Below are 57,671 nucleotides of genomic sequence, written 5' to 3' on the forward strand. Positions count from 1 at the left end.
GGCTGGCTCCAAAGCTTTGGGCAGCGTCCTCCAACAACCAAAGACCCTCGCGAGCGGCGATGTGATTAAGCCGTCGGTAGTCAGCGGGTACGCCGAACAAATTGACTGCTACAATACCTACTGGCCGCAGCCAGCCTTCTCGCTGGGTGGTGGTGATGACATCTTCGAGTGAAGCAGGGTCGATGTTAAAGGTGTCGTCCACATCTACAAAAATTGGCGTGGCTCCGCGAAGCGCAACAGCTTCTGCCGTAGCAGCAAAGGTGAAGGAAGGAACAAAAACTGCGTCGCCTCTCCCGACACCCCAGGCCATAATGGCGAGGGTCAGTGCATCGGTACCGTTGGCACAGCACAGACAGAAACTACTGCTTGTGCGCGCCGCCAACTTTTGCTCAAGTTCATCTACCTGAGATCCGCCAATATAACAGCACGCTTGCAGTACTTGCTCTATCGAAGTAGTCATATATGGTGATATGTGTTTATATTGCTCCGGGAGACCGGAAAAATTAATCATGGTGATCACCGCTTTCAAGGATAGGGCCAGTTTGTGAAAATCTATACCGGCATCCGCAAGTACAACTTGGGTTAGAAACTGAAATGGGCTTTCCACACCGACACAACCATCCGCGCAGCCGTGCTGGAACACCCATAACCAGTGCGTGGTTAGGTACATCCTTTGTGACGACGGTACCGGCAGCCACCATGGCATAACTACCTACCGTCACACCAGCGATGATAACGCATCCAGCGCCAAGAGAAGCGCCGTGTTTAATCAGAGTCTTCGCATATTCGTTGGGCAGCTTGGGGTATTCGCAACGGGGGTAAAGCACATTTGTAAAAGTAGCATTCGGGCCGCAGAAAACATCGTCCTCAAGTGTTACGCCGTTAAAAACCGAAACGTTATTCTGCAAACGAACTCTGTTACCCACAACAGCACCAGGAGCAATGTACGTGTTTTGACCCAAAGAACAGTTTTCGCCAATTTTTGCGCCGCTATGAACCACGGCGTGGTGCCAAATTCGTGTTCCATCACCTATTTCGACATTTTCATCGATGCAGGCTGTCGCGTGAATCGCGTAAGCCATAGATCAGCCCTCCCCAGGATGTAGTAAGGCAATCGGACAACAGCACCTGTCCAAATTGCTTTCATTTTCATATTCTATGGGGAAACAGAGAAGCAATATGACAAAAAAACAGAGCCAACCATACGATTGGCCCTGTAATAAATAATAAATATTAACCTGAAACAGCAAAGCGGGAACTACCCGCCGACGCGGGACTGTTTTCCATGCGAGACAACCTGTCACCCTGAATAAAGACATCGCGTAGTTCTTCGACCATGGGCACAATTTCCTCAATCAACGAAGAATCTTTTTTTACGTTTGCGGCAATCAGCTGGCGATTAAAAAAATCATATAGCGCTGCCAGATTGTTTGAGATAGGATACTGCCTGTCCAATGTGACAGTTAGATAGTTCAAAATTTTTTGAGCTTTTTGCAACGATAAATTAGTGGCTGGGATGTCTTTTTCAGATATCCCTTTTATAGCCAGGTTCATATTCAGTATAACCGCCTCATACAGCTTTGTGAGCATTTCGCCGTGTGTCATCGTCATGACAGACTGTGAGGCATATTTGTTATAAGGATTGTAAGCCATATTTCGCAACCTTTCTCACTGTAATTATTGCGACGAAGACATCATGGAGGTAAGCCACGAGCTGGTGCTGTTCATGTTAGAAATCAGCGATTCCATCGAGTTGAATTTTGCCCAGTAACGCTTATATTCTTTTTGATATTTGTCTTCTAGTCTGTTTAAGCTGCTTTTAATGTCATTGATCTGCTTATGAATGTTGCTGGAAGTATCGGTTCTGCCAGCTGAACCGGCTATACGCACCAGACTGCCAGGATTAACGGTGCTAGTTCTAGCTGCGTCGTTGATGGCATTATTCATCAGTGTTGAAAGTCCAGTTTCGGCATCGGTAAACAGCTTCATAACCTCACCAGGATTTTCAGAAATCAGCGATTTCAGCTTGCTAGGGTCGCTGATAACAAGGTTATCCTTAGTACCAAAATATGAAGTTGTAATTCCAAGGTCATAAAAGGCCAGGCTGCCTTCCGGCTTGGTGTAAAGAGTCTTGCGCATGGCTGAAAGCACGCCCGAGAGAGCGCTGTCATTGCGCAGAAGACCCTCTTTCGCCTTGGTCTCCCATTTTTCAACTTGAGATTCGGTCATCTCATCTTCTTGTGCAACCGTCAGCGGGGGGTATTTTTTATAGGTGGGGTCGGCATCCAACAGCTTGTTAAAGCTGTTTATCAGTGTATTGTAATCATCAATAAACTTGGTGACAGTTTCATAAATTTTATCGGTGTCTTGGGTGACCGTGACAGTAGAAGCCTCTTGAGTCTCAGAAAGAAGCGTCAGGCTGATGCCGTCAACAGTAAAGGAGTTTGTGCTACGTTCAATTTCAACGCCGTTGACAGTAACAACTGCGTTAGAGCCATCGGTCGTTGTAAACAAAGGTCCGACAATATCGGTTTGATTACTGAGATTGCCCTCGGTTTGTTCGAACAGCTTACCGCTGGTATCAATAAAATTCATGGGAATGTCAACGCCACAAATGCGAATATAGGCATTGCTCTCATCAAAAGAAGCAATACTCCAATCGGCGGGTAGGGGGTCTATCTGTTGACTTTGTTTGACGGCTTTGGCAGCAGTGTTAATTTGGCTGATCATGTCGTTGATACTGGTGCTAACATCAAAACTCAACGTATTCTCGCCGATATTAAAGACCACATTATCTTTTATACCTAGTTCCGCCAACGTCGAGGTACCCGTCACCTTGGTATTGAAACCCAATGCTGACAGGCTGTCATCATAGACATGAGCGGTATAGCCCTCAGCTGTGTTCAGGTTAATGGTTTTACCATCCTCAGAAATTGCAAAGGACACATTGGGGTTATCGGCACTATCTTTCCCAAACTGCTCCACGAGCGCTTCGTTAACCGCTTTAACCAGACTGTCGGCAGAGGTGTAGTTGTTGGGAATGGTCAGTGTAACCTTGCTGCCGTTGACGTTGAGGTTGACCGTGCCGGATTTAAAGAGAAAATCACCTTCGGGAATTGAGGCGCTGGTCAGCTCTTTGTTTAGAGCTGCGCCGGTGGTATTGCCTGAAGGGGATACACCGAAAAGCGCCGTCATCAAATTCCCTTCGCTTTGGGAAATATCAAAGCTATAGCCGTCTCCGCGCGAACCCGAGGAGGTGGCGGCTAAGCTAAATGTGTCGGTAGTTGAAGAATAGCTTATTTTTACGCCAGCATCACTGTTATTAATAGCGTTCATAATGCTCGAGATGGTCTGATCAGAAGAAAAGCTGAAATCAACGCCGTTGATGGTAAATTCCTGGCGCTGACCGACGACAGGTGTGGCAAAATAGTTATTGTTAAGCGAATTGTTCAGAGAAATTTTGTTTGAAACCCTGTTCTTTAAACCTAGGGCAGCCATAGTGTCGTCATCGCCGGTGATGCTAATCTTACGAGAGCTGTTAGAAGCTGTAAGGCTAATTTCACCACCCGCCTCTGAAACAGTAATTCCGCCGCCAAAAGCGGAGGCAATAGCCGAATTTAATTGCTCGGCGATACCTGTTTCACTCATCGGATTAAAAGTGACAGATTTGGCGACACCGTCAATTGTCACTGAGAGGGTTGGCAATACAGCAGATGTGTCTAGTTTAAAAGAAGCGCTACCTGTACCTGAGATGTTAGTTCCACCGACTAATTCAAGCGCTTTGCTGCTGCCTGTTATAGAAAAACTGCTGTTTTCATCTGATGTCGTTAAAGTGAAGGACCCATTAACATACTCAACTGTCGCCAAAGCGGTATCGCCTTCTTTTAAGGCGGCATTTAAAATATTTTTTGCCTCAAGGCTGCTCTTTCCGGCGAGTTCTCCTACCGAAACATCAATGGTTTTGGTGCCGATCTTAAAGGTGATCAGCTCATCGGTGAGCGTCTGGCTTAGCGCTTGAAGCTTTTCGGTATTAAGGGTACCGGAAATTACGGCTGAAGCAGAATTGTTTGCCGTTTGCTTAAAATTTGATGCAAGACTGGTGATGCTGTCTACGGTCATATTACCGGCGGCTGCGCCGCTTGTGGCCGAAACGGTGTAGTTGCTTGATGTTGTCGAGGCATTCTTAGACTCGAAAAACGACTGCGAAAGCAGATTGGCGGCCTGGTTGGTATAGCTGAAATAGGTGGTCTGAAAAGTCTGCAAATCAGAAATAATGCTACGGTACATTTCCTGCTTATACTCAAGCTGCGTCTTTTTCTGATTTTGCGAATCGATTTTGCTTTGTGTACCCGACAGCATAGATTTCACAACGCTTTCGGTATCAATACCGGAAGCGAGACCAGAAAAACCTTTGCTTGCAGCGGATAAAGAATTGATGGCCATGGTATGACGCTCCTTTCTAAGCTGTCAAGAAAATATTTAATATATTTACACCTTATATATCGGCAGCAAAAATAGAAAATAAAGTGTTTTTGCCTACTAAATTTGCGTGTTTGTAATATTAATACTGTTCTCCTGCTGAAGTGCGCCCGAGGTTGAAATATATTTGATAATACGCGGTGTGTTATTGTTTTGGGCAATAAGCTCTTTTAGATTGTCGCGAAGCTCGGTCATCCGCTCAAGAGCATGGAGGTTGACCTCGATACAACGGGAGACAATTCCTTTTATTTTCTGTGCCTCTAAAAAAATCTCCTGCCATTGCGAAGGCACCTCAGAAAAACAGCAACTGTTGGATAAGATCATATCGATCGAGGGGGTGACAGTCACAGTCTTGGCTAAATTAGAAATTTGATCGGTCACATTATCTATTTCATTTGCTAAATCAGCGCGTTTTGTGATATAATTATCCATATCTTCAACGTCGCAGACTGCTAAAAGATTGGTATAACGTTCAAATTCTAAAAAAAGCTCCTGCTTTTTTATAAGTAATAAAAGAATATTTTTCACAATTTGCATTTGCAACAGCTCCTCTTTGCAATGAATACCGGCGGCTGCCATGTGAAAGGAGGGCGCAACCATTAATTCCATTGAGTTTTCAGCACTTTTAGAATCGGAAGAAAATGAAATTTTAGAACCCGGTCAGGCTTATATATCACGAGATAATTCTGTAACTTTTACTAGTGACTTTGTGCCGCTTATCAAGCTGGGCAGTATAGTAACGGTTATTCGTGTGATAGGCGAAAAAAGATTGGAACGTTTTGTTGGCAAGGTCTATCTATCTTCACGCAAGCTGCTTAGAATCGTCGATGTTGAAAATGAAACGATTGACGCTGCACTTGAGATGTTTGAGAGCAATGCCGTTTTTCCAACTGAGTTTTTAGTTGCGCCGGGCGCAACCACCCGTTTTAATGTTCAGAAAGCACATGCCGTCAGCGGGTTTGTCCGTTATGTATCGCCCCAATACGTTAAGATATGTACGATGGAGTTTGTAGATAAGGGCGAGTATCTGGTGTTTTCGCTTGAAGAGCCATCGCTCTCAATTGATAAAATGCTGGTGCGCATTAAAGAGCGCATTCTTCTGATGCGTAGCGCTGCACTTCTGCTGTGTGAGGTGGTTTCACTCAACATGCACAACGGGGTAGCGATTGCGGGCTATCTGGATGAACTAAAGGCGAAAGAAGAGCAGGAGTAATAAGCATATTTAAGGCCAAGCCGAACGGGTTATTGCCCGTTCGGCATTTTTTTATTCTGTAGCCCTATTTGCTTTAAGCTGGCTGCCAGAGTGTGTACTGCATCGTTGTCCGCTTTATGGACGGCGGCAACATTGCTTTTAATTGTCTGCAGCAGTTCATCTCGTAATACATTTAGTTCCAGCGGGGCGTCGATGCCTATTTTAACCTTGTCACCTGAAATTTCGGTAATGGTGATATGAATATTGTCGCCGATATGAAACGTCTGACCGCTTTTACGGCTTATGACTAGCATAACGACCCCTCCCCGACGTTATTAAGCGGGGTACGAACCGAATAGTCCTGGTCTAAAACTACCTGGGCGGCGAGTTTTTTAGCAGGGTTAATTACGAGGGGACTTTTCAGGTTGACGGTAGCCTCTCCAGTTTGCGTGTGGATAACCACCAGATTGCGGAAAACGGCATCTTCCTGTGTGGAAAGCTCGAGCTTAGTTAGTACACTGGGTGCAACGCTCGGTGCATAATTGTCAAAAACCATGTGAGGGTCAATAATAATAAAGCAGACGTCCTTGTCATCCACCGATTGCAACCAGCCCAAGGCATCACCCATCTCATCGTCATATAAAATAACAAACTGTTTTTGCGTCTCAAAACCCAAAATAGGGAGTTTAAGTGTCAGAATGCCGTCCTCAGAAATGTCGATATTACCAAAGTCTCTGGTCTCAATGGTCATGTTCTAACTCCTCCGTTTACAGGTAGGCACCGGCAATGCTAACCGGGCCGGCATGCCCGTTTACTTCGTAAAAACTTAAACCAGCCGGTTAAAGCCGGGCGTAGTACTTTCGGGCACATATTGGAAATCGCCCTGGTATAAAAAATTGATTGTGGGCATCTGATAAATATCCATATCAAAATCGGCGGGGGCGTAGCGACGAATAGCGCGATCGACATTCCAGTCTATCGATACCGAAGGGGGGGTATACTGCGTGCTAACCTCGCCAGGCGTGTAAGAAAATCTGATTTGCGCGGCAGGTTTAACAACCAGCGATGTTTTAGTCTGTTCCAGCAGTTTTTGATGATAGATCTGAGCGGGTGTAACACCCTTATCAATCTCGGCCATTTGGTCGGCAATTTTCCCATAGTTTGCTGTAGCTTCGAGCACTGCCTGACGCCCTTTTTCGGCGGCTTTGTCCATCAGGTCGCTCATCTTGTGTAGCCCGATGCTGGCAAAGAACGCAGAACTATCCTGTCTTAGCTGCGGTTGTTCGGTGTGCTGAGAAAGTTTACCCTGATTGACATGGGCATCATGTGTCGGAAAGTTATGCTGTGCACTGATGGTGGCGTTTTTAATGTGGTATTTATACTGAATATCGTTGATATTATAGCGAAGAAGGTTTGAAATCTTGTTCATAAAAACCACCTTTTAAAAGCCTGTAGAATCATTTAGATTTATAGGAAATCAAAGATCGTTTTTGGTAAAATCTTGCTTCCCAGTTGCAGCGTCACGGTCCAGGCCATTTCAAATTCTTTGTTATACATAATTTCTTCGGCGAGGTCGACGCTTTCAACACTGTTTTGTAGCTCTTGAAGCGAAACACGATCGCTTTCAAGCTGAGAATAAACGTTGTCGACAAAACTAACATTGTTGCCAATATCCGCAATGGCTATCAGCAGTTTATCGTGTGAGGTCGACAAAACAGAAAGCTCTTCCCCAAGTGCGGAGTTGTTACCAGTGCTGAGATGATCGGCAATATCGTTAAACAAGCTGTAGAAGTTATTGGGCACACCGTTTTCGTTAACGCCATAACCAAAAACATCCAGGCCTGAAATCGACGACTGAACAGCGGTACGGGTATCAAGCTGAAGCGACGCACCACTGCCAGAAACGGACAGACCCAGGCCGATATCCAGGTAGTTGGTGTTATTATAACCGATTTCGGTGGTGGTGCCATCGCCATTATCGACGGCGGCTTTACCGTTGGAGTCGGTTACAAGGTTATCGATTGGGGTGGTGTTGCCATTATAATAGAGAAGGTCGTCACTACCGACAGTAAACGGCACGGAGTTATCCGCGTTGCCAGCTGAATTAAATAGGTAATGGTCGCCGTACTTGCTGTTTGCAATGCTCAGCACCTGATCGCGCAGATTTGTGACTTCATTAGCGAGAATCTGCCGATCTTGGTTACTCATGGTATCGTTCATGCCGTGGATGACGAGATCGTTCATACGCTGATAAACATCGCTTAATGTGCGCAGATTCGATTCTGCCGTGTCCAGGCGGCTGGTCAGTGAATCGGCATTTGAAATATTGCGCTCGTTATCGCTAAGCAGCTTACGCACACGCAGCGCACGCGCTGCACCCGCCACATTTTCGGATGCTTTATTAAAAGAGCGTTGTGTAGATAACTTTTCGTTAGAACTAGATAAGTTGCTCAGATTGGAGCGCATCCCCCTCAAATAGTTGCGAACTGTGATATTATTCGTGATCCGAGTGCCCATAAACACCCTCCTTTTACTTTAAGAGCGACCAACGAGCCCTGTTCTGTTAATCAGCGTATCCAGAATTTCATCCATTGCGGTCATAACACGGCTCATAGCGTTGAACGCTTTGGTCCACTGCGTCATGTCTACGCCTTCTTCTTCCATAGAAACACCGGAAACTTCACTGATGCTGGTCAATACCGAGTCGGCGATGTCGGAGCTGGATTCCAAACAGTTTTTATTGTAGGAGATTTCAGTGGCCAACTGTGAAGTGGTATAAAACTGAATATAAGAGTCAAACGTCCCCTGAAATTCACCAAAATCGTGTTTGGCAGAGAACAATTGCAGCGCATTTGTGACAAAGGTGGTATCGTCGAGACCCTCGCCGGTTGGGTGGATATCCGTTATGAGATAGGTGGCGTCATTAAGCCAATCGCTATTCACTGTCAGATTGGCCGCAGTTGCTTCACCATCGCCCGAAAAGCTGAAAAGCTGCTTATAATTGCCGGAGAGATCGCCGTTACTATCCACTATTGGGATAAAGCTGTTAAAAGCGTTCGCCAACGTGGAAGCGAAAGCGTCTATTTTATCCATGTAATATAGAATACCGTTTTCAAGCGACTCGCCCGCACTGGGTGAAGCGGAAATGCCACGACCATTAAGCATTTCAAGCGAGCCCTTCAAAATGCCGCTGGAAATACCAGTATCATTCCCAGTGCTTTTCCATGAGAGCTCAACAGTCGTATCACTGCCGCCGTTTGAAAGCAACAGGGCATCATAATCGGTATCCTTCACCGCTACGTGGTTATCGGTGCCCATTGTGATGGTTACGGTGCCGTCAGAAAGATTCTGCACCGAAATGTCAGCATACCGTGAAAGTTGATCAATTAGTACATTACGTTGATCCAACAACTCGTTTGGGCCGTAGGTAGAAAGGTTTCCACCATAAGAAACCGTAACCTCATTTTTTATTGTTTTATTGTAATTTGCAATCTGTTCAAGCAATGAATTAACAGTGTTAGTACTGGTGCTCAGATCGGTTTTTTGCTGCTGCCAGAGGTTGCCTAGCTTTGTACTAATCTGTGTAAACACTTGCGTCAGCGTGCGTGAAGCACTTAAAATACTGCTAGCTACCACAGAACTTTGTCCACCCTCGTTCTGCATTTCAGACCAGGCGTTTTCAAGCGAGGTCAGCGCGGACGTGATGGTGCTGGGCTCTATTTCGCTTAGATTTGTTTCAACATCCTGAAGAATGGTGGTAACGGTATCAAAATAGCCGACGTCGGCATATTCGTCGCGAAAGCGCTTGTCTAGATAAGAGTCGCGAATTTGTGAGATGCCCGATACCATCGACCCGGCACCGGCCAAACTGACGGGGTTGCGCGCATAGCGGCTGGAACTGGTGTTAATCGACATTGAAACAAGATCGACGCGCTGACGGGTATATCCCGTAACGCCGATATTTGCAATATTATTACCGACAATGTCGATGGCTTTCTGACTTGCCATCAATCCTCTTGTGGCGGTTTCAAATCCAAAAAAGGTAGGTCTCATAACTTCCTCCTGACTATTCCTGTGGTGACAAAAGATGGTGTAGCTTAGGCCTTCGTTTTAAAGATGCTAGGAGCATTTGTGCCCTGGTGGCTAAGCGCCGCGCTGTAGGGAGTTGCCGATGGCGCAGCGTCACTGTTTGGCTGGGGGACAAGCGATTCAGGGTTTAAGCGCGTGATGTTGGTATGAGCCACCACCATAGATTTATCGTTGGTAAATCTTATTTCGTCCACTGAAGATTGTATTTGCCTAAATAGGGAGGACAGCGATAACTTATGCGTTTCAGGTATTTCTTCAATTAGCTGGGAAAAGGTCAACTGGCTGCAGCCCAGACTTTCTTGAAGCGCGATGCGCTTGCTTTCAAGATTTTCAATCAGCTTGGTGTTGGCTTGCGCTGTGCTGATGGCGTGCTCAATACGAGGCAACGAATTTGAGAGCAATGCGTTGAGCTTCTCCTTCTCATCACGAGCCATGGTATTCAAAGCAGATGTATATTTTTCAAAAAATGCAAATAACTCAGCCGCCTGTGTTTCGGTTATCATGACAGGGCTCCTTTCTGATAATCCATAAAGGGTTTAACCTAAATAATTCAGAATAGAGGCAGCCAGCTGGTGCGTAGGAACACGGTATTCTCCCGCTTCAATCTGGGCCGAAAGCTGCTGCAGACGCGCGCTACTAACACTGGTCTCAACCTCGGCTGCAATATGCTGCACAGTGCTGCCAAATTCGGCTTGACGCGCTGCTTCAGAGCTTATCGATATGCGGTCAGTATTTGAAGCACTTGAAGGCACGTTGGTATTATCCACCTTGACAGAGGACACACTTTTTGTATTTTCGTAGTATTTGAGCGCCTGATTTCTATCTATTCTCATATTAAATCCTCCCCGGACTATATAAAAGTTTTAATCTGAATCCTTTTAATCGCTTATACTCCTAATCGGCAGATGTTTTAGAAAGTTAACAGGTATATTATAAAAATGCTAAATTATAAAACGACCCATCTGGCGTAGCCCTTGTAATCGTTTGGGGCAGTTGTTATAATATAAAAAAGCTATTGTATCATTAGAAGAGGATTCTCGGAGTTTTTACACCGGGCTTTTTCTGGTTATATAAGGAGAATCTGCAGTATGTGTAGAATCGTGTCTGTTTCTAATCAAAAAGGTGGCGTAGGCAAAACTACAACAACTGGGGCAGTTGCCGCCGCTTTTAATAAAAAAGGGTTTAGGGTACTGGCTGTGGATCTTGATCCACAGGGGAATTTAACTTTTAGCGTCAAGGGTGACAACGAGTTGTCAGCCTCTATTTATGATGTATTAAAAGGTGCGGTTAAGCCGCAGCATGCCATTCAACATGTTGACTCCTGCGATTTAATTGCTTCAAACATATTACTTTCCAGCACCGAACTAGACTTTACCGACAAGGGGCGCGAATATCTGCTGCGGGATGTTTTAGAACCACTGAAGTTCTATTACGACTATATTTTTATCGATACGCCGCCAAACCTTGGCATTTTAACTATCAACGCTTTTACCGCATCGGATTATATCATTGTGCCAGTGTTGTCTGATATTTTTAGCTTGCAGGGTCTGGCTCAGCTGCACGAATCGGTTCAGCATATCAAGAGCTATTGCAATAGTAAATTGCAATTTGCCGGTATTTTGCTTAATCGGTTTAACCCTCGTACCGTGCTCGCCAAGGAGATCATGGGTACAGCGGAAATGGTGGCAAAGTCGCTTAATATTCCGTTGTTTGATACAAAAATTCGTTCAAGTGTTGCTGTGTCCGAGGCGCAGTCGGCACAGGTCAGCATCTTTAAATATTCGCGCACCAGCCCTGCCGTCAAGGATTATTTCAACTTTGCTGAAGAACTAATCGAGAGGGGAATGTAGTATTGGCTCGTTCCAAAAAAGACATCGACAGAGAGCTGATGTATAAAAAGATATTGCCAACAGCGGTGTCTACTGAAAATACTTTTGATAAAACAACGCGGGACAATAGGGAAGAGATAGCGCCGCAAAATATACCTTCGGCGACGTTAGAAGTTAACATTCAGAAACCCGTTGAAGTGATAGTTGCTTCTCCGCCTGTTGAAGAGCGTTCCCAAAAGCTACCTGAAGAACAACCCGAAGAACCGTCGATTCAGTCGCAAATAGAAGCGCAGGTAACGCAGGTGCATGCCTCACAGGATGCGCCACCCGCTTTACAAACAGCGGCAGCGCCCACCGAACCGCCGTTGGTCAATCTAATGGAAGCATTTGTGGAAAAGCGTCTGGATGCGGCGCTAAAGAAGTTTAAATGCTGCACTTGCGAAAGATGCCGCAAAGATGTACTGGCTATTACGCTAAACAAACTTCCACCGTTGTATGTGATCGAGGATGATCCCGATATTAGAGACTTACACGAGCGGGAGCGTGCCGCGCAGGTGGCTACCGCTTTGGTACAAGCGATATTAGCTGTTAAAGCAAACCCCACGCACCAGACAAGCCGTTAAAAAAAGCCCTTCATTTAATTGAAGGGCTTTTCTTATACCGAAAGCGTATTTTAATTACTCCTCAGAAAAGGGGCGCTGCAAACTGTTCCACGTGTAGTTGACCGACTCGACACATTCCAAATATTTTTGTGCCACAATACTGCTTTCAAGGCCCAGATCTTCGGCGCATTTAGAAACGGCCGACCAATCAGCCGCCTCATAAGCAAGAATCAGGCGGTACAAAGTGCCAGCAGGGCCAGATTTGTCAATGAGCGCATCACGGATTTCGTCGATAATCGGAAGTTCTTTAAGCGCTTCTTCAAGTGGAATTTCAAGAAGAATATCCAGCGTTGAAAACATACCCAGCAAATAGGCGTCAGACTTAGCCATATCAAGCCGGGTGGCATATTGTGAAAGTTCTGAGCACAAACTGCCGCGCAAAAAAGAGGTTTTAATGATTTCAGCAGAAAGGTCGCCGTCGCTCTGCTTAAAGCTAAGCAAATAAACCCATTGCTTGAGCTGGCCTAAGCCCAATACAACCAACGCCTGCTTGACCGAGCGCACCCGGTTGCGAAGCGCAAAATAAGCTGAGTTAACCAAACGGATCAACGAGAACGCCAATGTAACGTCGCGTGTAATAATGGTGGATATTTCGTCAACATCGGGTTCATCACGCGTGACGGCGATCATCAGTTGAAAGAAGTTACTCTGTAAATGATCAAGGCGATTCATCTTTGAACTGAAAGCCTGCGAAACGGCGCTACCCTGAAAATAGCCACAGCCCATCGCCTTGGCCTGCTGATATTTTTCGGAGCTGTCGACGTTGTAGGCAATAACCTTCTTCTTAAAACTTTTTGCGATATCAACGGCACTTGACGTGGTTTCATCCAGCGTGTTCATATTAATTTTTAAAAAATCGGATTCACCCAGCAGCGAGAAAAACCGGGGAGAGAATTCAAAGCCCCGCATAGCGATCCGATATCCGGTGCGTTTGAGGTTGATAATCTCGCGTAACGCATCGGGGTGGATTGCCGCGCTGTCATCAATCACAATGACAAGGCTGTGAGGGTTAAACATTCGAGGGACTCTACGCAGCAAAAGATTGGGCGTGAAAGGAATAAAAGCTGTCTTGCTGTCCATAAAGCTATTGCTGTCAAGCTGAGTCAAAAAGCCTTCTATGGCATTGGCGGCCAGAGTATCCCCTTGGTTATAGAGGCTTGCGCGGTTGTCCTCATAAAGCAGCTCGTATCCAAGCAGCTCTTTGCTGTCACTCATGATCGGCTGGCGAACCACATTTGTTTGCATAACGGTTCCTCCCGAAGATTTCTATATCGCAACAAATTGATAATAGACAGAATACCTGCCATTACTATAACATATTTAGAAATAAAACGTAATATCTCTTAAAATTTATAACCGAATCTAAAATCCAGCTCTTTTTTAGTTCCCAACGCCTAATAATTGCTGATCAATTGCGCTTGGCCCAATAAATATCGATTTTGTCACCGTTTTGAATCGGTTCGATATAAGATGCATCGACGCCATTATGAAGCAGCACAATGTCGCCCTGGGGCTTGGTGGGGTCGATGTCCACTAGGTTGAGCATATCCACAAACTGATAGATCCCGCCACCAGGCTTTGGGGGCAGTGTGCGCTTGGTACCGTTGACGGTGACTTCCAGCGCCTGAACAACCGGCATGGGTAACGGTTGCACCTCGTTGGCAGAGGGTTTTTGGGCAACCTCTGAGGCGCTTGCAGAAACGGCTTGAGGTAAAGTTTGTGCAGTGGCGGCCAGCGGTACGTCGATAGTAGCCGTAGCTACCGCGGGCTGTGACACAGCAGCTATTGGCGCGTGCATGTTGGTCGGCTGTTCCTGTTTTGCTGGCTCGTCAGCCGCAGGCGCGGTTGACGCAATAATAGCGTCGTTGTTTTTTAACCGATAGGTTTTAGATCGGGGCAAACCGTTAACGAGAAAGATCAACCCTTGGTCATCGACGCCTAGGTGTCCAAGCAAATCACCGAGTGTTTTAATGATTGAAACTTCAATCCGATCTTTGTTATGTATTTGTTGCCCCGGTACAGCGCGCCGCCCATTTATTGTTGCAAAACAACCGCCTTCAACAGCTGAACCATGGTAATAAACTGTAACGGAATCACCAGCCACAGCAAGCTGGTCGATGTTCAGCGTGGCATCCTTGCCGCTCTGAGCCAAAACAACCTCAATTTCGTCGCCGCTCTTAACCGAGCTGGAAATGCTGGCTGACTCCCCGTTTAGGCGAAGTTCTGCGGGCTGCAGATAACCACCTCTGGCGATGCAGCGCTTTCCGTTGAGCTCATATTCGATACTGCGCCCATTTTTGCCCAAGATATCGCCGTATTTATAGCCGCACAGCAATAAAACATCCATCAGGGGCATCACCGTGCTGCGGAAAAGTTGCTTTTTCTCGCCATTGACGGTGACCGAAAAACCGCGATGCTCTCCAGCAGCAGCAGCTGTGAGTGCAATCCCGAGTGGGGTAGCGTATTCCGGCCCCTGCAAATCCTGATTAGCGGTCATCACGCGCTTCATGAAGTTGTTTCCACCAACTGCAACCTTACGCTGATCTATGCCAAGCTTGTCCGCGACTAGCGCACATAGCGTGGGAACTTTACTGCCCCCGCCTACAAGAAAAACTGCGGCAGGGGATCGGGTATTCGCCTGCACTATCTTTTCGCAAATAACCTTGCTTAGCGTGTCGATGGCACCACCAATTGATTCAAGCAATGCCTCGCGTGATACAGTGTAATCAAAACCCATGATATCGCTGTACGCAAATTCAGCTGTATCGGTGGTCAAAAGGTGCTTCATATTTTCAGCGGTCGCAAAATCCACCAGATATTTGCGGATGATTTCTTCTGTTATTTCATCGCCTGCTACCGTGGCCATGGTGTAGGCGGTTACGCTGCCCTCATCGCAGATGGCGATATCCGACGTGCCCGCGCCAATATCTACTAACGCCAAATTTAACAGTCGTAGCTCGGCGGGGATGACCGCGTTCATAGCGGCGATCGGTTCCAGTGTCAAAAAATCAATTTCAAGGTCAATTTTGCCCATGGCGGCCGAAAGCGAATCGACAACCTCACTGGGTAAAAAGGTGGCGATGACCTCCACTCGGACATCTTTGCCTTTATGCCCAAGAATAGTGGAGTAAGTATAGTTATCCAGAGAAAACCGCTTGACGGAATAGCCGACGCAGTAAAATTCAAGGTCGCCTTCCACCTCAGCCAGCGCCTCGCTAGCACGGCTCACAGCACCCATTTCCAGTTCATAAACGGTCTCTTTGCTGATAGCCTGCTTAGGTGAGAGGATCATCGAAAAATCAGCGGTGTTGGTTTTAAGTGCACGACCTGCCGCAGCCACACAGACCCTGTGGAGCGTAAAGCCCAGCTGACTTTCTAAAGAAGCCTTTACCCGACCTGCCAACGCAGCGACTTCGTCGATATCTTCAATCTGGCCGTCAATCATGGCACGCTTTTCGTGTTCAATCGCCTCAATCGCCACAATATGGAACCGGTCACTTCGCATCAGGCCGACCAGACCAATGATACTGCGGGTACCGATATCTAAGGCAAATACCAACTCATCCGGATTAATGCCAGAAAGAAAATTAGTGTTTGTTTTTGACCAGTCCTTCATAGTTTGCACTCCCATACCAACTGATGCTTAATCGTAGCGATTCTTTTTACGGTTTTGAATTTCTATACGCTGCAACTTAAACAAAACATTACATAGCTGGTCTATTTGCCGAGTTGAAAAGCTGACGAATTCGCAACCGTATTGTTTTTTACCGGGTATTGACCGCTTGGAAGGAATTTCGCGGCATACTCGACACCAGAATTCCATTTTTTTATCCATTAACTGAAAAGTTGTCAGTAAAAGGTCGCCCGGATTTAGATTTCTGTCACTGCTAATTCGGACACCGCCCAAACTAATGTCGTAAAGTGCCAGCGTCATCGAATCTTCTTCAGCGTCCGCCTGGGTGTAGTCCTCATGTTGTAAAACGGCAGTTGCCATTACATTGGTATTAAGCCTAAAATATTTGCGGCGCTCATGGCCTTGTGCGGTGTGTACATTCACCAGCGTAAGCATACTGGTTGTTGATATATAAACATTTCCGCGCATTAATAAGAAACCCTGTTTGCACGCAAAAGAAATTATTTTCACCGGGGTATTATATGCCACCAGGGGCAACCGCTCGTCCTCCTGTGCAGAAACAATAGTTATACGCGCGTCATCTTCAGGGTCTATCGATTCCACACGCGCGACCACGAGTAGGTCATTTTGTTCGGTTTTTATTTCGCAAAGGTTGCCGACCAACTCTTGCAAATAGGTCTTTTTCTCAGGCATTATCCGTTCCTCCTGGTGTCTGGCTTACTGTCAGAATGATGCAAAAAAACAATACATATTTTTGTTTTTATTCTTTGAGAAAGATTTGACATTTTTACACATCTTTTAGCCAATGTACTGTACAATCATATGTTTCTACAGGTGTATATATCAATACTATAACATTTTTTCTAAAAAGAAACCAGATTTTTTAGCGCATAATAGCCTTATACTCTATTTTTTTGAAGCCGGGCGGTGTCGTTGCTCAACCTGCTGTCGCAATTGCTCCGGGTCGGTGTGGTTGGTGGACGGTGGTAACTGACTGTAATGCTTGATATCCTTTGAAATCTTCATCAGCTGGCCGTAGATGATGGCGACAATCTGATAAAGCTCGGGTGGGATCGGTCGGCCAACCTCGAGCATGCACATCAGTGAAGCGGCGCTGTCATCCCGAAAAACAGGGATCCCCTTGCTTTCAGCAATATCGATTATTTTTTCGGCAACGTTGCCGCAGCCCGAGGCAATGACCACCGGGGCAACATCAGCTTCCTCCTGATATTTAAGTGCGACAGCCTTACTCCTTTTATCAGACTTTGACATCTACACCCGTCCTTTTGTGTGGTAATGTTTTGAATACGTCCATGAGCGAGCGATGTTTTTCAAGCTTATCCACAGACAGATTCAGCAGTCGGTACCCTGTGGAGGCGATTTGATCCCGCACCGGCGTAGCCAGAGCCGAAAAGGCTGGCAGATAAGGTGAGGGGCAGAAAAGGTTGATCATAATATCCTTTTCGACCACGGCAAGCTCCGCTTCAAAACGGCCTATGCCGTCAATATCAAATACAATCAGCATATGGATGCAACCCTGCACACGATCGCCTTTAGCATTGGTGCTCTCGGCATTGGGGTCTATCCAGATTTCTGCAAACGATTTTAGATCATCCGACTGTACTGGAACAATGTAATGTAATAGCGGCGTAAAATTGCACGGCGATGAAAGAAGGCTGTAGATAATTTTTTCTATCTTTTCGCCACCAATCGTTGCCAGTTCACTGTTATCATTCTGCTTGCTGATGATTTCAGCAATGATATTCATCACCTTCGAGGGTTCCTGTTCGCGGCTTGTCTGATTGTAGTCATACAGCAAATCGGCTAGCATCTGCTTTTGTGCGTCTCCGTCCAAAATAGTGGAAAGGCTACCGACGCATTCCTTCAAAAAGTTAGGGTTATCATTAAATCTAGAAAGATTATAGATGATCATTGGAAGCACTTTTTGAAGCTTAGGCGAATATAAAATGCTGCTTTTGACAGAGTTAAGCAGCGATAAGGTCTGGTCTTTAAGCTCGGAAAAATTGTTTTGTGCCCCAGGTTCATTAAAACGTGTAGCCAGCTCAGACAGTTTTTGAGAAATTGAAGCGCTGCTTGTCATATTTTCGGACAAAAAAGAAAGACCATTTGAAATTGATTTTAGAATTTTTTTCTGAGAGGAGATAGCGTTGAGCGATTTTAAGAGATTACAGATGCCATAGCGCATTTCAGGTTTATCATTTTGCGCAATTTGCTGGCGTAAAAAATCAAATAAATCACCTTTAAAGGAGGTGGAAGCCTGCTCCTGCTTTAAAAGCTCTCCGGCTATATCCTCGGGTGAAATCAGCATGTCGTTAAAAAGCTGTCCAATTTCATCGGTCAGAGCCTGATTATTCACCGGAATCAGCTTAATAATTTCTTGAAGCATATCGATGTTCTTTAAAAAGCTGACGGTAACAGAAGGATCTTTTAAAAGGTTCATCAAAATGACGGCACTGTTTTCGCGTTCGAGAAAACCGTTATTTTGTTGTAATATCTCGCTTTGCTCGCCGGGTTTTATCACCTTAGTAACATCGGAAAGATGGAAAGGGATGGAAGGGTCAGCGACAGGCCGATTGGCCGAAACGGCGGTACGGTCGATAACGGGGGTTGTAATTTTTAGAATATCCGCCATACTGTTTCACTTCCTCAATTAAAGTCACAAAAAATAAATGCATAAATTAAATAAACAGATAATGTTACCGACAACTGAATAAAACACCACAATAAATATATATTTTTGATTATATCATAATAAAGATCCAAAAAATATACGGTTTTATGGAAAATTAAGTGCGAAAATTTAAGAAATATAGGTTAAATGATAAAAATTATTGAAAAAAGTCCAAAAAGCAGTAGGAAATACGTAGAAAATATATTATAATGATATGAAAGCAATGCTGAAACATGCAAAAATAAAGTGTTAGCAGGTGAAGAACATGAGTGTTTTTGACGCGAGCATGGTCCCGATGGTGGATATGTTTTTATACGAAACAACCACGCTTTTGGAGCAGTTGGATGAGATTTTGCTACAGTCTGAGCAAAGTCAGGAAATGACAACAGAAGATATCAACGAGATTTTCCGCATTATGCACACCATAAAAGGTTCTGCTGCGATGATGGGGCTTTCCGCCTTTTCAAAGGTGGCGCACCGCGTCGAAGATATGTTTTTTATTGTGCGGGACAATTCGGAAATCATGAAGAGTATGCTCAGTAGGCCTATTTTTGATATTCTTTTCCAGTCCTCCGACTTTTTTAAAACTGAGGTTGAGGGTATTCAGAACAATATTGAGGAATATGCGCCCACTAATCCGACTGAGCTGATCGATACGATTTCCGCTATTATTCCGCAGCTCAAGGGTGAAGTGCCCATTCAGGCCGCGCCCGAGGTACCGGTTCAGCCGGTGCTAAAACAGGGGGCTGGCGAACAGCCAACTGCTCAGCCAAAGGAGGAGACTCCGAAAGTTCTTGAGCAGCAGGAAGACGTTGTGCAAGAAGCAATCGCAGGTGGCGAATACAAGATAAGAATCTTCTTTGAAGATGGCTGTCAGATGGAAAATATCCGTGCATTCATGCTGATTACACAGCTCAAGGGTTATTGCGAGGAAATCACCAGCGTGCCGGCAAACCCCGAAACCAGTTCCGACTACGCAGCAGAAATTATCAAGAATGGCCTGCTGTTAAAGATTAAAACATCATTGCCGATTGAGAATATATATTCGGTCATTGAGAGCTCGGTCAACATCAAGTCATATGAGAATGTCAGTGAACATAGCGCGCCCCCTTCGGCAGTGGTCACCGCTGCCGCCGCAGAGCACCGGGGTGCGTCAGTTTCATCTGGTGCAACCGGGGCGGGGGAGGCACAAATCAGGGATGTTGCCCCTGCTAGTGAGGCGGTACATAAGGCTGCTCCTTCCGGCGCCGGCAAGCAAAGTATGATTAGCGTCAACCAGACCAAGCTAAACCAGTTGATGGATATTATGGGTGAGATCGTCATTGCCGAGTCGATGGTGGCCAATAGCCCGGAACTTAAAAATCTTCAACTTGATAATTTTAGTAAATCAACCCGGCAGTTGCGCAAGTTGACGGATCAGCTTCAGGATATTGTTATGTCTATCCGCATGGTGCCGTTGACCGGCGTTTTCCAGAAAATGAACCTCATCGTGCGCGACATGAACCGAAAGCTGGGCAAAGAGGTCGTGTTTAAAACCTTTGGCGGTGAGACGGAAATTGACAAAACAATCAATGACGTATTGGCCGATCCGTTTATGCACATGATCCGCAATGCGATGGATCATGCAATTGAATCCCCCGAGGAGCGCATTAACAAGGGCAAGCCAGAGATGGGCACCATCACGCTTGGCGCACAGAACATTGGTGGCGAAATTGTGATCACCATTGCCGACGATGGCCGTGGGTTAGATCGTGACAAGCTATTGGCAAAGGCTAAGAAGAATGGGTTGCTGACTAAGCCGGAGGCTGAACATACGGACAAAGAGGCGTTCCAGTTAATTATGATGGCTGGCTTTTCAACCAATGAAGTCGTCACTGAGTTTTCAGGCCGTGGTGTCGGTATGGACGTGGTACGCCAAAACATTGAAAAGGTCAATGGCAGTATTTCGGTAGAATCCCAGATGGGTCAGGGCACAACTTTCACAATTAAAATTCCACTGACCCTCGCTATTGTAGACGGTATGGAAGTAGCGGTTAGCGATGGTGTCTATATTATCCCGATTACCTCTATTCGCCAGACATTTAAGCTTGGCGATGGTATTCAGCTACTACAGGATACAGAGGGTTCTGAAATGGTAATGCTCAGAGGAACCTGTTTGCCAATTATTCGATTGCATAAAATCTACGACGCCCAAAATGCAAAGACCAATCTTGAAGATGGTATCTTTATTTTGATTGAAAATGACCGCAAGGCGGCCTGTCTGTTCGTGGACGAGCTGTTGGGCGAACAGCAGGTTGTTGTCAAGCCTTTCCCGGCATTTTTAAGCAAATATAGCATCAAAGGCAACGGATTGGCGGGTTGCACCATCATGGGCGATGGCAGCATTAGTCTGATTCTTGATGCCAACAACTTGCTCAACAATTTTTAGGAGGTGACCACATGGCTGAGGTAGCAGTTAACAGCGTTGTCAAATCGGTTGAAAGCGCTGTGTTTGCTGGTAAATATCTGACGTTTTATATTGGGGAAACCATTTATGGCGTTGCGCTTGAGAATATCCTTGAAATCATCGGCAATCAGGAGGCCACAAGGGTGCCGGGAATTCCAGCCTTTGTCAAGGGGATTATTAATCTTCGTGGCCGTATTGTGCCCGTTATTGATGCGCGCATCAAGATTGGCGCGGAGGAAATTGAATATGACGAGCGTACATGTATTATCGTGATCACCTGGAACGAATCTCTCGTAGGTCTGATTGTTGACCGGGTCGCTGAGGTCAGCGATTTTAAAAACGATCAGATTGCATCCATTCCTGATTTTTCAAGTGTAAACACCAACAAATATCTTTCGTCAATATGCAAGGTGGGCGAACGTCTGGTCCTTATTCTGGACTGCGACAAATTTTTAGCTGATGACACCTGCGGTACCCACGCAACATTGTGATCAAGCTGTTAACGAAGGGATTATATCGTCGATGCTTAAGCTAACAGATCAAGAATTCAATGAGTTAAAAACATTTGTACATAAAAACTATGGGATAGATCTCTCAAAAAAGCGCGTTCTGATTGAAGGCCGCATGTCCAACACGCTATTGGGCTACGGCTTTACAACATTCAGCCAATATTTTGAGTTTTTGTACGCTGACAAAACCGGTAACGAGATGACCAAAATGCTCAATAAGCTCACTACTAATTACACTTACTTTATGCGTGAGAATGAGCACTTTGAGTTTCTGGTTCAGAAGGTTCTCCCGTTTTTTGAGCGCACCCGCACCAGTAAGACCCTTTATCTATGGAGTGCCGGGTGTTCTTCCGGGCAGGAACCATATTCGATGGCGATGGCCATCAGCGAATACTTCGGCTCAAGAAAAGGGCAGTGGAATACTACAATCCTTGCCAGTGATCTTTCGGTCAATGTGCTTGAAAAAGCGACCAAGGGCATATATACAAGCGAGGAGGTTAAGGATATTCCGCCGGCATGGCGGTCTAAATATCTTGTGGACCTTAAAAATGGGAGCTTTCAGGTTAGCGAACAGATTCGCAAGGAAGTGGTGTTTCGCAGAATCAATCTAATGGAGCCCTTTCAGTTTAAGAATAAATTTGACCTGATTTTCTGCCGCAATGTGATGATTTATTTTGATGCACCCACAAAAGAGAAGTTGGTTAATAAATATTACGACTGGACGGCGGACACAGGGTTCCTGTTTATAGGTCACTCCGAAAGCATCAACAGAGAAGCGAGCCGATACACCTATATCCAACCGGCAATCTATCAGAAACGAGGGGCAAAATAGTGTTGGTAAAGAAAAAGTGTCGCGTTTTAATTGTTGATGATTCCATTCTTTTCCGGAACACGTTGTCAAAAAAGCTGGAGGAAGACCCGTTTTTTGAAGTAGTTGGGACTGCCTCGGACGCGATGGAAGCAATGGAAAAAATCAAGGAAATTCAGCCGGATGTTGTGACGTTGGATGTCGAAATGCCAAGGATGAGCGGCATTGAATTTCTTAAAAAGCTTATGCCGCTTTATCCAACACCGGTTGTAGTTGTTAGTTCCGCTCCTATTACAACGCTTAACGCGTTGGATGCGGGTGCGGTGGACTTTGTCAAAAAACCGGTTGTCAATTCTTCTGGCGATTTAAATCAGTTTATACGCGAACTGGTTGTTAAGCTAAAAATTGCATCGGTCGCAAAGGTTGGGCAGAAAAAGGTACTGGCCGAAAAGCCCTCTTCAAAATTGACGGTGCACCCGGCGCTGACCCGTACTATAGATAATATGATTATTGCCATTGGTGCTTCAACCGGCGGAACAGAGGCCATATTGGCAGTGGTAAAGGATCTTCCGCCCACCACGCCAGGCATTGTTATCGTGCAGCATATGCCGCCTGTGTTCACGCGGATGTACGCCGAGCGCCTAAACAATATCTGCCGCATGACCGTTAAAGAGGCTGAACACGGCGACAGGGTGGAGCCTGGCAAAATTATTATTGGTGCAGGTGAATTTCATCTCCGATTGGAAAAGGATGCCCAGGGCTACTATGTTAAAAGCCAGCGGGGAGAAAAAGTCAGTGGTCATTGCCCTTCGGTCGATGTATTGTTTGATTCGGTTGCCCAAACCGCAAAAGATCGGTCGATCGGCGTTATTCTCACCGGTATGGGAGCCGACGGCGCCAAGGGCCTGTTGCAAATGAAAAAGGCTGGCGCTTATACCATTGGACAAAACAAAGAAAGTTGCATTGTCTATGGCATGCCAATGGTGGCTTTTAATATTGGTGGTGTTAAAAAGCAATTGCCGCTTGATCAGATTGGTGATGAAATATTACGCCACTTAAACTCAATAAAATGAGGCAAGCACTGCTTTGCAGGGTAAAAAAGAGACTTGGTTATCCAAGTCTCTTTTTATTACCTGTTAGAACACGGTTAAAGTATTCCATAAAACTAAAGGCACAGGATATGTGCTCAATTGATAAAAGTCTAAACCTAAAAGGCTATAAAGCAAACCATCTAAAATTGACATTAGTTAGATTATTTTGTGCCTAAAACAACTTCGCCCTCGCTATTTTGATAAAAGCGACACATGTTTGCAATATTTGTAAGGCGATAAGTTTCATTACCAATTGTGATACGTAACGGGGGATAAGCGGTATTACAAGTCAGTGTGCAGGGCGAAGTCTGGGATTGCTGCTCTGAAAATTTCTGAATCTTCTTTTCAAGCCGATTCTTTTTAAAGAGCACAAGGTTTAATTTTCCTTGGTACTGTACCAGTTGCTTTTGTCGCTCATCCTCAGAAATATTCTGCGTCTGTTCCAAGAACAAAATATCGCTGTTGAGCGACTGAAATTCCGACAAGACCGCTTTATGTTGCTGACGAATCTGATTGCGTTCTCTGAGCATATTAGGTGTGACGCCAAGCACGATATTGATATGCGTATAAGAGCGCGACCCGACAATCTTAGCATCGACTGATCCGAAAACGGTAATATTTCCGCCAACCAACGTGCCACGACCAATCAACATCAATCCACCGTCTGCTTCAACAGTAGAATTAATTACCGATTCTGATTTTATATCACCGCCAGCGCGAACAGTGCAATTTTCAATAAACTTAGCGGTAATATCTTTTTGTGCTTCCAAAATTCCTTTGCCCATGCCATTGATGCCTTTTTGGAGTATGATATTGCCTCCGGCGTATATAGAGGCGCCTTCAACAATACCATAGACAGTAACATCACCGTTTGTTCTGATCGAATAACCTTCACAGACATCCCCGGTAACGATGACATTGCCGGTAAAGTTAATATTGCCGACCGAGTTATTTACATTCCCATTGACCTTAAATGTGTGTTCTACACAAAAGCGCTTGTCTTTGTAAACAAGATTACCATCAATGGCGGCGACAAGCTGGCACATATACTCGTCAATCGTAACAAGATCAACGTTCTCGCCGCGAGGAACAGCGGGCGCCTTTGCGGTACGGGGGCGCAGGGGTTTATTATAAATACTGGTGCCAAGGGTACCCTGCACAGGATTTATAATTTCGCAGATCACGGTTCCCTTTGAAATGTTATTAACGATATGCATGTTTTTAAAGTCAATGCTACCGTCGGGGCGCTGGTCAAAATGCGACTTGCTGGTACGAGCAAACAATTCTTTGACGTAGCCGTCCTTTCCCTCAACAGCAGAAACACCTTGTGCAACAACAATCGGCGTATTATAAAGCAGTGAATCGGGGTTTGTCGTAAAAAAGCTATTGAGTGCTTCTTCGTCTACCCCAAAGGTAATTCGGCAGTCTTTTAAAACCCGATGAAGAATTTCGATGGAACAGGTTTCCTGCTCATCCTGTGCGGGGGGACGCAGAAGCATACGAGCCTTAGTTGTCGCTTTATTAACTTGGACCTCCAAACGACGGTGGGCATCCCATGATAACGGTGGCACTATAAGGCTGACCCAGCTGTCAGCATCAGCCTCTGGGGTAACAGGTGACGATATAGGTGGCAGGCTATTTTCTTCGGAGGCACTATCAATAGGCGCGTTCTCTTCGGGCGCGCTTTCAGCTGATGTATCATTTTTATGCGCAAAAACACCAAGTTCAATGTGCTCGTTTTTTTGCTTTGCCTGCAGCAGCCTGAACAACAAACTGCCTTTTTTCTCTTGATCCTCTTGTTTCATGGGTAGCCTCCTCTTTCACAGGATTTTTTTGAAAAAGGAAATCGTATTAAAAACGCCATTCGCCTTTAAGCGCAGACTTAATTAGCATAGTGCCGGTGGTCGCGTCGAAATAACAGGTGCGGCCGTAGTCCTTGCCAGTATCCTCAGCGACAATTGGAATACGGAACCGGGCCAGACCGGCTTTGACCGCTTGCGTGTTGCGTCGACCAATGTTGCCTAGGGGGGAATTGGTCGTTTCGGCAAACATTTGGGCGCCGCCGGCGATTTTTGCTGTTAGCACCGCAGCGCGTGCGCCTTTCATCTGCATAGCTTTAAGAAGCTCAATCAACGCAGTATCCGCAAACTTCAGCGGCTGGCTGCTGCCGGAGGATAGCTGCTTACTATCTGGCAGCATAATATGGGCCATGCCCGCAACTTTTCTTTCAGCATCATGCAGACAGATCGCCACACAGGAACCAAGCGCAAAGGTGACCAGCTCATCTTCGCCCTTTACGACGTTCATATCGGCAATGCCAACCTTAACCGTATTCTTCATCACTCAACCCCGAGGTTCCGCATAATTCTTTGCAGGGAATCTGTAGTAGGTATCAACAGAATATGGCTGGTCATATTCTCGGCGTCGCCATTAAATTCATCTTGTATAAAAATGACCTTATCACTAATGTCTGCAAAATAGATAGCTGGAACGCTTAAAATAGCGCCGGCCATATCAACCGTCATAGATGGCACCGAAATATCGATGGTTAAGCCGGTCAACTGGGCAATTGCATTGACGTAAGAAGCCGCCATAATGTTACCAATCTCTTTTATTGCAGAAATCGAAAGCTCATCAAGCTCATGAAAGCCCCCAAAACAGCCACCTAAAAGATCGTTTACGATAGTATGAGCGAAATCCTTTTCCAACAGAAACATCATCATTCCGCTGACCTCGCCTGAGATGGTCAGCATAATGCCCACGATCATGGTTTCAGGCCCGCCCAGTTCTTCAGAGACCTTTTCATAGTCCAGAACATTTATAGTCGGTACACTGATGTTTACCGGCTTTTGCAGCATTGCGGCTAATGAGGTAGCCGCATTACCGGTGCCAATATTACCAATTTCGCGTAACACATCAAGGTGCATTGCATTCAAGTCGCTGTAGTCGTGTAAAGCCATATAAGTAAAACCTCTTTCGTTTGCGAATCGTATATAAATAAGTGCTATCTTAAATTATTAATCATCTCATCAATCTCATCTGCGGCCTGTACTACGCGGGAATTCATCTGGAAAGAACGCTGGGCCTGAATCATATTGACCATCTGATCACTCAGCTCAACATTAGAGTTTTCAAGAAAGCCCTGTAGAATCGTTGAGGTTGTGTCGCCGCTCTTGGCAGCAACCGCCTTACCCGAAATGTCATTTGCTTTAAAAGAACCGCCTTCCGCCGGGGTCAGGCCATAGGGGTTCGTGAAATGGTATAACCCTATTTTTTCAGCCAACCCATCAGTAATGGGTGAGCCACTTTCATTTAATTCCAGCGAAATACGTTTCCCCTTACCAGCTAAGACATGGGACCCGTCCGAGGTCACTAAATAAGCCTTTTTCCCCTCAATGCTGACGAGAAAATTACCATTTCGTGTATACTGAATTTCACCTGAAGCAGTTTCGACCCCAAACAGGCCTTCTCCATTAATTGCGAAATCCAACGTTCGACCGGAGGCGAGATAGCCCCCCTGATCATATAACAAGTTTACTTGGCCAATACGCACGCCATGCCCGACCATATCGTAGCTTTTCGCGGTATTATCATCCGCATTGTCAGCAGGAGCATCTGCTGCGCTGTCAGCCGTAGTGTTATGATAATTACTGTGGATATTCATTCTGGTATAAAGCAGGTTCTGAAAAGAGGATTCCTGCGTTTTGTAGCCGACGGTGTTCACGTTGGCAATGTTGTTTGATGTGACATCCATATGCGACTGTGAAGCCAGCATACCGGAGACACCGGTGTAAAAAGCAATACTCATTTTCAGCACCTCACTGGTAAAATATTATAAAGAAGCAATATTAGCAGCTTTTTGCTCTATTTCATCAATCATCATCAACGCTTTGCTACAGCTTTGGAAGGTTCGCTGCGTCTCCATCATAAGGGCAACTTCTCGGTTATAATTGGTGTTGGAGCCTTCCAGTACCCCTTGCCCGATCTTCGGTGTGGAAACCTCAGAGAGGCCGGCTGTCTCTCCCAACACACCCTCGCCGCCCGGCACCTGAAACAGACCATTCGGGAACTTTTCAAGCTCGGCCTCTGGAGAAGCCGCAACAATTTGAAGATTTCCAACCATACGGCCTTTAGTGTTGTAAACGGCGCCTTCTGAATTAACAGAAAAATCAGAGCCTAGAATTTTGAGATCACCCCGAGAGCCCTGGACTCGACCAACACCTGGTAGAACGAGGTAACCTTCATCGTCTATGTCAAATTGCCCGTTACGGGTGAGATATTGTTTTCCATCAGCATCTTTGACACTGAAAAAACCGTCGCCTTCAATAGCAAGATCAAACGGCCTGCCAGTGGCTTTAATTAAGCTTCGATCAAATTGGGTAGGCACATCTTCAACCACCTTAACTGCGTCGCCGGAGCCTATAAAGGTTCGATTGTAACCCTGCTGACGCATCAAAAGTTCCTGCTGAAAGGTTGTGCTAACCACACGTTCAGTTTTGAACCCGGGGGTGTTGGCATTCGCCATATTATTTGCAATAACGTTTAAGGTGCGCTGCTGCATCATCATACCAGAAGCGGCAGTAAAAAAACCCGTTGCCATGCAGTTATCCCTCCAAATAGTCTTTTAGGTGACCGCGAAGCTTTAAAATGGCCTTTGAGCGAGTTTGGGAAACCCGGGCTTCGCTGACCTTTAAAACCTCTGCAATTTCATGAAGCTTTAAATGCTCAAAATAGTAAAGCGAAATAACAAGGCGGTCGCGTTCGCTCAAAGAATCAATCGCATCCATCAAACTTTGATGCAGCTCGCCACGAATCAGTGAGGATTCAGGCTGCTCAAAGTCACCAGCGGTATCCTCTGCGCCGTTCTCTGATACGCTGCTGAGCAACATTTCAAAAGATAGCAAAACAGAATTGGAAATCTCACGATAATGTTTATGAATAATCGACTCATGCACCCCAAGGTGGTCAGCCAGTTCCTTAGCAGAAGGTACTCGCATCAATTTGTTAGAAAGATCATCATAGGCGGCCGAAACATCTCGCGCCGTTTTGCGCACCCGCCTTGGCAGCCAGTCTTGCTTGCGGATAAAGTCAATGTTGGCACATTTAATGCGCGAAAAAGCGTAGGCTTCAAAGTTTCCGCTTTTCTGCGGATCAAAACGCTCAATACAGTCGATCAGAGTAATGATGCCGTTGTTGACGATATCCTCAACCTCGGCATAAGAGGCAGTAATACCGCGCATTTGTGCTGCCACAGTTTTTGGAATATAACTGTAATGCATAACAAGATCATTGCGAAGCGCTACGCTGGGGGAATTTAAATACCGATCTAGCAGGGTAGGAGATTCATTTGGGGCCTGTTGTGTCTGCACAGCTTGTCACTCCCTTCGCTGGGAACAGGATCAGGAAATCGTTATATTACCAAGAGCCTGTATCTGAACAGTGCTGTCGATTTCACTGAACGAAAGCACGATGACATTGGGATAAAATTGGTCAATCAGCTTTTTGTAGTACATGCGCACAATCGGTGATGTCAGAATAACCGAGTGGGGAACCAGTTCGCGTATCTTGTCAATCTGCACGCCGGAAGCCGAAATAATGGACTGTATGGTCGCGGGGTCTAATGCCAGGTATGATCCGGTGTCAAGCTTTTTTACCGCGCCCATAATCATGTTCTCAATTTTAGCGTCGAGCGTGATGACTTTAAGCTGTTCAGCCTCTGCAAACTGATGTGAAATGGTACGCTTTAGAGACTGCCGAACATATTCGGTCAGCATATCCGCGTCCTTGATGGAAGCGCCGTAATCACCGAGAACCTCGAGAATCGTCTCCAAATCCCGGATTGGAACACCCTCGCGCAGCAGGTTGCATAACACCTTTTGCAGAGTGGAGACGCTGACGATGCCGGGGATAATATCGTTGATGATAGTCTCGTTGGTCTTTCTAAGATTGGCTAGCAGGTTGTTGACTTCCTGACGGGTCAGCAGCTCATATGCGTGCTGGCGAATCACCTCAGAAAGGTGGGTAATAATTACCGAAGTAGGATCAATCAGTGTATAACCCGCAAGTTCGGCCTTGATCTTTTTATCTAGGCTGATCCACTTGGCCGGAATGCCAAACGCAGGTTCAATAGTATCAATACCGTCTATGGATTGCACTTTGTTGTCAGGCGCAAGTGCAAGGTAGTGGTCGATCAAAACATCACCTATGGCAATGCGTTCGCCTTTAAACTTGATGCTGTACTGGTTGGGGTTTAACTGGCCGCTGTCTTTTAAGCGAACCGAGGGGATAACCATGCCCATTTCAATGGCGAACTGCTTTCGGAACATGACTACACGGTCGATAAAACTACCACCGCTGGCTTCATCCACCAGTGGAATCAAGCTGTAACCGAACTCCAGCTCAATCGGTTCGACGTTAAGTAAGCCGTAGACATTATCGATGTTTTTATAAAACGAAGCCTCGCTTGCAACCTCCTCGGTGGGGGTGGCGGTGGCTGCGGCATTCGCCGTAATAAGCGCAGTTTTTTGCTTCCGTAAAATAATGGTACCTGTTGATATCAGTATAACAGACACAAGGACAATCTGCAACGGCGGGAAGCCGATAAAGGAGAGCGAGAACATGACACAGCCGGACAGAATAAGCACAACAGGCTGTGATAAAAACTGCTTAACCACCTCAATATTAAGGTTGGATTCAGACGCCGAACGGGTAACGATCATACCGGTCGCCATACTGATTAAAAGCGCGGGTATCTGAGACATCAGGCCGTCGCCAACCGTAGCGGTGGAATATACCGACATAATCTGACCAAAGGTACCTACCTGGTTCATAAAGCCCATGAGAATACCGCCCAACAAATTGATAATGGTGACGACAATTGAGACAATGGCGTCGCCTTTAACAAACTTGGTAGCACCGTCCATAGAGCCGAAAAAGTCAGATTCGCGCTGTATCTTTTCACGGCGGTGACGTGCTTGCGATTCGTCTATCAGACCGGAGTTTAAGTCGGCATCAATCGCCATCTGTTTGCCAGGCATCGCGTCGAGTGTAAAGCGTGCAGCAACCTCGGCCACGCGCTCAGAGCCCTTGGTGATAACCATAAATTGAACGATGACGATAATCAAAAAGATCACAAGACCGATGACAACATTTCCGCGGATAACAAACTTACCAAAGGTTTCAATAACTTTGCCTGCATAGCCGTTGTTACTTAAAATCAGGCGGGTGGATGAAATAGTCAGCGCCATGCGAAATACGGTGGTAATCAAGAGTAGCGATGGAAAAATAGAAAACTCCAATGGCTCTTTAATGTACATGGTAGTGAGCAGGATCACAAAGGAAATAGTAAGGTTTATAATAAACATCATATCCAGCAGCGCCGTGGGCAACGGGATAATCAGCAACAAGATGATAGCGACAATAAATACCGCTACAATGTTGTTAAAGATGTTGTTTGTATTTTTCAACTATTTCAAATCCTTCTCTTTCAGACTGTAAACAAAGGCAAGCACCTCAGCTACCGGCTGGTAAAATTGTTCGGGGATTTCGCGGCCCAGGTCGACCGCATCAAAAAGGCCACGTGCAAGAGGTTTGTTCTCAAGCGTTGTCACCTTGTGCTCTTCGGCGATGGCCACAATACGCAGCGCCACCAGGTCAGCGCCCTTTGCCAACACAATTGGCGCACGGTCGTGGTCGGGGTCATACGCAATGGCAACGGCATAGTGCGTCGGGTTACGGATAACGACATCTGCCGTGGGTACATTTTGCATCATGCGGCTCATGGCCTGCTTACGCTGCAACTCTCGAATTCGACTCTTGATGAGCGGGTCACCTTCGGTGTGTTTATACTCTTCCTTAATTTCCTGCTTGCTCATACGTAGGTTCTTTTCGTATTCCCACCACTGATAGGCATAGTCCAGTACGCCAAGCAATAAAAACACGACGCCGGCGGTCAGGACGATAGACATGATAATATCACTGAATACGCTGAGTGACTCGGTGATTTCCATATCGACAAAGGTGCGGAATTTTGGCAGAAAATCCAGAAGCTTCTGATAAACAATATAAAGCAAAATAGTTATTTTTGCCCCGGCCTTGATAAGCTCGACAAAGCTGCGAAGCGAAAACATTTTTTTGATGCCACTGATGGGGTTTAGATGGCTGAACTTAAACTTAATGCTTTCGGTGGTGACCAGCATGCGTGTCTGCGCCATCGTCAAAACAATGGCCGTTAGACCACTTATCAAAAGTAGCGGTAATGCGGTCAACCCAATAACGCGATAGGCGTCTATTAAAAAGATGCGTGTATCTGCATCGGTAATAGCTTTTTGAGTACCAGCAGCGATAAAATACTGCCGGATGATGGTCTGCGTCGTCTGGAGAATAAAAGGTCCTAATAATTTAAGTGAATAAAAGGTGATGAGTAGCGAAAACGCTGTAATTAGATCGGTACTTTTAAAGATGTTACCTTTCTTTCGTTCGTCCTGCTTTCGCTTTGATGTTGCTTTTTCGGTCTTTTCGCCGGGCATTCTCATCCCCCCTTTTAAATCGCGTTAAAACAGGTCAGGCGAGAGTCAACAGCGCCCGGTTAATATTTTCAAGCATAATAACAATATAATTATTTAAAAAAGAAGCGATTACAGGACCCATTAAAAACAGCATTGTGAGCCCCAGGCCCTGCTTGAGCTGAAAGTTGATGACAAAAACATGGATCTGAGGCACCAGCTTCATCATGATCCCCAAGACGACCTGTAACGAAAACTCCACAACGGTGAATGGCAACAGCAACCGCAACACCAGTGAAAAAACGTCGACAAAGAGCTGAAGCACAAACTGAAAAGCCTCGGGAGAAAGGTTAATCGCACCAACAGGAACGATTTTAAAGGATAGCGCAAAAATCTGAATTATTACAAGGTGACTATCCGTCGCAAAGATGTAAAGTGCAAACAAGATTGTAAGCAGACTGCCGGTGAGTGAAACCTGAATATTGGTCGCGGGGTCAAATACCTTCGCCATGGCCATACCAAATTCGGTGTCCATCCAATCGCCGATAAATAGCAACAGATAGTAGAAGATTTGGTAGACAAAGCCGCAAACAAAGCCCATTGATAACTCTCGAAACAGCGATAACAGCATGTCTACGCTGTCATATGTAAACTCGGGTGCTTGCAGCACCGGCGCGATCAACATAGTGAGAAGCAGCACAAGCCCGGCTCTGACTTGAGACGGAATATTTTTTCGCCCCAATAGTGGATTAAAGAAAATAAAACCTGACATTCGGGCGAATACCAACAGATAGACATTGAGTCCCTGAAGCTGTATTGTCACAATGGTAACCTCATATCAAAAGAATAAGACTGAACAGCCAGTGTACAAAATCTAGCATGGTACTAATCATCCAGTGCCCAGTGAAAAGCATCATAAAGGCAATGATGATCAGCTTTGGTACAAAGGTGAGTGTTTGCTCGTGAATCTGGGTGGCGGCCTGAAAGATGGCCACCACAAGGCCGATAAGAATACTGGTAATTAGCAGGGGAGCCGCCAGCTTGAGCGCAACCAGCAGAGCCTGTGTAAAAATATCCATGATTTGGTCCTGCGTCAAGCTTTTCACCGCCTTTAAATTTTACAGCAGGTCATGAGAATCCCTGCACAAGCGTTCCAAGCAGCAAACTCCAGCCATCCACCAGCACAAACAGCAAAATCTTAAATGGCAGCGAAATAGTGGCGGGCGGCAGCATAACCATACCCATCGACATAAGCACGCTGGAGACGACAATATCGATAATTAAAAAGGGAAGGTAAAGAAGAAAGCCGATCAAAAAGGCGCGTTCCAGTTCACTGGTGATAAAAGCAGGAACAACAACAAAAAGGCTCAAACGGGTCAGACTTTCCAGACTCTCTTCCGATTCCACTTTTGGAAGCTCGCTGCCGGAGATGCTTAAATAAAGGTTAAGCGCTTTGGGTGTTGTCTGCCCCAGCATAAACCGCTTCAGGGGTAGTTGTGCTGCATCCACCGCCTCGGTCACGGTATAGCTACCGGACTTATAAGGGTCGTAGGCAGTGGTTTTAATCTCCTCAAAAGTGGGGGCCATGATAAACAGTGTTAAAAATAGCGCGAGGCCTACTAAAACCTGATTGGGCGGCGACTGCTGCGTACCGAGCGCGTTGCGCATAAACGAAAGCACAATAATGATGCGAGTAAAACTGGTCATCATAAGTAAAATGCTTGGAATAAGCGAAATTAAAACAAAAAGGAATATCAGATCCAGCATACCCATGGAGCTGTTTCCGGTATCGTCGGCAATAAAGTCAATTGAAATACCGGGCGCTGCCAGAGCGGTAGTGTTCAGTAGAAAAAGCACCAGAAAAAGCACTATAATTAACGACAGGCCAAAAAGCAGCAGTTGTTTTTTCAGTGCCGCCAGACATTGGGCGCGATCGGTCATAAACCATCTCCCCCTTTGGCGGATGAACTGTTTTTCTTGGGCAGCATCTGCTTGATCACTGCAGAAAAGCTTTGCTCAGATTCAGGCATGGCATTAAAGAGCGCCTGCTGCTGCGGGCCAAATTCACAGATAGTCTCGATGGCACCAGCGCTCATGGCAATGAGCAGGGTCTTGTCTCCAGCTGAGACGAGCAGTAAATATTTTTCTCGGTCTATAACCACCCGGTCGAGAATTTTGATGTGTTTAAAATTACTTTGGATGAGGGCATGTCCGCCAATCCAACGCAAAAAGAACCACGCCAAAAACAAAACAAATGCCAAGGTGAGAAAAACAGAAAAAAATACCGAAAACGCCTCTAACCTTTCCATACCTTCACCCTGCCCAATCTTTTAAAATAGAATTAGCCAAGAATTTTCTTAACCGTTTGAAGAATACGATCGGGCTTAAAGGGCTTGACGATAAAGTCCAGCGCGCCAAAACGAATCGCATCGACAACCATAGCCTCCTGCCCCATGGCACTGCACATAACAATCATAGCGTTAGGATCATAGGCTTTGATAGCCTGAAGAGATTGTATGCCGTCCATATTTGGCATGGTAATGTCCATGATGACAAGATCGGGTTTTTCGGTTTTATAAGTTTCAAAAGCAATTTGCCCGTCCGCCGCCTCAATCAGGTTGGTGTAGCCGTTACCAGTGAGGCTGTTCTTAATCATCATTCTCATAAAAGCCGCATCGTCGACGATCATAATTTTCTTGTCCATAAATCCAGTTCCTTTCGGGATGTATTTTTATATTAAAGTTTATTGTCTACATTTCTTTTTCCAAAGAGGAAAGCAAGGCCCTTGTTCCAAGAATTTCGGTAATACGAACACCAAAATTATCATCAATAACCACAACGTCGCCATGGGCAATCAATTGACCGTTCACCACAATATCCACCGGGGCTCCGGCCTGTTTTTCAAGTTCGATAACAGTACCTTGCGCAAAGGATAAAATGTCTTTGATCTTTCTGCGCGCCTGACCAATTTCAATTGTTACATCAAGCGGCACGTTCATCAGCAGGTCAGTGTTGCCACCCAAAACCGGTTCGCCTGTTAGGTTTCCCTTAGAAAACTGTGGCAGCTGAACATTTTGCACCTTGGCCGGTGGTTGGGGGTCGACCTTTTGCGGTTGGTAGACTGGCACCGAGGCGTCAGGTTGCTGTGGATAGGGCGGATAAGGTGGGTATGGATAGTAAGGTGGATAACCCGGTACACCAGTAGGCGGATAGGGTGGGTATACGCCCGACGCCCCTGTGGGCGGATAAGGCGGATAGTAAGGAGGGGGCGGATAGCCCGGGCCCGACAACCCCGACATCGGTGGTGTTTGCTGCGGCTGAGGCTGTGCAACAGGGGGGGGCAGCGGAACCTTGTGGTTGTGGTGTCGTCGTTGGCTCAGAGGATACCGGCAAGGGTGCTGCTGGCTGGGATTGCGCAACTTCAGGCGGCGAGGGGGCAGGTGCGGGCGGCGCAGCCGATTCTTCAGGTTCCGTTGTTTCAAGAAAGCCGCTCACCATTGATTTTGCCAGATCGCAGGGCATGGCGCTCACAAACTCTGAAGTCATGACGCCTTGAATATCCATGTTGAAATGAATCGAAACAATCTGTTGATTGGCATCCATGCCGATTGCATCAGAGAAAGTATAATCCGGTGTAATAATTCGCGCTTCAGGTGTTGAAATATTGACCGCCTTACCCAAAAATTCAGCCAAAGCGGTAGCCGAAGCGCCCATCATCTGGTTCATAACCTCGCAGGCGGCGCTCATGCTCAACTCATCCAGTGCGAAATCGTCACTGGGTGGATCGTCTATGCCCATCAACTGGTTCAAAATCAATTGCATGTCGCGCTGACGAAAGATTAGTACATTCGAGCCACTTAGGCCCTCTGTATATGTAATTTTAACGCTTAAAGCCGGTTCAAGTGCAGAATACTCCACCAGACCCAGAGGTTCAACACTCACGCGCGGTGTCGTGATCGTAACCTGTTTATCCAGCATCGTTGAAACAGCCGTCGCTGCTGAGCCCATACTGATATTTAATACTTCGCCAATAGCATCGATTTCCATTGGCGAAAGCCCTGAGCAGGAATCTTTCGCTGCAATATCCAAAATGAATCTAACTCCTCTCAATTCAAAGCTTCGGGTGGATACGATCTAGTAACTTTAATTGCTTTATTGGTTTTTACGATACCCATTTTGCCATAAAACCACGGTTGGCTGTCCACTAGAATTTTAACGTCGCCGTTTGCCGCGTTTTCCAGCTTTATAATATCGTCCACACGAAGATGCAATATATCCTCCAGTTCCATCTGCACCTCATCAAGTACTGCGTTAATTTTAAGATCTGATGCATATATCGCCCTTTGAATCACCTTTTTAGCCATCTCTTTCTTGGCGTCGTCCGAAAGGTTTTTAGAAATGCGAGAATATTTTGAAACAAAACTACCCATCAGCTCTTCCAAGCCGATCGCCGGAATGCAAATGTTTATCGTCCCGATAACATCCTGCATTTTCACCTCGAAAGATACGATGACGACAATATCTTCCGGCGCATAAATCTGAATAAGTCGCGGGTTGGTTTCAATGGTATCTAAACTGATATCGACATCAATATAATCGCGCCAGGCATCCTGCATATAAACTGAAAATTTCTGAAAGATATTGCGCATGATGCCTAGTTCAATATCTGTGTAGTCTCGGTTCAAGATAACGCCGCTTCCGACTCCACCCAGCAGGCGGTCGATCATAAAAAACGCCAGATTAGAGGACGCGTCCAACATCATGGTGAAGTCATTGATGTTTTTATCACCTGGCTTGAGCTCCATCAAACCTATTAGAGCTGTGTCGGGTAGCGCGTTGTTAAATTCATAGTACCGCTGCTCTTCTACCTGTAACAGGTTTACCTCGCTGTTAATGCGCATCGAACCTGAAAAGTAGGAAGACAGCAACCGCGCGAGATTTTCGTGAATGCTGTCTACGTTGCGCAGCTGTTCTTTTGTAAACTTTTTTGGTGAATAGAAATCGTATTCCTTAATCCGCTTTTCAGGGGTCTCGGGTTTGACATCTATATTACCACTGCTCATTCCTTTGAGCAACGCATCAATTTGTGATTGTGAGAGAATCTCGGGCATATGGTCTCACCACCTGTCTAAAAAATAAACGCTTGGCAAAAGGGGGAGCAGACGTCATGTATTATCGGGGCTGGAGTTGGCCGTAATATCATCCGCCGGCATAGAAATGGAGGGTGTGTTTTCATCAAAGAGCTTCTTATCCGAGTTTAGAATCTCGGTATTACTGCTGTTGTCCTCAAAAAGTTCGGCGCTGACCAAGTGAGAGAGTATGGAATAAAGATCTTCCGGGTTGTTTTTATCAAACGAGTTGCCCAGCACCATAATTTCCACGCGCCTGTTTTTAGCGCGCCCTTCAGGGGTATCGTTGCTTTCAATTGGGTAGTTTTTTCCGTAACCATTGCACATTAACTTTTTAGGGTCAAGATCAGAATTTTCTTCAAAATAAATGACCACTTGGCTGGCGCGTTCTCCTGAAAGCGTCCAATCGCTAATATGATAGTTTTCGGCACCCGGAATAGCAGCGGTATGGCCATTGACACGCGTAACAAAAATCTGGTCCTCAACGTTCTTTAAGCAATCGCCCAAAAAATCGAGAATAGGGAAACTTTCTTGACGCAGCGTGTAGCTGTCGCCAGAAAAGAATATGTTGTTATCAAACCGAATGTAGACATTATTGGCAGAATCCTTGGAGATGGAGACCGATGCAGTCATCTGGTTTTCTTCAACATACTGTTTAAGATATTCGTAAAGTTGATTGAGATCGGTGGGAAGTTCATTGTCAGTTACTTTGTCACCAATATTTTGAGTTACACCGTTTGCTGGTGCAATATCGTCACCTTCGCCCTCCTGAACCAGAATTATCTGGGCTGTGGCGGCATCAGGATTTTTTGAAAAGGCGCGGACTAAGATTTCCCACTTTTCTTCGTTGACGGTGGACATACTGAACAACATGATAAAAAAGGTTAAAAGTAGGGTTACCATGTCGCCGTAGGTGTCCATCCAGTTATAACCACTGCCCCCATCGGGGCGCTTCTTTCGCCGGGCCACATAATCCCCTTCTTTCTTAAAGATGCTGTAAAGCGGCAAGATCCCTTATTCAGCTGATTCATCAGCGTCCCGATTGCCCTTTTTGCCCTTCTTTTCCTTTTTCTTTTCCTGTAGCACCAACATTTGAAGTTTTTCTTCAATAAAGCGGGGGTTTTCACCAGCCTGAATGGCCTCAACACCTTCACAAATCAGAATTTTACATAAAAACTCTTCGTCATGACGGACGCGCAACTTGTTCGCAATGGGGTTGAAAAAAATGTTGCCCATCATACTACCATACAGTGTCGTCAACAGTGCTGTTGCCATGGCGGGGCCGATAGCGGCAGCATCAGACATGTCGGCCAACATGTTCACCAGGCCAATCAGAGTACCGATCATGCCAAAGCCCGGTGCGTAAGCAGCACCCTTTTCATAAAAAGCGCAGGCCTGTGCGTGACGATCCTCAAGGTGGCCGAGCTCAGCGTCCAACAGGGCGTGAACCTTTTCCGGCTCGACTGAATCGACCACAAGCATCAAACTGCTTTTCAAAAAGGGGTCAGATGCCCCTTGAAGCTTGTCCTCCAGAGACAAAAGACCTTTTGAACGGGCCTCTTTAGCGAATTCCACGATTTGTGTTATGTAGCTTTGGGAATCATAAATGGTAGGAAAAAACGCTATTTTTAAGTGACGGGGAATCTTTTTAAAGGAAGAGGCAGGAAAAGAGACCATCAAGGCTGCAATAGTGCCGCCAAACGTGATCGCAAGACTGGAATAGTTAACAAAGCCACCGAACCTGCTCATTGCAAAAGGGCCTGTGACGTTATAGGCTTCCATTGCCTCATCATAATTGGCGTCGCCCGGCTTGGGTGCCTCAACAAAGACGATACCAAACAAGATAAGTAAAAGAGCCCCAACGAGACCAACCAATGTCAAAATATCAAAGGAGCTACTTTTGTTTCCTTTTTGCTTCGCTGATTTTCCTTTAGCCACCAAAATCACCTCGGTTATATAACTTGCTAAAAATACTTCTTCGGTAAGCGGTGGTCAGTTCCACTACCTGTCGCATACTTTCACGAACGATATATATCTTGCCGTTGGTGAGATGTATGGTAGTATCGGGGCTTTCTTGAATCGTTTCGATGTGGTCGCAGTTTAATATAAACTCGACGCCGTTGAGCTTTGTCAGTATAATCATCAAAAGATTCTCCTTAATTAATCTAATTGGGTCTGCTGCCACAAGCGGCAAACGAATTTATCGCCTGTGGCAGCAGCCCCAGGGCTGCTGTAAATTTACTTTTACCGTTTTAGGTTGACCAGCTCTTCGAGCATCTCATCCGAGACAGTTATCAGACGAGAACAAGCCTGATAGCCGCGCTGGGTTGTGATCATGTCAGAGAATTCTTTTGAAAGGTCAACGTTTGAAAGCTCAAGTGAGCCGGAAACCAATTTACCCGAACCACTGGTTCCAGGCTGGCAATAACTCATTTCTCCGCTGTTGGCTGAGGTGGTAAAGTAGGTACCACTTGACTGTACCAAGCCCTCAGGGTTGGCAAAGGTGACAAGGTTAATTTGACCGACAACAACCTCGCCGAGCTGTGCGTGGGTGGCAATAATGGAGCCGTCGGCGCTCACAGCCACACCGGTCAGGCTTTCAATACCCTGTGCGCCGCCCTCGGTGCCGCCTGAAAGAACCATTTTACTGCCCGAAAGGCCAAGTGCATCGCTGGGAGCCGCAGCGGTAAAGGTGGTGTCGCCTGGTGTTACACCGGCGGTGCTCAACGTATCCCAAGTGCCATCGGTCAGGTTTCCGCTCCCGTCGACCAAAGCGGAGTTGGCGTCCTTCATGGCGTTGACAATCGCCGAATAGCCCGGACGGTTCATGATAATGTAATCTGAGGAGCTTGAACCGTTGGTCAGCTTCATGGTGCCGGCTTCGGTTTTGCTAGAATCGACAACACCAGTATAAGACTCACCGTTGATCGTCATGGTGACGGTCATGGTTTCGGCCGTTGAATCATACTCAACATTAAAGGCCTCAAGTGCGTTGGCCCCCGTTGAAAAAGCGCTACCGAAAGTGCTGCCGGTGGTGCCGGTAGGCGAAAATCCGCCGCCAATGGTCGTAGCAGGCCAGTCGGTCGCCTCACCAGACTGCAACGCAAAATCAGTTGAGCAGATGTCTTCACCAGTCAACGGCCAGTTCCCAGCGTCGGCGGGGTTCATCGAAATGGTGAAATTGCCAGCGGGATGGCTTGCGCCGGTGCTATCCTGCATATAAGTTTCGATGGCGTCGTTAATGGCGGTGTTTAAATCATCCAGCGAAGAAAAGCTTTCGTTGGCGTTTAACGTTACAACAATACCATTTGTGCCCACCTGGGCGGTTGCCTTAACGCCGTCGGTCATACCGGTGCCCTGAATAAGCTGCATGGAGATATTGCCGGCGGCAGTGTAATTTGAGGTAGAAAGGGTATATATGACATCGTTGATGGTGGTAGAAACAGAGGAACCCGACGGCGTAACCGAAGGAAGGCTCAACTGAATTAGGTTACTGCCAGTAGATTTACCGAGCGGGTCACCTGAGATGCCGAGCACAAAATTGCCCTGTGAATCTACAAGGTTGCCGGCCGAGTCAAAGGTCAGTGAACCAGAGCGGGTGTAAAATTTGTTTCCATCAGCGTCCTGAACCTGGAAAAAGCCCTCGCCGTCGATGGCCAAATCCATCGAGCTGTCGGTCATGGTGAAAGAAGATTGTCCCATCAGCAGGTCAACCGAGCCCACCTGAGTACCGTAACCGATTGCGCCCGGGTTGGTTCCGCCCGAGGTTGAAGACCCCGCGCTGCCCGCATTGATAGCTTGATAATAGACATCTCGGAAGGTGACGCGGCTTGCTTTAAAGCCGTATGTATTAACGTTGGAAATGTTGTTACCGATAACGTCCATGCGCGTCTGGTGCGCTTTTAAACCAGAAACGCCGGAGTATAGGGATCTGTTCATAATTTCTTGCTCCTTTTCGGGGCGGTACCGAGCGATACAATCCGTCAAGTCGGTCGGGACTGCTAAAGCTTCCTAAAAGGTCCGGCTTTATATAATCACGGTACCGTCAATATTGGTGAATACGTTCCCTGTCAGATCACTTTCACCCACGGTGGTAATCACCTTGTTGTTCTGTGCGCTGACAATAAAAGCGGTTTTGTCAATTAAGATTAATGCAGAATCCAGTCCCTTTTCCTGCGCAATTTTTACCCCTTGATTCAGGCGCTCAAGGCTGTTGTCCGTCAGCTCTATATTGCGCTGTGCCACACGTGAAACAGCATGCTTCGAAAACTCTACGCCTGCATTTTGCTGCAATTGCTGTTGAAGCAGCGACTGAAAAGAAGGGCTGTCCGACTGGGGCAGCGTGGCAGACGAAGAAGAAGCAGTTTCGGGTCGATAGGGCTGGGCGGCCCCTGTTGTAATGGGAAGGGACAGTCTACCTAGATATAGGTTATCCACGATTTTGCCCTCCATGGCGTATCCGTTAGATTCCTCAAGAGTCTTTGGTAGTGAATATCAGCTTTTGATAAGCTGCTTCATCTCCCTCTGAGGTGCTAATAATGACGTTTGCATAATAGGTGGTGTCTGGCTCAAGATCGGTTAATGAAGCTTCAAGTGCATCTGTTCCGCCCTTTAGGCTAGCGACAAGCGTGCCCTGCTTCACTTGCGAGACCGAGTCAAACTCCTCATCCTCCGAGTAATAGACACTGTAATAATACTGTGCTTCATCTGAGGATGTTGGGGCATTCCAGGCAATTTCAGCACTGGAGTCGGTGCGCTTTAAAAGATAGGGCGTCATGTTCGAAACAGCTTTTAACTCCTGCTCGGTTGTAACCTCGGGGGCGTTGACTGACATAATCTCGCGAAGCGAATAGGCGGTTCCGTCGACATATATTTCGTAGTCCTCGCCGGAAAGCGTGATTTTCTCGACCGGGCCGGACTTAGCATTGATATTACCGCCAAGAGACAGTTTTGCAACGGTGACATCTTTTCCGATAAGCCCCATCACGTAATTGGTCTTGGAGTAATAGGCCAGGTTTTGCATCTGCTGCATCGTTGCAAACTGAGCTAGCTGTGTCACATACTGGGAACTATCCACAGGGTTGGTGAAATCTTGATTTTTCAACTCGGCGATCATCAACGTAAAAAAATCATCAAGGCCAAGCTCGGAGGCGCCGCTATTGTCATATACCGCATTGACCGTTTTGGGGGAATTTACGCCATATAAATCACTGATACTACTGCTCAATGAAGCGTCCTCCTTTCATTAGATATAGGCATCCAGCACCGAATCGGGGAGAATGACCGGTGGCGTCGGGTCGCCTGACAGGGCGCTTTCGCCGTAGTTGGGGTCATACGCGAAGGATGGGGTCTGCTGTTGCCCGGTATAGCTGTGTTGAGAGAACTGCTGAGAAAATTGCTGCTGCATATTCATGTTTTGTGGCTCATTGGTTTGGACGACCTGTGCTACCTCAACGTTATAAGGCCGCATGATGTCGCGCAAATTGTTGAGTTCACTACCTAGCAAACGCTGTACATTGGCGTCGGAGGCTGTCAGACTCAGTGTGGTTTTTCCGCCGTCCTCCAGGAGTTTGACGGTAATCTCACCAAGGCCCTCGGGGCTAAGTTTAATGGTAAAATCGGTCGCGCCTTGCTGGGCGTGTTGGGTAACGGAAGTTTTGATCTGGCTAAAAAGGTCCTGCGCATCCAAAGCCTTATGAACTTGGGTAGCATCAACGGTTGTGCTGGTGTTGACAGTGTTGGTCAACTGTGGTAAAAAAGCACCGGAATCCACTTTTTTCTGAAGATCTTCTAAATCAATTTCGGTGGTTTCGGCCGTAGGTTGGCCAGCCGATTTAAGCAACTGCTGTGCTAGGGTGACCGCGCGTTCAAACTGTGACTGCCCTTGTAAAGCCGAAGCCTCATCCGAAGCAGAATTCAACAAGACTGGCGCAGTCGCTTCGCCTTCGCTCTTTATTGTTTGCAACGCAGCCGCAAAAACGGTGGAACTGCTTGTACTTACAGAAACAGGCTTTCCAGCGGTATCAATGGCCTGTTGCAGCTGCGAGAGTAATTCGGGAGAAAGTGGAAAGTGCGCAGCAGAGGCAAGCGACTGGAGCTGGCTAAATGAATCAAGTGTGGGGCTTTGCTGTAAAGCGCCCGAATTGGTTTGGGTGGTTTGACCGGCCAGCATCATGGTAAGAAGCGGATTGATGGTCAGCATTTCAGCGTTCATCTGAGCGCCAAGTGTTTCGGCGTCTTTTTTAAGCTGCGCTGCCAAAGCCGCCTCGCCGCCGGTATCCAGCACCGCAGTCAAAAGTTCGAGAAAGCTGGCCGAATTGTTGCCGAGGCCATTGGCATTAAGGCCTGCAAGTGCTTTTTGCAAAACAGATTGAGACCCTGTAAGCTGTGTGGCAACCTGTGGGGTTTGTACTGTTACGTTATTCATATTTTCACCTCCCTTCACTAAAATAGATGACTGATTTATTGCGAATGGGCGGCACGGGCATATTTCGTGCTGACCAGTTCACCGATAATAAGCTCGTCCTCTTTGAGCTGGGCCTCGCGGTAACTTTCAAGGTGCTTTTCTTTTAAGCGCTCTATTCCGGAAACCGACTGTTTAACCTCGACGACCACAGCGAGCTGTTTTTCTACCAAGAGCGCCTGCTTGGCGCGGCTGGCTTTCAAATCTTCAAGCAGCTGGCGGGTGTTGTCAATCTTAAAACTGATACAACGCAGCATCGCGACACTACATCCCTTTTGAGCCAGAGACTTTAGTTCTTGGTCACTTGACATCAGTTGACGTGCATTTTCTGCAATCGTATCTTCGAGGCGGTTTAATTCGGCGCGCAGAATATTCAGTTTGTTCTTCTCCTCGTCGAGAAGCGAGCCTTTGTAACGCAGCACGCTTTCTAGCGGAAACGAAAACTTTTTCATCGCGCGTGATTCCTCCTCGTTTTAATATTGGCGGATTACGGCTGTACAATTTTACACAGCGCCTGGACGGTGGCGTCAAACGGTACCTTTTCGTCAACCGCCTGCTGTAAAAAATCGTTGATTGAATCAATGTGGGACAGCGCTTCATCTAGCTCGCGGTTGGAACCGTGTTTATAAGCGCCAATGGAAATCAGGTCTTGGTTGCTTTCGTAGACTGCCATCATGTTTCGCAGTTTTGAGGCGGCCTGAATCTGCGACTTTTCAGCAATGTCGTTCATCAAACGACTTACGCTGTTGAGCAGGTCTATCGCCGGATAATGGTTTTTGGCTGCAATTTTTCGGGACAAAATAATGTGCCCGTCTATGATGCCGCGAACGGTATCGGCAATAGGTTCATTGGTGTCGTCGCCTTCGACCAAGACGGTATAAATACCAGTAATTGAGCCCTTTTCAAAGTTTCCGGCCCGTTCCAAGAGCTTTGGCAGCGCAGCATATATCGAAGGCGTATAGCCTCTGGCCACGGGCGGTTCACCGACCGAAAGGCCTATTTCGCGCTGAGCCATGCAAAAGCGGGTGAGAGAATCCATCATCAGCAGCACATCCTTGCCCTGGCGGCAAAAATATTCCGCAATGGCGGTGGCCGATAGTGCGCATTTACTGCGTTGCATGGCAGGCTGATCGCTTGTGGCAACCACGATGACCGAGCGCTTCTGCCCCTCGGGACCAAGGTCGCGATTGAGAAACTCCACAACTTCGCGCCCGCGCTCGCCGACCAGTGCGATGACGTTGACGTCGGCTTTGACATTACGCGCTAGCATGCCCATAAGTGTGCTTTTGCCGACGCCGCTTCCGGCGAAGATACCCATTCTCTGTCCTTTGCCGATGGTGAGACAGCCGTCTATGGCCCGAACGCCCATTTCAATGGGGGTGTCGATTCGGGGGCGTTGCATGGGATTTGACGGAATACCGCCGATTAAGCAGGGAACACCGCCTTCAATAGGGGGGCCGCCGTCGATTGGTTGCCCGAGGGCGTTGACAGTGCGGCCGATGAGCTGATCGCTGACTTTGAGCATCAGCTTTTCGCCGGTATTGAGCACGCGGCTTCCCTGACGGATGCCCTCGGTATCAGAGTAAGGCATAAGCAGTACCCGGTTTTCTTTAAAGCCAACCACCTCGGCGGTAACCCGCTTTGCGGATTTGTCAATAATGATCTGGCAGACATCGCCCATGCTACAGGTGATACCGGTGGCTTCAATGGTCATGCCGATGATTTTATCTATTTTACCCATCTGGGTGTATAGATCACTGATTCTAAAAAGGTTTTTGTAGTAGGCTCTATTCATAGCGCATCACCCTTGCTCGGCAGCAAAATAACCTTTAAGGTTTTCAATTTGCTGCCTAATTGAAGCGTCAAAAAACTTATCGGGCGTTTCGACGATACAGGTATCGGGCGGGGCATCAATTAGCCTGATGTTCACTTTGCTGCCAACAGGATTGTCTTGAAGCTTTTGCTGGAGTTGTGTTAAAAGTCCGGTCATGTGCTCTGAAATTTCAACCGACATCCAAGGGGAATTGCTGACTGAATTGACGGCGTTCATCACCAGTGGTACCAACTGGGTATCATCAGCGGTGATTTTATCCATCAGAATTTTCTGGGCTATTTCAAGAGCCATCCATTTAAGATCCTGCTCATAGCCAGTGATAAAACCAGCTTGGGCGCTTTCTAAATGGGCAAGGGTTTGTTCAATATTGCGAATGCAGTTGGTAATATCTTTTGTGGTCTGTTCAAGGGCTTGCTGTTGGCCCTCGATGCAGGCAGCCTGGCGGTCGCGCTCGATTTGCTCTGAGGCACGGGCGATAGCTGCTTGGTATTCAGCCTGTGCTTTGGCGTGTCCTTCCTCAATCAGGCGGGCAGACTCTGCTGTAGCCTGTGCAATAATCTGGTCACGTAGCTGCTCAAGTTGGGCAATATCCTGTACAGTACTGCGGGGAGTGTGGCGCTTGGTCGTAGGCTTGTTCTCATCGTCTAGGGTCTTTTCCGCCAAATCATCACTTTGGTTTATTGGGGTATGCGTTGAGGCTTCGCCCTCTTCGGAGTGGTCTAAGAAAACGTCGGCGTCAATCCCTTCGGCAGAAGTATGTTCGCCGGTATCCCCGAGCAGAAAATACTTTTCGGAAGTGGTTACGTTGTTTGGTTTATAAATTCTACGCAATCACGTCATCCTTTCCGCCCTTGGAAATGACCAGCTCTCCTTCCTCCTCGAGCTTGCGTATAGAATCAACGATACGCTGCTGGGCAGCCTCAACGTCACGCATACGCACATTGTGAAGGAATTCGATATCGCTGGCGATGCTTTCCTGCATACGCTTGGACATGTTGTTGAAAATAACGGCCGAAACCTCGGCGTTTGTTCCTTTGAGCGCGACGGCCAGGTCTTTGGAGTCGACCTCGCGGAGAAAGCGCTGTATCGACATATCGTCCAGGAAGACGATGTCCTCGAAGACAAACATTAGCTTGCGTACGTTGTCGGCAAGCTCGGGGTCCTTGAGCCCCAGTTCGTCGAAGATTTGCTTTTCGGTACCGCGGTCGACGTTGTTCATGATGTCGGCGACGTGGTTGACGCCACCCAGCTCCATGAGATCCACCGAAATAATCGAGCCGAATTTTTTAATCAAGATCTTTTCGACAATATTAATCATTTCAGGGGAGGCGCGGTCCAATTTTGCAATGCGTTCAATAACTTCAATACGCAGATCGGGCGAAAGCTCAGAAATTACCTGAGAAGCCTGTTCTGCACGAGCATAGGATAAAATGAGCGCAATCGTTTGTGGGTGCTCGTTCTGCAAGATATTAAGCAAGCTCTTATAATCGGCTTTGCGGATAAAATCGAAAGATTTTGTTTTGAGTGATTTAGTTACGCGGTCCATGTAAGAAACCGCCTGCTGAGGGCCAAACGCCTTTTCAAGAACATCTCTGGCAAATTCGATGCCGCCTTCGGCAATGACCTTTTGTGCCAAACAGAGTCCGTAAAAATCATCGACGATGAGCTTCATCTCTTCGCTGGGGAGACGGCTGATTTTGGCAATCTCAATTGTGAGCTGCTCTACTTCGTCATCACGCAGGTGTTTATAGACCTCTGCTGCTTCACGCGATCCCAGTGCGATCATAACGGCAGCTGCCTTTTGGATACTTGTATATGCCTGCTGCGCCATCAATCTTCATCCTCCTTGAGCCATGTTCGAAGGATATTGGCCGTAATTTCGGGGTTCTCACGTGCAAAACTTTTCATTTCGTCGGTAATGGCGTTCTCTTGCTTTGAAAGCTCTGCGCCCTCCATTAGCATGCGTTTGCGGGCCTCAAGGTCACGCTGAAGATCAAGACCGACGGGTTCCGAAGTTTTGTCGGCATCCTCCTGGGCTTTTTTGCGCTTCTTTCTGCGCCCGCTTAAAACGATAACAACGATAAGTATAATGAGCAATAGCACGCCTAGTGCGGCAATAATCATAATGATCATCGGATCATCCAGCAAGCTTGTGGAAGGCTTGGCCTCTGTAGCAACATGACCATCATCGACCACGAAATTCTGCACTGAAATATTTGCTTCTTGAATGTTGGTTGCCTTGGATACATTTTCGATGATGGAGCTTCGAGTCACGTCATCGACCTCACCCTTGATCGTAATAGCCAATGAAGCGCTGATCAGCTCGGCCTGATCCTTCTCAATCTGTTGGGTGATGTAGCTCACCGCATAATCACGGCTACTCGAGCTGTTGATATAATCGATGGTTCCGTCGTTATTCTGGTCGACATAGACGGGCGTATCGGTGTTGTTTTCTTCGCCGACTACGCCGCCTGCAATGTCCGAACCGTCGCTGACATGCGATTGAGTCTCGTGCGAAAGTACACCGGAGTTGTTTTTAGAATCGGCCGAAGGGCTGTACTGTTTGCTTTCGGTTAGCATCTTGTTATAGTCAAGCGCAACGGTGGCGGAAACACGAATATCCTCGGGAGCGTAGGCAATTGTAAGCACATTGAGGGCCTTTTCTACCAGGCGGCTTTCAATGCGCTCTTCAAACCCAAGACGCTCGAGGCCTATATCCGCAGTGCTCATATCTGAATCTTCTCGAGATTTTAAGCTGATGGAAGTAGCTGCGTCTATAACCTTAACATCGCCTGCGGTCATGGTGCTGCCGACGCTTGAGGCAACAAGAAATTTAATGCCCGAAACCTGATCGCGGGATAAGGTGAACCCCGGCTCCAGAACCACTGAAACACTGCCGGTGCTACGCTGGGGTGAGGTTTCCCACACGCGGTTGCTTTCCTGCGCAATACTCAAGGTGACATAAGCGTTTTTAATACCTTCATATTGCCGAATGGTGTCCTGAAGGCGGTCCTGCAACTGTTGAACCAACAGCTGTCTCTTTTCAAAATCAGTGGTTGTTAGTCCGCCGTTGCCGGTGAAAATATCATAGGAAAGCGTTGTCTTAGGGATGTTCTGAATGGCCAACTGAGCTTTGGCATATTCTTTGTTTTCGCGGGGGACCTCCACCTCGCCGTTAGCCATACGCGCGGGGATGTTCAAACCCTGAAGTGCATTATACACCTCAACACTTTCGGCGCTTGCCATATTCTCATAAAGCAGGACATAGCTACCGCCGTTAAAATTTAAAAAGGCTGTAACGCCGACGGCAAAAGCCAATACGACACCAGCAATGATAGCAAATAATTTTTTACGGGCGGGGGCTAGTTGGGCCCAATATTCTTTTATAGACGTTAACGCCTTTTTTATTTGTTCAGCCATTTTATCTCCAGCATCTTAAAAACTTATTTGAAATACCATGCACTAAAGCAATTCGCCAAATTGCAGGCAGCGTTTAAAGCTGCATATTGATAATTTGCTGATATGCAGAAAGAACCTTGGAGGTAATACCGGCGGTGAGTTCAATTGCCGTGGTAGCCTTCATGGTATTTATCTGGACGTTATGTAGGTCGTCAGTATGACCAAGCGCCAAGTCGATCGCATCTTTGTCTGAGATGCCCTGAAGATCGTCTAAATTCTGTATGGCGTTTTTTAGTACGCGCTCAAAGTTGGCTTCTGAGCCAATCTGACCGGAGGATTTATTGCTTTCTGCGGTAGGAATAATTGGCTGTAATTCACTGATGGGGACAATAAACATTATTACCACCAAACCTTTCTTGGTACATTCACCATGAAGATGACCCATATTTAAATACGGATTTTGCCGTTAAGCAAGAAGAGACAATGCTCAACAAAGTGTAACCAAATAATTGTAGTAAAAAAGCAGAGGAGCTGTCAAGATTTTATTAAAATAGAAAAGTATTTCTTTTGAAGAAATAATGTCTAAAAAAATTCGACATATAATGAATATAATGTATAAAAAATGACAAAATAATTGCCCAATTAGATACATATATTATACCCGGTTTATCACGGTAACGTCAAGGGATTTATATAAAACGGTCACTAATTTTTAGTGTATTTAATAACAAAGAATCGGTATATTACCTTTTAAGTCAAATGCAATAATACTTTGTCATTGATTGTAAGATGTAATTTTTGTGGATAAAAAGTCACAGAATTGTAGAAAACATAGAACAATGTCGTTGGAGAGGTGAAAATCAAAACCCTCCTGTGCTGATCAGCCACAGGAGGGTTTTAGCTATTTGCCGAGTTCAAGCGCCTTTACAGTCATTTGTTTAACTATATTTAAAGCTGTAATATTGGCATTATAAGCGGTAGAAGCGGCCATCAGATCAACAGTTTCCTCCGCGCGGTTGACATTGGGCTTCATCACATACCCGTTTTCGTCGGCGTGCGGATGCTCAGGATCATAGACAGGAATAAAATCCTCTTGGCTTTCAACCACTTCGGCCACCTTGACGCCCCCACCCAGCCTGCGACGCTCATCCTTCAATGCCGCTTTAAAATCCATAGGGCGCTCTTCAAAAACAACCTGCTTTCGACGGTAAGGGGTGCCGTCCTCAGTCTTAGTTGTGTCAATGTTGGCGAGATTCTGCGAAATAATATCCATGCGAAAACGCTCGGCGGTAAGGGCTGAACCGGTGATGTTAAGCGAGTTTAAAAACGAGGACATACAAGTCAATCCTTTCCCAACAGAAGTAGCTGCTACTTGCTGAAGGTATTAATAACAGTGCGCAAATTAGTATAATCGCTGTTGATTTTAGAGGTTAGCGCAGCATACTGCGCCTGTGCCTTCCACAGCTCGAGCTGTTCATATTCCATGTTGACGTTGTTGCCGTCTACACGCGCCTCGGTGTTCTCGTCGGTAGAAACAGTTGCGCGCAACACTATTTTTCCCGACTGGTTTTCCGAAACCGAATCAAAGACTTCATGAAAAGCAACTTTTTTTGCCTTGAAGCCGGGCGTGCTGTAATTGGCGATGTTATCTGCGTGTGCACGCATCTTCATCCAGATTGCGTCCATGCCGCTTTCCATAGCCTGATTGGTCAGCCGATTAAATATCAACCACACGCACCTCCTATGATAGATTGTTAGGATATTTCTTCTAGTATATAAGCAATAACAACATAATGCAACTGCTATTTTGTTTTTTCGACAATAGTGGCCCGTTCAAGCTCTAGGGATGCTTCTGGCATCAACCGCGCCATAATGACAAAGCGGTGGGTGCCGTCATTGCCGTCGCGGTCTGAACAAGTAGAAAGAGTCAAAATTTTGTCCTCCGGCGTGATATCAATACCGTAATCATAAATTGAAAGCGCCTTGGCATGGTCCGCAATTTCCTTCATCTGATCACCCGAAATATGCACCTGAATATAGTCAAAGCTGACGTCGGTGTAGAAAACGGCAAAAATCTGCCACAACATGCGCTCGTCTTCGGTGGTCAACGTAATACACGGATTTGCGGCGGCCACCTCGGGATCGGTGTATCTAAACAACTTAGAAAAGCGCTTGCCATCGGGGTTATCATTTGGCGCACTGTGACCGTAGATGACGGTATTGGGCGCGAGCACCTCGCGCGTCGAGATGGGGCACTCGTAGTCCATAAAATAGCAACCATATATGTTATAGTTTTTGCGTTCGTCCCGACGCTCGTAATAAAGGTTATCCAGATATTGCAGCACGCTATCGTTAACCTCAGCGCCGGGCACTTCCAACCAGGCGACCGTATCACGGTTCGCTTTGACGGCTGCGGCGAGCGAGTCAGGCACCGCAAATGTTGACCCGGGCTTTTGAATCGTCCCCATGGTGATGCCGCCTTTGCTGGAGCTTCCGGCCGAGGGACTGTTATTAGCGGGGGCGTCGTCCTGCCAAGGTAGGGTCAGCGCGGTGTCAGAAGCCTGTCGGTAGACGTAATACCCGCCGAACCCAGCCACAAAGACCAACGCTGCCGCTAAAATAGAAAGCAAAATCTTCATGCCGTTACACCTCGCTACCGGTGTTGGGGTTGTCTTTGCCCGTAGTGTAGTAACCATTCAAGGCACCCACCTTGTTTTCTGCATCGACAATTTTATCCTTAGTTATAATGTAGGTGCTCATGTGGGTGATGGGAAGTGAGAAGGTGCCTTTGGCATTACTGACAACATAACCGTAGTAGTCGATTCGTTCGCGCTCCACGTTATAGTAGTTCCAGAAAAGCTCACGGTTGCGGTAGGCGGAACCGAGGCTGACGGTAAACTTCATCGGCGCGGGCAGACTCCCGTGGTGGTTAAAGTGAATGTATACAGGGTCAAGGTCATCGTTGTCCGAATCGAGGTCGGTAATTGTTTCCCAGATGTCCTCTTCATCCGGCGGCGTAAAGGTGATTGAAAGGTCATATTTTTCAGTGTTGGGAATAAGCGATTTCATATCAGAACCCTTGATGCTCAAGGTGTAATCGTTGCCCTCAAACAGAATGCTCTTTTGAGGGTAATCGGTCTTAAGCTTATTGAAAACCTCAGCCGTAACAATTGGGTACTTCGTGATGTCAATTCGGATGGGATCCTCTTCTTCAAAGTTGACGTCATCCACTGTGATGGGATTATAGATGCCCTGTTTATCCTCATCCCCGCGGTAGACGGTGACAACATATTCCTTGGTAACGGACTTATCTTGCGAGACCACTTCGACGGTAAATTCAGTCTCGTCCTCCAGTAGTGATGACGCGTAGTTGCCGTCGTGGTCGCCGATCTCCTTACTGCCGTTAAACACCGTGACGGTGGCGTAACGGTTAGCGGTTTTAGGAATGATATCCACCGAGTAGACATCGTCTTTGACGTAGACCTCATACTCTTCAATTGAGGATTTAAAGCGCGGCGACATGGCAGCTGTGACAAAGCTCAAGCTGTAAAGGTCGGCGTTATTGCTTTTCTCAATAAGATTTTCATCAGTGACGGAGAGAATATAGGTCTTTTGGGTTTTGCCATCCTGTGCCGTTACCACGATATAAACCTTTGAGGATGCATCGGTCGGGGTGATCTTAGTCGAAGCAGAGCCGCTCACGACAGCGACATCATTTACCGTAATGGTGGCAAATTCGCTGACGGCGGTTGGCGTGACGGTCATGCCCGACGTGCCCTCAGGTATGGTGAGTTTATATTTTAGCGTGTTAGGATTAAACTTGGGTTTAAGCGTAAGAGAATCCACCTTCAGTGAAGCTAGACGTGCCTCAGTCGAGGGTTTTTCACGTGTAACCTTAATTGTATAGGTTCGCGTTGTAAAATTCTCGGCCGTGACCACCACTGTGATCGTCTCCACTGTACCAGTCTTCAACGTTTTGGTGGTATAACTGGGTCTTGAAGTTGAAATAGCGCTGCCATCAACCGTAACGCTGCTCAATTCATCGTTGGCCACCGGTGTTAGAATCAGCTTTTCAGTCAGATAGGGTACGGTGAATTCATATTCCAGCTGTTCGGGATTAAATGAGAACTTATCAACGGGCGTACCGTCTTGATCGGTAACGCTCAGAGACTTGAGCCTGTTATCTTCGCTGGGCTCGTTACGCTGAAGCTCAATGGTGTAAGGCGGGTCGGTGACATTTTCACTTTCAGCGGTCACGGTCAGAGACAATGTAACCGGTTTCATATTGGGGTCGTCGTCACCAGTAAACGTTACCGGATCCATATTTTTAATGGTAAAAATGGTAGGGATGCTCGGATTATAGGTGCTGGGTACCCTGGAATAACTGTAACGGCCGGCATCTAGTGCCAGCGCCAACGAGGTGACATCATCCTCGGCCTGTGTCGTAAGGGTCAAAGCGCTGGTCGAGTAGGGGATATAGACCAGGTAATCCTTCAAATCGGGCGAGAACGTGACACCATATTCAAACGGATATACGGTACCGGTCTTGCCGGCCACTGAAAGAGATTTGAGGTTTGTATTGGTGCTCGGCGCAAGGCAGGTAACGTTCAGTGTGTAAGTCGAGACCGTACTGCCATCCTCCGCTGTGATTGTAGCGGTGATGGTGGTTAAGGCACTGGGTGCAAACACGCCGTCGACCGCTTGTGGGCGGTTGAGCGTAAAGGTTGTGCTGGTTTGCTCCTTGGTGAAATATTTCAGAATACGCTCGGTTAACGACAGCGCTTTCACAGGGCCGCCCCAGGTGATGGCGCTGTTGCCGATCATCGTGACCCATGGGCTGTTGGGCACCGCTGTAACCTCCAGCTCGGTGGTGGAGTAGGGGACGGTGATGGCATAAGTATATACGCCGGAAGAAAAGTCGGTGATTAGGTTGGTGTTGGTATCGGTTGTTTTATAAGCTTCCAGCGAGGAGAGTGAGGAATCGCTGCTCGGTGCCTCACGAAGCAGTGTCAGGGTATAAGAGTTGGTGCTGCCGTCCTGCGCGGTGACGGTGATGCGTACTGTTATGGGTATTTCGATATTATCCTTCAGACTAATTTCGCTTGAGGGGTCGTTCGACTTAACCTTCTCGGTAATCTCCGGTTGGCCGACGATCCCCTGTATGGAAAAGTCAATGTCTTGAATGGCGCCGCTGCCAACCGTGAGCTTAGGGGTGAGGGTCACTTTTTCAACGGCGTTGGGCAGTAAAATATTATAGGCGTTGGTTCCGGGCTCAAAACCAAAGGGAATTGAGTCATTCTTGGGGTATACCTCTTTAAAGATATCCTGCTTTTCAGTGGTTGGAAAGCCCGTAAGTGTAAGACTGGCTAGCGTGCCATCTGAACTGGGAGTCGAGTTATCAACGTAAAAATTCTGCATAACGGTATAGCTGGACATAAGCTCGTTATTTGCATTGTAGAAAAGCACCTGTAAGTTGGTCTGCCCACGCTTTTTTGCAACAATTTCAAGCGATTTGTAGTTACCGACGTTTAAAATATCAGAGCCGTAGGTATAAGCGACCGGAGACCCTTCGACATATACTTCCAATTCGCCACCGCTGCTGTTTTGTTTAATAACCGCTCGGGCTGCCTTGCCGCGGCCATCGCCAAAGAACATGGTGGCTGTCAGCTTATAAGGTGCATTAGGTGCAATGGGGGCGCTGCTGCCAGGGGCATAGGCAGGTGTACCAGAATAGACGTCCAGGTTCATGGTTTGAGGGAAGGTGATGATCTGCGTGACGGTATCGGGGGGTTGGATGCCGGTATTGGGGTCTTTCTGGTTGCCGGTATAGGTTTCAAACGGTGTGAACGTTGGAGGTTTGCCGGTGCCGTATATTAAGATAGGGATAGCGCCCGCGGTGGAGGCGACGGTATGAGATACCCCGCTATCATCGACGTAAGAATAGGTGGCTTTAACCATCAAATTGCCAGTGACATCCTCTTCTCGGCGCTGTACGATGGTGATAGCCTTCTTTTTAGGATTTGTCACGCGCTGTACCTGCAAATCGTCCTGATAAAGCGGGTTATCTGGCGCCCATGCCCACTCTAAATCGATGTCGACGTTGTAACGATGCACTTGCGAAAGCACCACGAAGCTGTTTTGAATGCTCTGAAGTGTTTCGCCTTCTTCAAGCTGTATGTAAGCCTCGCCAGTGGTGGTCACGCCGGTAGTTGTGGTGTTTTGCAGTACGCTGTCGCGAGTGTCATTCACTGCCTTCTGGCGGGTGATGACGGTCGTAATCAATGGCGATATGGTTTGGCGGGTGAAGGCAACGCGGAAAACCGTATCCTCTAGAAACAAATAATTGGTCGGAATACCTTCGAGATAAATTTTAAATTTCAGAGGGGTGGGCACGTCGCTGCCAGTTTTAGGGTATATGGTCACAGGAATATAGCGAACGCCTTTTTCGACTGCGATAGCCTGTGCTGTTACGACCTCTCCGTCATATTTATTGTCAAAATAGCCAGTTGCGGTGAGGACGTTGCTAAAAGCGATGGTTGAATCACCCTCCAATTGGCTGCTGCTTACCTTAAATGTTAGTGAACTGTCGGCCGTAATAGGAATAGAAGCCTCGGAAATGGCGCTGACGGCAAAATTTCGTGAATCACTAGGTGATGAAATAATAGCGGAGCCGTCGGTAACATTGGCGGTGTATAAGGCCTCCAACGTAAATTCAGCCGAGGATTCACCTGATAGTTCTTTGGGCGTTAAACTATAGTTGCTGCCCACTGTATTGGTGACAATCTGAAAAACACTGGAAATATCGGGGATTGAAGTAGAGATGCCGCCAATGGTTTTACGCACGGCAAACGGCGTCATTGAAAAGTCATAGCTCTCCGGAAGTTTGGCCTGTATGGTGATAGGGCTGCCCTCAACCAGCGTCTGGTTGGTGGAGGTTGTTTTGGTTGCAGGGTCATAAAAGCGAATATAATATTGGTCGGCCGCAAAGACCCGGTTGACCGAGGCCATGCTGCCAAACACCATACCCGTTGCTAGAACCGTTGAAACTATTCGTTTAAAAGCAGATATTTTGCTCATGTTGTTACCCACCTGAAATCTAAATTTCTCTATTGATAAAGCTACCGCTATAACTGTCATAATCTTTAATCGACCTATTTTGATTTATCTTAACATGTTTTTGGTAAATTCACAATTAAGCGCCAGAAAACAAGGATGTTTTGCCTGAAAATTACACCTAAATTATTGCAATAAAAATAAAAACAGCTTCATTTTCAAGTGGGACATGCTTTATAATAAATGTGGAGGCGGTTTAAAATGCAGATTGGAAGACTGTTTGAAATGGTTTATCTGCTGTTGGATAAAAAGAAAGTGACAGCTGGACAGCTTGCCGAGCATTTCGGAGTGTCAGTACGGACGGTTTATCGCGATGTTGAAGCACTGTCACAGGCTGGTATACCGATCTATGCGACCAAAGGGGCCGGGGGTGGCATTCGTCTGACCGACAACTTTGTTCTGAACAAGTCGGTGTTGACACAGCAAGAAAAGCAGAGCATTCTCGCATCGCTAAACGGCATGCGCGCCGTCAAAATTGATGAAGCGGATGCCGTGCTAAGCAAACTCTCGGCGCTATTTGGCGGCGAGCGGGCCGATTGGATAGAGATTGATTTTTCAGCATGGAACCCCAATGACCCAAGTGGCGGCATTTTTAATATTTTAAAGCGGGGCATACTGGGGCAACAGGCGGTTGAATTAGAATACAGCGGGGCAGACGGAAAAACTGCCCCGCGTGTGGTCGAACCGCTAAAGCTTGTGTTCCGGGAAAGAAGCTGGTATCTTCTGGCGTGGTGTAGGCTCCGGCAGGATTTTCGATATTTTAAACTGTCGCGTATTGGGCAACCCGCTCTTTTGGCAGAAACTTTTGAGCGACGCGAACCACCCACGCCCATGAACGACCAGCCCTATACGATGCCCTCTGTTGAAATTACCGCGCGCATTGCGCCGGCGCTTTCCTACCGTATACTTGATGAACTGAGACGCGACGAGGTTCAAAAATGTGAGGACGGCTCATTCCTAGTGCGCTTTTCTATGCCGGATAACGACTGGCTTTATCAGTACCTGTTGACTTTTGGGGCGGGCTTGTATGTCATTGAGCCGCCCTATGTAAGGGAAAAACTTTATAAACAATTAAAATCTGCTTGTGCACAGTACGAAATATGACGCAATGTTGTCATATTAAAGGGTGTAAAATTAAGCCATCAAATAAAAGGAGATGGCTATTATGAACTATGAAATTGTTACGCTAGAAGAAAAAAATATTGTGGGACTCACCGCTCGAACTGCTAACACCGCCCCCGATATGGGCTCAGTAATCGGTGGACTGTGGCGGCAGTTCTTTGAAAACGGGCTATTTTCTTCAATTGCCGATAAGGCCAACAACTTTGCGGTGGGACTTTATTCGAACTATTCAGGCGATGCACACGAAGAATATGACATTACCGTCGGTTGTGAAGTAACGCAGATCAGCAAGTCGCCAACAGGTATGGTTAAAAAGGTGATTCCACAGGGGGATTATGCCAAATTTGTGGTGTTTGGAGATCAGGTGAAGGCTGTTGCCGGTGCTTGGACTGAAATATGGGCGATGCCACTCTCACGCAGCTACACTGGCGACTTTGAGGAATATGTCAGCACTGATGGTAACGGCAACTGCGAGGTGCATATTTATGTGGCGCTTCAATCAAAGTAGGGGCTATGGTTTTAAAGGTTAAACCAAGGGTGCTAAAATGATCTTAACCTAGGGTATAAAATACAGGCGAGGCGGCGGCTTTTAGTAAAAGCCGCCGCCTCGCCTTGTAAAAAAGTGTAGCTTGCCGCGGGAGATATGTGAACCAGACAGACCAAAGGGTTAAATCCA

General features: G+C 46.8%; 57 protein-coding genes and 1 pseudogene (1 of these 58 running past the window's edge). 9 read left to right on the plus strand and 49 right to left on the minus strand.

The window, feature by feature from the left end; translation table 11 throughout:
• From RBH76_09005 to RBH76_09025, 5 genes are all read right to left on the minus strand, one after another.
• Positions 1–511, minus strand: partial view of a DegT/DnrJ/EryC1/StrS family aminotransferase gene (locus tag RBH76_09005; protein ID WMJ82877.1) — the start only. The gene continues 623 nt to the left of window position 1, outside the view; 511 of the gene's 1,134 nt are visible here — the first part of the coding sequence; its start codon is at positions 509–511; its stop codon lies beyond the left edge, outside the window.
• Entirely contained in the window at positions 504–1,082 is a 579-nt protein-coding gene (locus tag RBH76_09010) for an acyltransferase (GenBank protein WMJ82878.1), read from the minus strand. Before RBH76_09010 ends, RBH76_09005 begins: the two co-directional genes overlap by 8 nt.
• Before the next feature lie 151 nt (positions 1,083–1,233).
• Positions 1,234–1,653 (minus strand): flagellar export chaperone FliS, encoded by a 420-nt coding sequence (gene fliS, locus RBH76_09015; GenBank protein WMJ82879.1) that lies wholly within the window; start codon positions 1,651–1,653, stop codon positions 1,234–1,236.
• Between the two features lie 24 nt (positions 1,654–1,677).
• Entirely contained in the window at positions 1,678–4,443 is a 2,766-nt protein-coding gene (gene fliD / locus RBH76_09020; GenBank protein WMJ82880.1) for a flagellar filament capping protein FliD, read from the minus strand.
• A gap of 96 nt (positions 4,444–4,539) precedes the next feature.
• Positions 4,540–5,016 carry a hypothetical protein gene (locus RBH76_09025; protein WMJ82881.1) on the minus strand — a complete coding sequence of 159 codons (477 nt, stop codon included), beginning with the start codon at positions 5,014–5,016 and terminating at the stop codon, positions 4,540–4,542.
• Between the two features lie 232 nt (positions 5,017–5,248).
• Between RBH76_09025 and RBH76_09030 the strand changes: the two genes are divergently transcribed.
• A complete protein-coding gene (locus RBH76_09030; GenBank protein ID WMJ82882.1) occupies positions 5,249–5,692 on the plus strand; it encodes a hypothetical protein in 444 nt (147 codons plus the stop codon).
• A 29-nt stretch (positions 5,693–5,721) separates the two neighbouring features.
• On the opposite strand, the gene RBH76_09035 is transcribed toward RBH76_09030, so the two are convergent.
• The 7 genes from RBH76_09035 to RBH76_09065 all read right to left on the minus strand — a co-directional run bounded on the left by RBH76_09035 (position 5,722) and on the right by RBH76_09065 (position 10,593).
• Positions 5,722–5,985 carry a carbon storage regulator gene (locus RBH76_09035; GenBank protein ID WMJ82883.1) on the minus strand — a complete coding sequence of 88 codons (264 nt, stop codon included), beginning with the start codon at positions 5,983–5,985 and terminating at the stop codon, positions 5,722–5,724.
• On the minus strand, positions 5,979–6,422 hold the full coding sequence (locus RBH76_09040) for a flagellar assembly protein FliW (GenBank protein WMJ82884.1): 444 nt from the start codon (positions 6,420–6,422) through the stop codon (positions 5,979–5,981). The genes RBH76_09035 and RBH76_09040 overlap by 7 nt, the downstream gene beginning before the upstream one ends.
• A gap of 75 nt (positions 6,423–6,497) precedes the next feature.
• Positions 6,498–7,100 (minus strand): DUF6470 family protein, encoded by a 603-nt coding sequence (locus RBH76_09045; protein ID WMJ82885.1) that lies wholly within the window; start codon positions 7,098–7,100, stop codon positions 6,498–6,500.
• A 38-nt stretch (positions 7,101–7,138) separates the two neighbouring features.
• The gene (locus RBH76_09050; protein WMJ82886.1) at positions 7,139–8,188 is read right to left on the minus strand and encodes a hypothetical protein; all 1,050 of its coding nucleotides are present in this window, start codon (positions 8,186–8,188) and stop codon (positions 7,139–7,141) included.
• Between the two features lie 18 nt (positions 8,189–8,206).
• Positions 8,207–9,724: a flagellar hook-associated protein FlgK gene (gene flgK / locus RBH76_09055; GenBank protein ID WMJ82887.1), complete on the minus strand. Its 1,518-nt coding sequence runs from the start codon at positions 9,722–9,724 to the stop codon at positions 8,207–8,209.
• Positions 9,725–9,768: 44 nt separating this feature from the next.
• The gene (locus RBH76_09060) at positions 9,769–10,263 is read right to left on the minus strand and encodes a hypothetical protein (GenBank protein ID WMJ82888.1); all 495 of its coding nucleotides are present in this window, start codon (positions 10,261–10,263) and stop codon (positions 9,769–9,771) included.
• A gap of 33 nt (positions 10,264–10,296) precedes the next feature.
• Positions 10,297–10,593 carry a flagellar biosynthesis anti-sigma factor FlgM gene (locus RBH76_09065; protein ID WMJ82889.1) on the minus strand — a complete coding sequence of 99 codons (297 nt, stop codon included), beginning with the start codon at positions 10,591–10,593 and terminating at the stop codon, positions 10,297–10,299.
• A 255-nt stretch (positions 10,594–10,848) separates the two neighbouring features.
• Here RBH76_09065 and RBH76_09070 point away from each other — a divergent pair, with 255 nt between their 5' ends.
• Both RBH76_09070 and RBH76_09075 read left to right on the plus strand, forming a co-directional pair.
• On the plus strand, positions 10,849–11,610 hold the full coding sequence (locus RBH76_09070) for a ParA family protein (protein ID WMJ82890.1): 762 nt from the start codon (positions 10,849–10,851) through the stop codon (positions 11,608–11,610).
• Between the two features lie 2 nt (positions 11,611–11,612).
• Positions 11,613–12,212 (plus strand): late competence development ComFB family protein, encoded by a 600-nt coding sequence (locus tag RBH76_09075; protein WMJ82891.1) that lies wholly within the window; start codon positions 11,613–11,615, stop codon positions 12,210–12,212.
• 54 nt (positions 12,213–12,266) lie between these two features.
• Here the strand turns inward: RBH76_09075 and RBH76_09080 are convergent, their stop codons facing one another.
• The 5 genes from RBH76_09080 to RBH76_09100 form a co-directional block, all read right to left on the minus strand.
• The gene (locus RBH76_09080) at positions 12,267–13,496 is read right to left on the minus strand and encodes an HDOD domain-containing protein (GenBank protein ID WMJ82892.1); all 1,230 of its coding nucleotides are present in this window, start codon (positions 13,494–13,496) and stop codon (positions 12,267–12,269) included.
• A 163-nt stretch (positions 13,497–13,659) separates the two neighbouring features.
• Positions 13,660–15,867 (minus strand): cell division FtsA domain-containing protein, encoded by a 2,208-nt coding sequence (locus RBH76_09085; GenBank protein WMJ82893.1) that lies wholly within the window; start codon positions 15,865–15,867, stop codon positions 13,660–13,662.
• Between the two features lie 27 nt (positions 15,868–15,894).
• Complete coding sequence (locus RBH76_09090; GenBank protein WMJ82894.1) at positions 15,895–16,578, minus strand: PilZ domain-containing protein; 684 nt, start codon at positions 16,576–16,578, stop codon at positions 15,895–15,897.
• A 213-nt stretch (positions 16,579–16,791) separates the two neighbouring features.
• Positions 16,792–17,157 carry an EscU/YscU/HrcU family type III secretion system export apparatus switch protein gene (locus tag RBH76_09095; protein ID WMJ82895.1) on the minus strand — a complete coding sequence of 122 codons (366 nt, stop codon included), beginning with the start codon at positions 17,155–17,157 and terminating at the stop codon, positions 16,792–16,794.
• The gene (locus tag RBH76_09100) at positions 17,144–18,538 is read right to left on the minus strand and encodes an antitoxin (GenBank protein WMJ82896.1); all 1,395 of its coding nucleotides are present in this window, start codon (positions 18,536–18,538) and stop codon (positions 17,144–17,146) included. Before RBH76_09100 ends, RBH76_09095 begins: the two co-directional genes overlap by 14 nt.
• 304 nt (positions 18,539–18,842) lie before the next feature.
• On the opposite strand from RBH76_09100, the gene RBH76_09105 reads away from it, so the two are divergent.
• The 4 genes from RBH76_09105 to RBH76_09120 are packed head-to-tail and all read left to right on the plus strand — an operon-like array spanning position 18,843 to position 23,413.
• Positions 18,843–21,005, plus strand: a complete 2,163-nt coding sequence (locus tag RBH76_09105; GenBank protein WMJ82897.1) for a chemotaxis protein CheA — start codon at positions 18,843–18,845, stop codon at positions 21,003–21,005.
• Positions 21,006–21,016: 11 nt separating this feature from the next.
• The gene (locus RBH76_09110; GenBank protein ID WMJ82898.1) at positions 21,017–21,514 is read left to right on the plus strand and encodes a chemotaxis protein CheW; all 498 of its coding nucleotides are present in this window, start codon (positions 21,017–21,019) and stop codon (positions 21,512–21,514) included.
• 31 nt (positions 21,515–21,545) lie between these two features.
• Positions 21,546–22,364, plus strand: a complete 819-nt coding sequence (locus tag RBH76_09115) for a protein-glutamate O-methyltransferase CheR (protein WMJ82899.1) — start codon at positions 21,546–21,548, stop codon at positions 22,362–22,364.
• Entirely contained in the window at positions 22,364–23,413 is a 1,050-nt protein-coding gene (locus tag RBH76_09120) for a chemotaxis response regulator protein-glutamate methylesterase (GenBank protein ID WMJ82900.1), read from the plus strand. Before RBH76_09115 ends, RBH76_09120 begins: the two co-directional genes overlap by 1 nt.
• Before the next feature lie 179 nt (positions 23,414–23,592).
• Here RBH76_09120 and RBH76_09125 read toward each other — a convergent pair whose 3' ends face one another.
• The 32 genes and pseudogenes from RBH76_09125 to RBH76_09280 form a co-directional block, all read right to left on the minus strand.
• On the minus strand, positions 23,593–25,236 hold the full coding sequence (locus RBH76_09125) for a FapA family protein (GenBank protein ID WMJ82901.1): 1,644 nt from the start codon (positions 25,234–25,236) through the stop codon (positions 23,593–23,595).
• A gap of 46 nt (positions 25,237–25,282) precedes the next feature.
• The gene (locus tag RBH76_09130) at positions 25,283–25,771 is read right to left on the minus strand and encodes a chemotaxis protein CheD (GenBank protein ID WMJ82902.1); all 489 of its coding nucleotides are present in this window, start codon (positions 25,769–25,771) and stop codon (positions 25,283–25,285) included.
• Positions 25,771–26,391, minus strand: a complete 621-nt coding sequence (locus tag RBH76_09135) for a chemotaxis protein CheC (GenBank protein ID WMJ82903.1) — start codon at positions 26,389–26,391, stop codon at positions 25,771–25,773. Before RBH76_09135 ends, RBH76_09130 begins: the two co-directional genes overlap by 1 nt.
• A 44-nt stretch (positions 26,392–26,435) precedes the next feature.
• Positions 26,436–27,239 (minus strand): flagellar hook-basal body protein, encoded by an 804-nt coding sequence (locus tag RBH76_09140; GenBank protein ID WMJ82904.1) that lies wholly within the window; start codon positions 27,237–27,239, stop codon positions 26,436–26,438.
• A 24-nt stretch (positions 27,240–27,263) separates the two neighbouring features.
• On the minus strand, positions 27,264–28,031 hold the full coding sequence (locus RBH76_09145) for a flagellar hook-basal body protein (protein WMJ82905.1): 768 nt from the start codon (positions 28,029–28,031) through the stop codon (positions 27,264–27,266).
• Positions 28,032–28,035: 4 nt separating this feature from the next.
• A complete protein-coding gene (locus RBH76_09150; protein ID WMJ82906.1) occupies positions 28,036–28,800 on the minus strand; it encodes a FliA/WhiG family RNA polymerase sigma factor in 765 nt (254 codons plus the stop codon).
• A gap of 30 nt (positions 28,801–28,830) precedes the next feature.
• On the minus strand, positions 28,831–30,897 hold the full coding sequence (flhA, locus tag RBH76_09155) for a flagellar biosynthesis protein FlhA (GenBank protein ID WMJ82907.1): 2,067 nt from the start codon (positions 30,895–30,897) through the stop codon (positions 28,831–28,833).
• Positions 30,898–31,959 carry a flagellar biosynthesis protein FlhB gene (flhB, locus tag RBH76_09160; GenBank protein ID WMJ82908.1) on the minus strand — a complete coding sequence of 354 codons (1,062 nt, stop codon included), beginning with the start codon at positions 31,957–31,959 and terminating at the stop codon, positions 30,898–30,900. It abuts the gene before it with no gap.
• 34 nt (positions 31,960–31,993) lie between these two features.
• A complete protein-coding gene (locus tag RBH76_09165; GenBank protein WMJ82909.1) occupies positions 31,994–32,758 on the minus strand; it encodes a flagellar biosynthetic protein FliR in 765 nt (254 codons plus the stop codon).
• A gap of 10 nt (positions 32,759–32,768) precedes the next feature.
• Positions 32,769–33,032 carry a flagellar biosynthesis protein FliQ gene (fliQ, locus tag RBH76_09170; protein WMJ82910.1) on the minus strand — a complete coding sequence of 88 codons (264 nt, stop codon included), beginning with the start codon at positions 33,030–33,032 and terminating at the stop codon, positions 32,769–32,771.
• A 31-nt stretch (positions 33,033–33,063) separates the two neighbouring features.
• Positions 33,064–33,708, minus strand: coding sequence for a flagellar type III secretion system pore protein FliP (gene fliP / locus RBH76_09175; protein ID WMJ85220.1), 645 nt, complete (start codon positions 33,706–33,708; stop codon positions 33,064–33,066).
• 164 nt (positions 33,709–33,872) lie between these two features.
• Entirely contained in the window at positions 33,873–34,244 is a 372-nt protein-coding gene (locus tag RBH76_09180) for a flagellar biosynthetic protein FliO (protein WMJ82911.1), read from the minus strand.
• Positions 34,245–34,276: 32 nt separating this feature from the next.
• On the minus strand, positions 34,277–34,639 hold the full coding sequence (locus RBH76_09185; GenBank protein ID WMJ82912.1) for a response regulator: 363 nt from the start codon (positions 34,637–34,639) through the stop codon (positions 34,277–34,279).
• A 46-nt stretch (positions 34,640–34,685) separates the two neighbouring features.
• Positions 34,686–35,982, minus strand: a pseudogene (fliN, locus tag RBH76_09190) (flagellar motor switch protein FliN).
• Between the two features lie 59 nt (positions 35,983–36,041).
• Positions 36,042–37,046 (minus strand): flagellar motor switch protein FliM, encoded by a 1,005-nt coding sequence (fliM, locus tag RBH76_09195; GenBank protein ID WMJ82913.1) that lies wholly within the window; start codon positions 37,044–37,046, stop codon positions 36,042–36,044.
• A gap of 54 nt (positions 37,047–37,100) precedes the next feature.
• Positions 37,101–38,033 (minus strand): flagellar motor protein MotB, encoded by a 933-nt coding sequence (locus tag RBH76_09200; protein WMJ82914.1) that lies wholly within the window; start codon positions 38,031–38,033, stop codon positions 37,101–37,103.
• A 45-nt stretch (positions 38,034–38,078) separates the two neighbouring features.
• On the minus strand, positions 38,079–39,002 hold the full coding sequence (locus tag RBH76_09205) for a motility protein A (GenBank protein ID WMJ82915.1): 924 nt from the start codon (positions 39,000–39,002) through the stop codon (positions 38,079–38,081).
• Positions 38,995–39,207: a flagellar FlbD family protein gene (locus RBH76_09210; protein ID WMJ82916.1), complete on the minus strand. Its 213-nt coding sequence runs from the start codon at positions 39,205–39,207 to the stop codon at positions 38,995–38,997. The genes RBH76_09205 and RBH76_09210 overlap by 8 nt, the downstream gene beginning before the upstream one ends.
• Positions 39,208–39,308: 101 nt before the next feature.
• On the minus strand, positions 39,309–41,003 hold the full coding sequence (locus tag RBH76_09215) for a flagellar hook-basal body complex protein (GenBank protein ID WMJ82917.1): 1,695 nt from the start codon (positions 41,001–41,003) through the stop codon (positions 39,309–39,311).
• An 87-nt stretch (positions 41,004–41,090) separates the two neighbouring features.
• The gene (locus tag RBH76_09220) at positions 41,091–41,501 is read right to left on the minus strand and encodes a TIGR02530 family flagellar biosynthesis protein (protein WMJ82918.1); all 411 of its coding nucleotides are present in this window, start codon (positions 41,499–41,501) and stop codon (positions 41,091–41,093) included.
• 34 nt (positions 41,502–41,535) lie between these two features.
• Complete coding sequence (locus tag RBH76_09225) at positions 41,536–42,291, minus strand: flagellar hook capping FlgD N-terminal domain-containing protein (GenBank protein ID WMJ82919.1); 756 nt, start codon at positions 42,289–42,291, stop codon at positions 41,536–41,538.
• A gap of 18 nt (positions 42,292–42,309) precedes the next feature.
• Positions 42,310–43,491 carry a flagellar hook-length control protein FliK gene (locus RBH76_09230; GenBank protein WMJ82920.1) on the minus strand — a complete coding sequence of 394 codons (1,182 nt, stop codon included), beginning with the start codon at positions 43,489–43,491 and terminating at the stop codon, positions 42,310–42,312.
• Positions 43,492–43,526: 35 nt separating this feature from the next.
• A complete protein-coding gene (locus RBH76_09235; GenBank protein WMJ82921.1) occupies positions 43,527–43,979 on the minus strand; it encodes a flagellar FliJ family protein in 453 nt (150 codons plus the stop codon).
• Positions 43,980–44,014: 35 nt separating this feature from the next.
• Positions 44,015–45,322, minus strand: coding sequence for a FliI/YscN family ATPase (locus tag RBH76_09240; protein ID WMJ82922.1), 1,308 nt, complete (start codon positions 45,320–45,322; stop codon positions 44,015–44,017).
• Between the two features lie 6 nt (positions 45,323–45,328).
• Positions 45,329–46,192, minus strand: coding sequence for a FliH/SctL family protein (locus tag RBH76_09245; GenBank protein WMJ82923.1), 864 nt, complete (start codon positions 46,190–46,192; stop codon positions 45,329–45,331).
• On the minus strand, positions 46,185–47,192 hold the full coding sequence (gene fliG / locus RBH76_09250) for a flagellar motor switch protein FliG (GenBank protein WMJ82924.1): 1,008 nt from the start codon (positions 47,190–47,192) through the stop codon (positions 46,185–46,187). Before fliG ends, RBH76_09245 begins: the two co-directional genes overlap by 8 nt.
• Complete coding sequence (gene fliF / locus RBH76_09255; protein WMJ82925.1) at positions 47,192–48,781, minus strand: flagellar basal-body MS-ring/collar protein FliF; 1,590 nt, start codon at positions 48,779–48,781, stop codon at positions 47,192–47,194. Before fliF ends, fliG begins: the two co-directional genes overlap by 1 nt.
• A gap of 73 nt (positions 48,782–48,854) precedes the next feature.
• Positions 48,855–49,157 (minus strand): flagellar hook-basal body complex protein FliE, encoded by a 303-nt coding sequence (gene fliE / locus RBH76_09260; protein ID WMJ82926.1) that lies wholly within the window; start codon positions 49,155–49,157, stop codon positions 48,855–48,857.
• Between the two features lie 504 nt (positions 49,158–49,661).
• A complete protein-coding gene (gene flgC / locus RBH76_09265; GenBank protein ID WMJ82927.1) occupies positions 49,662–50,096 on the minus strand; it encodes a flagellar basal body rod protein FlgC in 435 nt (144 codons plus the stop codon).
• Between the two features lie 32 nt (positions 50,097–50,128).
• Positions 50,129–50,488, minus strand: a complete 360-nt coding sequence (flgB, locus tag RBH76_09270) for a flagellar basal body rod protein FlgB (protein ID WMJ82928.1) — start codon at positions 50,486–50,488, stop codon at positions 50,129–50,131.
• Between the two features lie 74 nt (positions 50,489–50,562).
• Positions 50,563–51,399, minus strand: a complete 837-nt coding sequence (locus tag RBH76_09275; protein ID WMJ82929.1) for a class B sortase — start codon at positions 51,397–51,399, stop codon at positions 50,563–50,565.
• 4 nt (positions 51,400–51,403) lie between these two features.
• Positions 51,404–55,837, minus strand: a complete 4,434-nt coding sequence (locus RBH76_09280; protein ID WMJ82930.1) for a cadherin-like beta sandwich domain-containing protein — start codon at positions 55,835–55,837, stop codon at positions 51,404–51,406.
• Positions 55,838–56,074: 237 nt separating this feature from the next.
• Here RBH76_09280 and RBH76_09285 point away from each other — a divergent pair, with 237 nt between their 5' ends.
• Both RBH76_09285 and RBH76_09290 read left to right on the plus strand, forming a co-directional pair.
• The gene (locus RBH76_09285; protein ID WMJ82931.1) at positions 56,075–56,977 is read left to right on the plus strand and encodes a YafY family protein; all 903 of its coding nucleotides are present in this window, start codon (positions 56,075–56,077) and stop codon (positions 56,975–56,977) included.
• Positions 56,978–57,038: 61 nt separating this feature from the next.
• Positions 57,039–57,503, plus strand: coding sequence for a GyrI-like domain-containing protein (locus tag RBH76_09290; protein ID WMJ82932.1), 465 nt, complete (start codon positions 57,039–57,041; stop codon positions 57,501–57,503).
• The last annotated feature ends 168 nt before the right edge of the window (positions 57,504–57,671 follow it).

The sequence above is a fragment of the Oscillospiraceae bacterium MB24-C1 genome (genome assembly GCA_030913685.1).
GTDB lineage: Bacteria > Bacillota > Clostridia > Oscillospirales > Ruminococcaceae > Yanshouia.

Bases quoted from the DNA above. Each gene is read 5' to 3' on its own strand.
- RBH76_09010 (WMJ82878.1), bottom strand. From the start codon at position 1,082: ATGGCTTACGCGATTCACGCGACAGCCTGCATCGATGAAAATGTCGAA.
- fliS (WMJ82879.1), bottom strand. From the start codon at position 1,653: ATGGCTTACAATCCTTATAACAAATATGCCTCACAGTCTGTCATGACG.
- fliD (WMJ82880.1), bottom strand. From the start codon at position 4,443: ATGGCCATCAATTCTTTATCCGCTGCAAGCAAAGGTTTTTCTGGTCTC.
- RBH76_09025 (WMJ82881.1), bottom strand. From the start codon at position 5,016: ATGCAAATTGTGAAAAATATTCTTTTATTACTTATAAAAAAGCAGGAG.
- RBH76_09035 (WMJ82883.1), bottom strand. From the start codon at position 5,985: ATGCTAGTCATAAGCCGTAAAAGCGGTCAGACGTTTCATATCGGCGAC.
- RBH76_09040 (WMJ82884.1), bottom strand. From the start codon at position 6,422: ATGACCATTGAGACCAGAGACTTTGGTAATATCGACATTTCTGAGGAC.
- RBH76_09045 (WMJ82885.1), bottom strand. From the start codon at position 7,100: ATGAACAAGATTTCAAACCTTCTTCGCTATAATATCAACGATATTCAG.
- RBH76_09050 (WMJ82886.1), bottom strand. From the start codon at position 8,188: ATGGGCACTCGGATCACGAATAATATCACAGTTCGCAACTATTTGAGG.
- flgK (WMJ82887.1), bottom strand. From the start codon at position 9,724: ATGAGACCTACCTTTTTTGGATTTGAAACCGCCACAAGAGGATTGATG.
- RBH76_09060 (WMJ82888.1), bottom strand. From the start codon at position 10,263: ATGATAACCGAAACACAGGCGGCTGAGTTATTTGCATTTTTTGAAAAA.
- RBH76_09065 (WMJ82889.1), bottom strand. From the start codon at position 10,593: ATGAGAATAGATAGAAATCAGGCGCTCAAATACTACGAAAATACAAAA.
- RBH76_09070 (WMJ82890.1), top strand. From the start codon at position 10,849: ATGTGTAGAATCGTGTCTGTTTCTAATCAAAAAGGTGGCGTAGGCAAA.
- RBH76_09080 (WMJ82892.1), bottom strand. From the start codon at position 13,496: ATGCAAACAAATGTGGTTCGCCAGCCGATCATGAGTGACAGCAAAGAG.
- RBH76_09085 (WMJ82893.1), bottom strand. From the start codon at position 15,867: ATGAAGGACTGGTCAAAAACAAACACTAATTTTCTTTCTGGCATTAAT.
- RBH76_09090 (WMJ82894.1), bottom strand. From the start codon at position 16,578: ATGCCTGAGAAAAAGACCTATTTGCAAGAGTTGGTCGGCAACCTTTGC.
- RBH76_09095 (WMJ82895.1), bottom strand. From the start codon at position 17,157: ATGTCAAAGTCTGATAAAAGGAGTAAGGCTGTCGCACTTAAATATCAG.
- RBH76_09100 (WMJ82896.1), bottom strand. From the start codon at position 18,538: ATGGCGGATATTCTAAAAATTACAACCCCCGTTATCGACCGTACCGCC.
- RBH76_09105 (WMJ82897.1), top strand. From the start codon at position 18,843: ATGAGTGTTTTTGACGCGAGCATGGTCCCGATGGTGGATATGTTTTTA.
- RBH76_09110 (WMJ82898.1), top strand. From the start codon at position 21,017: ATGGCTGAGGTAGCAGTTAACAGCGTTGTCAAATCGGTTGAAAGCGCT.
- RBH76_09115 (WMJ82899.1), top strand. From the start codon at position 21,546: ATGCTTAAGCTAACAGATCAAGAATTCAATGAGTTAAAAACATTTGTA.
- RBH76_09125 (WMJ82901.1), bottom strand. From the start codon at position 25,236: ATGAAACAAGAGGATCAAGAGAAAAAAGGCAGTTTGTTGTTCAGGCTG.
- RBH76_09130 (WMJ82902.1), bottom strand. From the start codon at position 25,771: ATGAAGAATACGGTTAAGGTTGGCATTGCCGATATGAACGTCGTAAAG.
- RBH76_09135 (WMJ82903.1), bottom strand. From the start codon at position 26,391: ATGGCTTTACACGACTACAGCGACTTGAATGCAATGCACCTTGATGTG.
- RBH76_09140 (WMJ82904.1), bottom strand. From the start codon at position 27,239: ATGAGTATTGCTTTTTACACCGGTGTCTCCGGTATGCTGGCTTCACAG.
- RBH76_09145 (WMJ82905.1), bottom strand. From the start codon at position 28,031: ATGGCAACGGGTTTTTTTACTGCCGCTTCTGGTATGATGATGCAGCAG.
- flhB (WMJ82908.1), bottom strand. From the start codon at position 31,959: ATGCCCGGCGAAAAGACCGAAAAAGCAACATCAAAGCGAAAGCAGGAC.
- fliP (WMJ85220.1), bottom strand. From the start codon at position 33,708: ATGGGTATGCTGGATCTGATATTCCTTTTTGTTTTAATTTCGCTTATT.
- RBH76_09180 (WMJ82911.1), bottom strand. From the start codon at position 34,244: ATGGAAAGGTTAGAGGCGTTTTCGGTATTTTTTTCTGTTTTTCTCACC.
- RBH76_09185 (WMJ82912.1), bottom strand. From the start codon at position 34,639: ATGGACAAGAAAATTATGATCGTCGACGATGCGGCTTTTATGAGAATG.
- fliM (WMJ82913.1), bottom strand. From the start codon at position 37,046: ATGCCCGAGATTCTCTCACAATCACAAATTGATGCGTTGCTCAAAGGA.
- RBH76_09210 (WMJ82916.1), bottom strand. From the start codon at position 39,207: ATGATTATACTGACAAAGCTCAACGGCGTCGAGTTTATATTAAACTGC.
- RBH76_09215 (WMJ82917.1), bottom strand. From the start codon at position 41,003: ATGAACAGATCCCTATACTCCGGCGTTTCTGGTTTAAAAGCGCACCAG.
- RBH76_09230 (WMJ82920.1), bottom strand. From the start codon at position 43,491: ATGAATAACGTAACAGTACAAACCCCACAGGTTGCCACACAGCTTACA.
- RBH76_09235 (WMJ82921.1), bottom strand. From the start codon at position 43,979: ATGAAAAAGTTTTCGTTTCCGCTAGAAAGCGTGCTGCGTTACAAAGGC.
- RBH76_09240 (WMJ82922.1), bottom strand. From the start codon at position 45,322: ATGAATAGAGCCTACTACAAAAACCTTTTTAGAATCAGTGATCTATAC.
- fliG (WMJ82924.1), bottom strand. From the start codon at position 47,192: ATGGCGCAGCAGGCATATACAAGTATCCAAAAGGCAGCTGCCGTTATG.
- fliF (WMJ82925.1), bottom strand. From the start codon at position 48,781: ATGGCTGAACAAATAAAAAAGGCGTTAACGTCTATAAAAGAATATTGG.
- fliE (WMJ82926.1), bottom strand. From the start codon at position 49,157: ATGTTTATTGTCCCCATCAGTGAATTACAGCCAATTATTCCTACCGCA.
- flgC (WMJ82927.1), bottom strand. From the start codon at position 50,096: ATGTCCTCGTTTTTAAACTCGCTTAACATCACCGGTTCAGCCCTTACC.
- RBH76_09275 (WMJ82929.1), bottom strand. From the start codon at position 51,399: ATGAAGATTTTGCTTTCTATTTTAGCGGCAGCGTTGGTCTTTGTGGCT.
- RBH76_09280 (WMJ82930.1), bottom strand. From the start codon at position 55,837: ATGAGCAAAATATCTGCTTTTAAACGAATAGTTTCAACGGTTCTAGCA.
- RBH76_09285 (WMJ82931.1), top strand. From the start codon at position 56,075: ATGCAGATTGGAAGACTGTTTGAAATGGTTTATCTGCTGTTGGATAAA.
- RBH76_09290 (WMJ82932.1), top strand. From the start codon at position 57,039: ATGAACTATGAAATTGTTACGCTAGAAGAAAAAAATATTGTGGGACTC.